Origin of the sequence: Oceanococcus sp. HetDA_MAG_MS8 (assembly GCA_019192445.1) — a bacterium.
Lineage (GTDB): Bacteria > Pseudomonadota > Gammaproteobacteria > Nevskiales > Oceanococcaceae > MS8.
On sequence record JAHCMK010000006.1, the window covers coordinates 56,553 to 112,471 of the forward strand.

Genomic DNA, 55,919 nt, shown 5'->3' on the forward strand with positions numbered 1-55,919 from the left:
GGCAGAGTATCCGCGCCTGCGTTATCGGCCGATTGCGCACTGAGCCCAGGACTCAGGCCCAGCCCCGCAACAAACAGCAAAGCGCGACCGGACCCCGCAGGCCAACCATAGGCGCAGAGCAAGTGGCGCAGCGGATGCATCATGATCATGGTTTTTGCTGATGAGCGAGGCTGCGGCGTCCCGGTACGCCAGCGCCGCCGCCCGCATCTCGCTCCCTCACTCCGTGACTCCCGGCCCCTGTGTGGGAGAGCTGAACAAACCAGCCTCCAAAGGCTGGTTTTCCTGGATGGCGCTAAACCGATTGCGCATTTCAGAGCCATCCGGGAATCGAAACACCGTGCCGCGCAAACGCAAGTTTTGCGCATCCACTTCCAGCACAATGCTCTTCAGCAAACGGCGCCGCCCCGACTGCTGCGGCTCGAGCTCAAACTGCCAAAGACCCTCGGCTTTACGCCCCTGGATGAAGGCGTAGTTCTGGCCGAACTCCTCAATGGACACGGGAAAGCCAGCCTGGAGTAAGGCCAAGGCCTGCTGAGCGGCCGGGTTATCGGCTGCATCCAAAGAAAACTGCTCGATTTCGTCCAGCAAGGGATAGCTCACCGTCAGCAACTGACCCGCCCGTACCGCAATAGTTTGCGGAGGTTGTCCCAACTCCCAGCGCATATGCTGTGGGGGCTGTACCCACACCCGTCCCTGGGCCACCAAGGGCCGCGACAAGGTTGCCAAAGCGCGCTGTTGCTCGACCTCAGCCACAAAGCTGCGCAATTGGCTTTGCCGTTGTAGCCAACCCTCCAGAGCTCGTTCAGCATCGTCTGCAGCCGTCGCCGTCAGGCTGATTATCAGGGCCGACAGAGCCCACCATTGCTTCACGCCTCATCTCCTTGTTGTCCCGGTTGCGGCTGGGCGCTACGCCACCATTGCGGGAGCAAGGCCAGCGCCACCACAGCCGCCAACAGTACGCCCGTGGCGCACACCCGCCCCAGGCTGGCAAGACCCACATTATCGGCCAAACCCAAAGAGCCGAACCCTGCTGCGGTGGTTGCCGCAGCCAAGATAATCGCTCGGCCTACGGTGGCATGTAGCTGATGAATCTGCCCTCCGCAGCGCTGCAGGGCCAACTGCACATGAATGCTGTAGTCCACGGCCACACCGAGCAGCAACGGCACCGCCAGCAGATTCATTAAATTCCAAGACCACCCCATCAGCACCATCACGACCTGCAGTAACACCACGCTTAGCCCCAGGCTGAGCAGGCTGAGCAACACCGATGGAACACTGCGATAGGCCAGCCATAACAACCCCAGCAGGGCTACCACCATGGGTATGAATACGCGAAGGGCGTCCGCTTGCATCACCTCCAGTAACGAGGCCGAGGCCAGCTCCCAGCTGGCCAAAAGAGCGCCGGGCACCTGCTCCACCTCTGTGGCCAGGGCCTGCAACGCCGGACCAGACTCCTGTGCCCCCAGCTGCATTCGGCCCATCGCCAGTACCTGGGTACCTTCGGTCGCAGCAAAGCGCCGCTGTAGCCATTGTGTACCGGCTTGATCCCAGCGTATGCCTTCATCAGCCCAAGCAGACCAGGCCTGCATCATACCCAAGACCAGTTGCTGAGCCGGCCGTGCAAAACCCGCATCGGCGATGGCCTGCACGAACTCCTGTCGGCGCTGCGCAAGACTTTGTAGGGCCAAAGCATTGGATGGCGCAGGCTGCGGCCACAACCGGGTGGGCAAATCCAAGCGTGTCAGCACGCCCTGAGTGAGCAAGGGCTGCAGCTGGCGCTCCAACATCTCCAGGCGCTCAGCGACGGCTGCGCGGCTATGGCCTTGAATCAACACATAAGGCCCCTGGCCCAAACCCGGCATGGCTTGCTGAAGTTCCGACAGAACTTGACGTGGAGGGCTGTTCTGTAAGCCTAGAGCTGCAGTTCCCGGATCCACCAAAGGTGGGCGCCACCACAAAACCAGCGCAGCCACAACCAGCAAAGCCCCGCTGGTAGCCCAGGCCAGCCCCGCTGAAGGCACCAGCCGCGTCGGCATAGACACGCTGACCGCAGGGCTCTCTACGCGAGGCCTACGGCGCGCCAGCGGCCACAAAAACGCAGTAATCATCAGTACCGCAGCAATGGCAATGCCCAGGCCGACCAGCACTCCCAACTGCATCATGCCCGGCAAACTACTGCGCCCCACCAAGAAGAAGGCCCCGGCTGTGGTGGCGGCCGCCCAAACAATGCTGGGACCAATAGCCCGCCGTGCGAGACGGCTGTCTTGATCTGGCCTGGCCAGCCACTGTTGGTACAAGAGCAAGGCATAGCCTGCGGCCAACCCCAGCAAGATGGCCCCAAAACCCAAGGAAATCACATTCAGAGGCTGGAACAACCAGCCAGCTACCGCCATGGTGAGGACCAATACCAGCACCAGCAAACACAGCATCCAGGCCAAGGGCGCCCAGCGCCGATACGCGATGAAGAACAACAAGCCCACCAATACCAGAGTGCTCAGCCCAGCCAGCCGCAAATCTTGTAACAAACCCTGACCGAAATAAGCCTGGATCACGGGGGTTCCGGTCAGCCCAACCCGCCAGCCCGGCTCTGGCGGCACCAGCTGCTGCAATAGATGGTCCAGCTCCTGGCTCCAGGCATAGCTGGCCTGCAAGCCTCTAACGGACTCTGGCAACTGCACATAGACCAACCGAGTGCGCCCATCTGTGCTCTGAAAGGGGTCCTGCGCTGGCTGGATGGAATCAGCACCTGGCAGGCGCGTCAAACCCAAAGGGTCCAGGCTCCAACGCCCAATATCTATAGGCGAGAAGGAGGTCGCCACGCGCTGCAATGCGCGCTGCAATACCATTGGCACATGCTCGGCACGCAAGCTCTCGACAAGATTCTTTACCGCGTCGGGCTCGGAATTCCACCATAAGGCCGCGATCAACTCCGCCTGCGCTGCAAGATCTTCTCGCCAAGGGCTCAGATACAGCACCTCAGGGCTAAGCTCATGTCTGCGGATGTGAGCGGCCACCAATTCAGCCGCCTCCCGAGCCTGGGCTGGGCTATCGGCATGGATAACCACCATCGCCTCGCGATCATTGCCGAAGGCCCGTTGGTAGAGATTCAGAGCGCGGATCACGGGTAGTTGCTGAGGCAACAAACCGAAAATATCGGCCTGCAGCCGCAACTGAAACAGCCCACCCACGGCCACAGCCAACACCGCGAGTAGAGAAGCCCAACCCAGCCGGCTCATGGCGGCAGCACCACGCGCAGGCTTTCGCCGGTTTTAGGCTGACGCAACTGCCAAATATGCGGCGCCACAGTCTCCACCTCCCAGCCCGCTGGCGGGGCTTCTCCAGCCACAATGTCCGGCAGTGCAAACCAAATAAAGCGCCCGCGTGGAGGTGGCCCATAACCACCATAAGACCGCTGCTCTTCCACAAAACGGATCGCCCAACGCCCGCCCCAACGACGTGCCGTAAACAAGGGCAGCGGGGCTTTGGTGAAACTCAGGTATAGCTCGCCATCGTCCGACTCAGCCATCACCAAATCACCCAGCAAACGCGGCGCACCGTCTTGGGCTGGCTGCCACACGGCCTGCCCGCTACGCACCATCCATTTCGGCGCACTGAGATCGGTCGCCGGCAGTTCGGGCTGAATCAAAGCGCAGCCACCGAGCAGCAACGCTAGCAACATGGCCAAGCGACTGCAGCTCATAGGCCGCCTCTCTCCACACAGCAGAAACAATGAATGCATCGCATAGACTGGGCCCCATCGGCGGCTGTCAAAAGCCTTTGTTCTAACGCCGGCTGACTACGATTGAATGACGGCCCCTCCACCTTCGTGCACCCCTCCCGGCGTCAAAGGTGTCGCCGCAGAAAATCGACCTGATCCTGCACCACACCATCCCATAAGGGCGGAAGGTAAGGGTCAAAGTGGCCACAGTCATAACAACGAGTTTCTGCATGCGGCGCCCGCCTAGCCGCTGCGTGGGCCAAGGCTGCTGGCGTGACCTGATCCCGCTCGGCAATGGCATACAAAATGGGACAGGAAATGCGCGCTGCATCGCGCCCCGGCCGGTACCGAGCAACATGCAGCGCAATGCGTGCACAAACTGCGTTCTGCCAGAGCGAGTCTGCTGCGGTCATCGCCGCGAAGCCGGGCTGGGCATCCGGAGTGTCCATCACCGCCAAGCTGCCCGGCGCTCCCACCGCAGGCACTCGATAAGGCCCAAACCCCAGCGCAGACTGAAGCACATCTCTGAGCCCAGCCCCACTGAGCTTCAGAGCATGCCCCAAGCCAAGCGCGGGCAGGTTCCGCAGACCATCGCAAAATGGCACCTGCGCCACGACGGCGGCGATGCCTGCATCACGGGCGGCCAGATGCTGCACATGCCCTCCAGAAAACGAGCTACCCCATAGTGCAATGCGCTGGTCGTCCACCTCCGGCATAGCTCTGGCTGCGGCAATGGCCGCCATCCAATCCTGTTGCTGGCGAGCAATACTGAGTAGCTGCCTAGGCTGTCCTGCACTGTCGCCAAAGTGGCGATAGTCGAACAGCAACACCACATAACCAGCGGCACAAAACTCCTCGGCATAGGCGCCCAGAGCCTGGTCGCGCGTCGCCGAAAAACCATGTGCCATCACCACGCAGGGTGCGCAGCCATCCAGCTCTGCCGGCTTGTACAACCAGGCCGCGCAGCGTTCTCCCGCAGACTCAAAGGCAAAATTGTCACGCATGATTGTGTTGTCTCCCCAAAAGTGCGCAGCAGGGACGCTTGACCGTGGACCAGATTGCACGGAGGCGCAAGACGCAGCGGGCTACACCGAGCATAGCCACCATCAAGAAGCGGCCTCTTGGCGCACCAGCACAGGAGCAGCCCCTTGCGCAGCCATTATGCACTTGGCTGGCGGCTTAGCTCAGGTGCGCTAAGCTCCCAACGATATGCGTACAGGGGCGAAGCACATGCGGAGCAAATGGCCCGGCCTAAGACTGCTACTCATCATCATAGGCCTATTGCAGGGTTGCGCTGTGGCAGGCGCCGCCGCCGGCGTCACCAAAGCCGCGGTCAAAACTGCGGGTAGTGTGACGACTGGCGTGGTCAAGGGGTCGGTCAAAGCGGGGGGCGCGGTCGCCGCGGTTCTTGTGGGCAGCCCAGATGAGCCCGAATCCGAGGCTGTTGCGCTGAGCGCTCAATGCAGCATTCGCTGTTCTGGCCAAGACTATGCTCTGGAATGTCCGGCGAATTACAGCGCGCGCTGCGATTGCGCCAATACCCCACCGGCGAGCTGCATCCCCGTCGCTGTGCAGCCCTCACCCACCCCCAAACCTACTCCGTCTCGAGTCGATCGGCTGGCCGGACAGTAGCGTGAAAGCCAGCGTCATCCTGCTGGCAGTGTTCTTCACATTTTCTTGATGCGCCGCTGCCGAGCATGGGCGCATGGACACCGTATTTGTAGATTTTGAAGGCGTACTCATCACCGCCTCTAGCTATGCCCGCGCGCTGCGCGAAGCGCATGATTCCAGCGATCGGGCCAGCCATTTCGACCCAAGCTGTATTCAACGCCTAGACAAGCTCTGCGCAGAGCAAGGCCTGAAAGTGGTTTTGAGCACCGACTGGCGTTACCACAGCAGCTTCGAAGATTTGGCCGCCGCACTCGGCCGCGCCGGGTTGCAAGCGGATGTTGTTGGCGCCCTGGCTAAAGACCCGGAAGGCGCGCGCAATGAGCATCGCGGTGAAGCCATTGGCGCTTGGGCTGCTGCGCACTCCGTGCAGCGGCACGTCATTCTGGACAGCCATATTGAGCGCCTGCCTGGTCAGCCCTGGGTCATGGTCGACCCTGACCTTGGCCTGAGCGACTCAGACCTGCGCCGAGCTGAAGATTTTTTGCCCCCAGTGGCTCTTGAGCCCGCGCCGGAGCTGCAGGCCGCCTAAAGTTTAGCTCGCTGCCGGGACAACCCAAGACACCAGCTTAAAAACCCTCTATCGGCGCCAGTGCCAATAGGCATTCAGCAACAATGCTGCTAGCGCCCATAAGCCCAATAGCGCCAGAGTCAATGGCCAAAGCCAGCTCCACAGCGTTTCCCAGACGATAGCGCCCTGCAGATTCCAACCCTGGCGAAAAATGCCGGCAGGGTTCACCCAAGTGTCGAAGGCTGTCATGCACACGCCGGGCACTAGGACCAGAATCAGCCAGCCCCACACGAGCAGTCTGCAGGACTTGCCATGATCTACTGCGATTTCCGCTCTGCGGTCGCTTTCTACGCGCTTCATCGTCAAATAGAACAACTATCCTCTGCAGTATCGCCCAGAAATCGCCCGGGAATCGCCTCATCTAGCAAAAATCTCGCAACGATCCGCTAAGCCCTACAGGCTGCTAGGCGGCGGCTCATTCGCGACCCAGTCGCCAGCGCTCCCAATCTGCCGGGATGCTGCCTAGCTCTCGCTGCATAGCCTGATCACAGCGCCAAGAAATCTCGTCTGGGGCATAGCTGCTAAAGCCGTAACGCGCGTAAAGCGCGCGGGCTTCCACCAAGGGCGTGACGGTTTCCAAGATCACGCGCGTGTAGCCCAAGCGCTGGGCATGAAACAGTGCAAAGCGCATGAGTGCATGACCAAGCCCCTGCCCCCGAGCCTGCGGCAAAGCATACATTTTGCGCAGCTCACAACTCTGTGCATCGACTTTTTGTAAGCCCAGAGTTGCCACGATACGGCCAGACGCGTCCTCGACTACGCCAAAGTAGCCCTGCTGCTGATGATAAGACTGCTCCAGGGTGCTCAGGTCTTTATCCATGCCGGTGGCATCTGGGCGCAGGCCATATTCTTCCAACACCTGAAATATGAGGGCCTGCACGGCAGCGCAGTCGGCATTGGTAGCGGCGCGAATCTGCATCGCAATAAGAGGAGTTGGCGAGCTCGCGATTCTAGCCCGAGCAGTCTTAGGGAGGTGCTGAAGAAATCCGCGAGCGCAGAAAGGTGGCTCGCCGCCGGCGCGCAGGACCCGCAGCATATGGACGATATGTGAGGAGTGCGAGCACCGCCGGCGAGCCAAATTGCCAGCACAGCGATTTATTCAGCATTTCCCTGGCCTCTGGCCCGGCGCATCTAAACAGCAAAGCTTGCCAAAGCGGCCGCCGCAAACAGACACTGACGGGCCGTGATACCCCACCCCACCAAGCGAATGCCAGCTGCCGCCGAAGTCCCCCTCTCAAATGACCAACTCGTCGACAGCTTGGCCGAACAAGGCTGGGTGGTTTGCCCGCAGTTTCTAAGCTCTCATGAGTGGCTACCGCTGCTGCACCGCGCGCAGGCGCTGCATGCAGAGCAGTTGATGCGGCCGGCCCAGATCGGCAGCGGGGCCCAGCGCCAGCGGCGCAGCGATATTCGCAGCGATGAGGTGCTTTGGATCGATCAACTCGATGCCACCACCCGCGTTTACTGGGAGCGCATGGAGGCACTGCGTCTACAGCTCAATCAAGCCCTGTATCTGGGCTTGGAGCGGCTGGAGGCACACTGGGCCGCCTTTGCGGCCGGCAGCTACTATCGCCGCCACCGCGACCAGTTTCAGGGCGGCCGTCAGCGCGTGGTGTCCTGCATTTTTTACCTCAACGAAGACTGGGCCAGCGAAGACGGAGGCCAACTTCGTATGTACCTGGAGAACCACGATAGGCCTTTGGACGTGTTGCCCCAGGGCGGCACGCTGGTCGCATTCTTGAGCGAACACATCGAACATGAGGTTTTGGCCGCCAGGCGCAACCGCTACTCCATCACCGGCTGGTTACGCCGCCGCGACGACTTGCCGGTGTAAGCCCTAGCACCCTCCACACACGTGGCGCCGCTTGGCAACGGAATACCCATTGCCGGCGGAGCGCGCCTTGTATCAGACAATGTGAAGAGCTCACATAGGCAACGCACTTCTATTAGTGGACACTGGGCTCGCAGGGCGGTAAAGGATGAAATATTTTCGCATTGGCCCCAATGTATAGCCTTGAGTAGTGCCATGACACTGGGCACACACAACAGGATCGGACGATGACGAAATTGGGATTAGCCCTGGGCAGCGGCGGTGTACGCGGCTTTGCTCATTTGGGCGTTATTGAAGTGTTGGAGCAAGAAGGCATTCCTATTGATGCCATTGCCGGCTCTAGCGCGGGTGCGGCGGTGGGCGCCATGTATGCCTTCAGGCCCAAGCTTGCGCCATGCCTCACCCAGGTTCGGCATTACCTGAACTCCGAGCTCTACGACAACACCAAGCTCGGCTATTTGCGGCAAACCGAAGAAACCCGGCAAAACTTCTACGACAAAATGAAGGTGCGCCTGGCACAAGGCGCCGTGTTTGCGACCTCGGTTACGAAAAACGCCTTATTTACCGAAGAAGTGTTGCGCACCAACGTGGAATACCTCATCCCACCGGTCAACATCGAAGAATCCTTGATTCCGCTATCTGTGGTCACCTTCGACCTCAGCACCGGCCGCGAAATTATCTTGCGCGAAGGCCCATTGGTGCCCGCCATCATGGCCAGCTGCGCCATCCCCGGTGTGTTTCCGCCTGTAGCCCATGGAGACTACATGCTCATGGACGGCGGCATTATCGACCCGGTTCCGGTCGCGCACACCCGCGACTTAAGGGCTGATTTGGTGGTAGGCGTAGACGTTGCTCCGCTGCCGGATGCCCTCAAACCCCTGGGAACCAGCTACGAAGTGGCCATGCGCGCCGCCGACATCTCCCGCTTTAAGCTGAAAACCTTATTGCTACGCGAAGCCGACCTGGTCATTAATGTGCCCTTGAACGACGTGTTTTGGGCCGACTTCTCCCAGCTGGAACATTGCGTAGAAGCCGGTCGCGAAGCCGCCCGCGAAGCCTTACCCCGCATTCGCGAAGCGCTGGGCCACCCGGTGGAAGCTCTGCCCAGCCCGGCAACATCAGCCGCCCCGCGGCCTACCGAAACCGACGACGCCTCGGCGTAATCGCAACAGGCGAGCCCTTAGGGGGGCCTCAATGCCTAGCGTCGTGCCCGCAATGCAGCCTCATAGCTACGCCGCGCCCACAACGCCGCCTATTCAGGGTCATCGTAGATCTCATCCGGAGCCTGCCAGTACGACATCTGCATGGTCTTGCCCTTCTTTTCATAGCGAAAAGGCTGCAGACCGCGCTCGCGAAATGTGGCTTCGATGTCGGCGTCTACCTTGAAATAAATCACCTCGTCGGCCACCAGGGCAAACATCAAACCCTGGTGATACACCCCATAGCCACCAAACATGGCCCGGACCGACACCGCGCCAAAGTCCCGGAAGATTTCCTCCACCCAGATTGCCGTGTTGGATGTCATTTGCCCTCCTCCCATGCACGCGCCTTGCGCTGCAAACTCTAGCGACTAACTGCGGCTGGAACGAACCTGGAGGCCCCAGGGCATCTATCGCTCGCCGTCAAAACAACCAGCCCGCACCAAAACCCAGGCTGGCCTGTTTCGTTGATTTTGGACCATAGTCGCTTTTGGGGCCGCGCCCTGAGGAAAGGAAGCTAAGCGGTGAGGGCGCCACAACTAATCTTCGTCGGGATCTTCAGTGTTCGGTTCGGGCTTACGCCGTCTGCGACCTGAGATGAACATTGAAGCCACTCCAGTTACTGTGCCGCCCGCGAAAATAGTACCGGCGACAGAGTGCCCGGCAACAATTAGCCCGATACTTCCAAGCAGACAGATCAAACAAAGTAAGAAGGCATAGTGTTGGCCGCGGGCGATCTCTGCGACCGTTCCATTTAAAGCGGTCGATTGCAGAGCATGTCGATGTTTTTGCTCAGACTCTGCCATTTCTACAATTCGATTCGAAAAGCCAGGGTCGACTTCATCGTAACTGCGCAGAGTGTCGGGGTGCGGAATTGGTCCAGAAAAGCTCTGTGAGGCTTCAACCGAAATTGAAACGACTTGTTCAGAGGAATCTCCATTGCTCGGGATAACCTCACTCGCTTCTTCGGATGATTGGCCTGAACTTTTCTCTATCAAGGCTTCCAGCAACACATCAGCAGGAAGATGTTCCAGAGCGTGCTTTAGCTTGGACTTTTGGCCTTCGTCATCATCAGAAGCGGCACTACTCATGCCGTAATTTTTCCCTTTCCGAGGCTATAGCCAAGCTCAAGCCTGAACCGACTTTGACCCAATCCTCTGCCAATGCATCTAATGCACTCGCTTCAAAATCGATAACTTCAAGGAGATCGCTAGGCGAGTCGTTCTTCAGAAAGCCAAAAAACGGACGCCGCTTTCGAGCGGCCAAGTTAGATACAAACCGGTACTTCAGCTTCTTCTCTTCCTCAGATGCAGTGAAGTGGGCGCAGTAATTATCGATCGCTTCTTTCAAAGACGATATTTGATGATCACTGAGGTGTGTGGTCGAGCGCTTGGATGATTTGAGCACGACACGATTGACACCGCTTTCGATGCTGCTTTCCGGGCGTATGTAGACATGAAGAGCTTCACCCTTTGAGCGCCTCAATAATCGCCTCGGTCTTCGTTTCCTATCTGCAGTCATCTTCTCACCTCTCGGACACGCATTCTACTCCGTTCATGCAAGTTGCGTGCTGTCATTTCGAAGAATAAGGCCTAACATACTGTTTTCAAGGCTTTTCTCCCGCGGAGTTCGCTCGGGCGACTGTGTTTTGGTCGGTTTGCTGGATGAGCGGCCCAACACCCTAGCTCAGCGGCGCTTGCGAGTGGGCGAGGGTCGGCGTAGCCAAACGCAGCCTGCTTGCAAGTGTCCGACTGAAGCGCATTGTTGGGCATTACATGCTCCGAACTATAACGCCCACTATGGCTGCGCCCATGCCACCACTCAATAGCGGAACTGCCACAAAACGCATCCACCACTTTAGCCCCGACTCTGTCTCTATTTCCCCCGTTTTTCTGGATTCCAGAAGCGTAATGAAGAGCCGATCGGCTTCAGCTACAGTTTCGCGATGCAGTTCACTCACAGACTTATCGGAACGAGCAAACGCCTCATAAACATCGTCCTGATCATCTAGCTGGACTTCAAAGTAAAGATCAGCGCCGTACTCGTTTCGCGACACTCGACACGCAGTACACTTCGGTAACTTCAGCTCGATTAACGCCCTTAGATCTTCCGCAAAATGGATCAGGTTGCTTCGATAGGACCAGTCCTTAAAATCGTAACTAACAGAAATCGAAAGCTCGGCACCCGACGCAAGATTTCTGACTGAAAGCTGATCGAGGCCTGCAGTTCGAGCAATGGGCCTGTATATGGAGATCTCGAAGCCAGGTGGGATATCACTACCCTTGACGCCTTGCAACTCTTTTGGGGCGAGTATGGTTTGGTACCTGTCAGCAGGGTTAGAGGTCGCTTCGACAATGCACTTCGTTCCATCTCTCAGCGGCACCGAAGTGTGTTTCGCATTGAGGTCCCGACCATGAAGCAACACACGCCCATCGCTTTCGAAATTCAACGGTCTGCTCAATACTTGCGTTCCAGTGATGCCCAACAACTATTGAACGGACATTGGCCGCCCAATCGCCTAAAAGTAGGCAGTCTCAACGCGATATGGCGGTCAGTACGGCCCAGCTCACCGCATAGCTTGTGTGTATACGCGGTGTAGGAGGCGTGATTAGGTCATTGGCGGTATAGCGTGCAGGCCTAAGCCGTATAAATGCGGGCTGTTGTACGCCAGCGCGTCGGTTCGGAGCTGAGCGGTGTTGATACGCGGTCACGCTGCCCTCCCAATGGCGGCCATGCTCAAGAATGGCCCGGTGACTTACTTCGTATTATGCGTTGTTGTGCTGCTAAGTGGTAATAACTGTTTGAACAGGCACAACCACACTTTCTCATTAAGCTAATTCATGGGTGTCTGAATCACAAGCGCCCTGCTCCCATTACTCGGCCACTATTGCTATAGCAGGCGTTGTTCGGAGCTAATTCCTTAAGGAAAGGATGGCCGCAATAACCCGGCTAAGGCCAGCAATAAACCGATGATGGCCACCACATCTGCCAGTACGACGCGGCGTAGCAACGCGTTGTAGTCGCCAACCTGCCAGGCAATCACAATAAATGCGGCAGCGCTGACCAAGCCCATGACGACGGCAGGCCATTGCCAGGCTGGCCGTAGTAAAGACAACAGCAAAAAGGCGCCTAGCAGACCAAAGAGGACGGCGCGGTGCTGCATCAGGATGCGCAAGTTGGGCTCGGTGAAGCTCAGGCCGTACAGGGCCTGTAGACGGGTGGAGCCCAATACTCCGGAGAGGGGCAACACGTGGATGACACCGGCGACGATTATTCCAAGGGTTTTCGCAACTTCAAGCATATGTGGGTACCTGGCTGGAGTGGACATAGCGGCGGTTGCACAGTGGCCAGCTAGGGCAATCCCGTCGGTTTTTCTGGGCGGACGATTGAGGGCCTATTGCGGGGGCAATCGTCTTAATTGCGGCGCTGCCTAGGGCTTAAAGAGGGCAGGCCTGCGCCTGGAATTGTTCGACCTTGGCGTCGGCAATAAGCCGCATCACTGCCGGCTGCTGACCTTTTTCGCGGAAGCGGGTAACGGCCTCGGGCGTGGCCCAGGCCTCAAACACGTGCACACGATCCGCCAAGATGGGGTCGGGTGCCAACACATATTGGGAACATTCGGGGTGCGCGCGGGCCTGCCGAATCACGGGCTCGCAACCGCTCAAGAACGATTGCCGCATCAGCGGCTCCACCTGCAACCAGCCGGTTACTATGACCATTGCTTGTCCTTCCTGGATCGGGGGGCAGCGCAACTCCTGCGCTATCCCGCCATCATTTTACAGCCTCATGAAGCGAAAATCGCAAAGTGGGGCGCCCTGGGCAATCGTTTGGCTGCGTTAGAAATCGACGCCCCATAATTTGGCCATGCGATGGTCTAGCCCGCAGGCGACATGAGGTGTGAGTCGGGCTACGCCCAACTGCGTCAAATAATCGGCCAAGGGTTTAGCCATTGTGGTCTGCCCGCGGGCAATCTTGCATGCGCACATGCCTAGGGTGCTGGGCCACGCGTTCAAGCCAGGCATTGATGTGGGTATAGGGCTGCAAATCGAAGCCGCCTTCATGAGCCACGTGGGTGTAGGCATAGAGGCTGATATCCGCAATGGAGTAGTCCTGGGAAGCAAACCAATCCTGCTGAGCCAGATGTTTGTTCATGACTTCCAGCGCGCGGTGCCCGCCGGCCTGTTTGGCCTGATATTCGTCCCGACGTTCTTCGGGCAGGCCAAGGTAGTGCTGAATGTAGCGGGCCACAGCAATGAAGGGCTCGTGGCTATATTGCTCGAAGTATTGCCACTGCAACACCTGGGCCCGCTCAAAAGAGTCATCCGGCAACCAAGCCGAGCCCTGCGCCAGGTAGTACAAAATGGCATTGGACTCGGCCAAACAGCGGCCGTCGGCCAGTTCCAACACTGGGATTTTCCCGTTGAGATTACGCGCCAAGAATTTGGGCTGGCGTGTTTGGCCCGCCAGAATGTCCACATGCTTCCAGCGGTGCGAGCGCCCCATAAGGCTGAGCAACAATTTAATCTTGTAGCAATTTCCGGATTGGATATCGCCATAGACGGTGAGCATGCCAATCTCCCAACAGAGCCTGATGCGCCCTAGCCTATGCCGCTATGGCAGTGGGCTTCAATCAAGCCGAGGCCGTATTGGGCACACCCGAAGCGGCCGGGTTGAGTGGTTTCCGTCCGAACCCCTGTTGGTCCAAGGCCTTGGCCACAGCATCCTGCGCAGCCCTCGCCAAAGATTGTGGTGTATGCCCAGCAGATGGCAGCGGTGGCGTGTAAATCACGCGGGCGGTTAAGCCCGGGTTAGCCAGCATCCGCAGCAGGTGCGCCACCAAGGTGTCGTCACCCACAAATGGCGCTAGGTTCTGGCCGCCCCAGGCTGGGCCAAAGCTAATGGCGACCGGCGCAAGGTTCAGGCCGCTGTCCGTAGCCGCCACAAACAGGCGTGCATGGAAGGGCTTGAGCGCTAAGCCCTCGGTAGTGGTGCCCTCAGGAAAGAACACAAAGCTTTGCCCTGCCTGCACCAATGGCATGACCTGCTCGAGCAAAGGTGCGGCCCCACCCCGCCCGCGGCGAATGTAGAGGGTGCCCACGCTGCGCGCCAACCAGTTGATGACTGGCCAAGACTGAATATCGGATTTGGCCACAAAACGGACATGACCCTGCGCGGCCAGCAGAAAAATATCCAACCAGCTCACATGATTCGCCACCATCACACACGCGCCCTGTGGAGGTTGGCCAAGGCATTGCCAGCGAATGCCAAAGACCTGTAGCACGCGGCGACACCACCAACTCGCCACCGGCACTGCCGGCGCCCTGAGCATGATGGCTGTAGCTAAAATCACACCTAAGATGAGTACCGCCAATAACAGCGGCAAGCGCAGCATCAACAAAGTGGTGGCGAGCAAACGCATGCCCATTCTCATAGTCCCCAAAACGCAAACTGGCTCGATGCTAGTGGGGGTTTATGACAGTTTGGTCACGAGGGTGTGGCGCCACCCAGCCAGCCCTATTCGCCTAGACGCGCGTCCCATCAGCCCAAGCCAAAATAACCTCGCACACCCAACAGGGTGTTGCTGGTCGCAATAGCCGCCAGAATTAAGCCCATGACCCTACTGATGACGCTGGCACCAGAGTTGCCGATGAGCTTATGAATTCCGCTGGCGGCTAGCATCAACACCAGGGTAATCAGCACCACGCCAATCATGACGGCTACGGTTTGCGCTTGCTGCAGCAGACCGAAGCGCGCGTTTTCCGTCATCAACACTGCAGCCAACATGGCCCCTGGCCCGGCAATAGAGGGAACGGCCAAAGGAAAGATCGCGGTTTCGTGATGGTCTTCGGCGAGGCGAGTTTCTTCCTCAGGTTTGCTTTCGCCAAAAATCATCGACAGAGCAAACAAAAAGAGGACGATGCCACCCGAGATTTGAAAGGCCGACAGCGGGATAGACATGGCCGACAAAATAAACTCGCCGGCAATGACAAAGAACACCAGAACCACGGTGGACACAAGTGCCGCAAGCAGAGCGATGCGGCGCTTGGCCGCCGTATCGTAACCCCTTGTGACGGCAATAAAGACCGGCACCGTACCGATGGGGTCAATCACCGCGAAGAAGGCAATGAAGGTGGCGATGTAATCAATCATGCAATGGCCAAACTACAGTTTTTGTGGTGGAGCACTCAGCCGCTGTTGAACTGCGCCGCTGAGAACAAAGAGGGGGCATCAGGGATGAATGCTGCGCAGAATACTCGTGTCGAGAATCTATGGCTGCTCCCCACCAGCGACCAAGCGCAGTCTTCAGGTAGCACCGGTGCAGGGCCTCAAGCGCGTCGACGAATAAACAAGGCAATACCGCCTAGCACCGCTAGCCCACTGAGTGTCAGCCTTAAGCTGAGGGGCTCGGCCAACAACGCCACACCACCAATGGCGGCTAGTACAGGAACACTCAGCTGCACCATGGCCGAGGTCGACGAGCTAAGCCCTGGCAGCACCAAGTACCACAGGGCATAGCCCAGGCCAGAGGTTAGTGCGCCTGATGCCAGCGCATAGACCACACCGATAGGCTGAGCCTGCACGGCAAAACCACTTGCCAGGGCCGCCATCAGGGCAATAGCCGCAGCCCGCAGGAAGTTACCCGCAGTTTGCCTTAATGGATCTGGCACACCACGCCCGCGGAGCGAATACACGCCCCAGGCCACACCGGCCAAGCCCATGACTACAGCAGCCAGCAGTGGCGGGGCTTGCCAGCCGGGCAATAACAAGGCCAGTAGGCCCGTAGCCGCGATGAGCACCCCCACCGTTTGCGGGGCGCTGAAGCGCTCCCCCTGGTACAGCGCAGCCCCCATCATGGTGGCTTGCACAGCGCCGAACAACAGCAGTGCGCCGGCCGCCGCGGTTAAATGGAGGTAAGCCCATGAGAAGCCAGCGGCATATGCTAATAGAGCCAGGGCCGACACCCAGTTGCCCGCTCCGCGCAAAGCACCTCGCCGCATCCACACCAGGACGGCCAGTATCGCGGCACCAGAGACCAAGCGAATCCAGGTAAAGCTCAGCGCATCAATGCTCCCCTCAGCAAGCGCCAAGCGGCACAACACAGAGTTGCCAGCAAAGGCCAGCATGGCCAGCGCGGTGAACACACTCAGGTAGAGCGGTGTTAACGGCGCCATATGGTCATCCCGCCAGTTGAGGTGCGCGTGCTCATACCCCTGCACCGCACAGTTTGGCCATGTAGAGCTCGTTCACATACTCCCCGCTCACCCACATGCTGTTCTTTCGACAGCCCTCTTGCGTGAAGCCCAGGCGCTGATAGAGCGTGATGGCGCGCTGGTTATGCTCCATCACATTGAGCTCCAAGCGTGTGCCTCCGACCGACACTGCCCAATCCTCTGCATGCTCCAGCAAGGCTGTACCAATGCCGCGCCCCCAGTGACTACGAAGCACACCCAGCACCAGGTAAAACACGTGCTGAACCCGATTAAATGGCTTACGGGATATGTTGATGTAAGCCATAGGCCGCACCGCCTCCCAGGCAAGGAAGATGCGCTGGTCGTCGTTGCTGAGCATGGTGGTGAGACCAGCTTGCAAGTCAGGCGCCTGCAAGGCCCGCTCGCCGGCCTCCAGCATCATGTAGGGAGTTTGCGCATCGATCTGCGCACACAGCTCCAGGTAGGCCTGGGCCTGCGTGGGCTGGCAGCTCTTAATCTCCACCAGCGCTCACCGGAAGACATGGCTGGGCCGCCAGGGGGCGCCACCCCGAAGTGGAGCGCAGGCGGGCAGCCATACCTAGGCCGCCACTTGCCGTAGCTGTTTTTGGCGAAGCAATAAATACAAAGCCAAGCCCACAGCCACGCCGGGAACCACCCCCAGCACCAAGCACACCCAACCATGCCGCACGGCATAGTGTTTGGCTTCGAAAACGACCCAGATGGCCAAAATCAGCCAGCACACCAGAACATCGGTGGAGTAACCACTGGCGTAGGGGTTCACAAAACCTGCTGCGAAAGCCCCCCACACGTCGGGGTTGGCCAGCAGTGGGGGCACCACCACCAGAGCGAACACCAGCACAAAGCCGGCGGCAGACAGCCATAGCAAGGTCCGAAATACAGATACCGACATCACCTTCTCCCCAAAACCTTCAGTTTGTCTTACTCGGATGCGTTGCTCAGCATGCACTCTCCCGAGTGTGCCCAACAGGAGCGGGCTTGGCCATGATCGTGACCGCCACTCCGGAATAATCACAAGACTCGACGATTGACCATCCGCGCCTGGCGTAAAAGCCGGCCTGCTGATCGGTATACAGATACAACTGCGAGACGCCCTGGGACCACGCAGCCTGTTCCACCCACTCGATCAGTGCGCTTGCTATGCCCTGTCGGCGGAACTCTGGCTTGACGATGACACTGGCCAGCCAAGGCGATAAATCTGGCCTGTCGCGCATATCGTGTGCGACCAACATGGCCGCACCCAGCAGGCTCTCATCAGGGCCTAGGGCGATCCAAGTCGATGGCAGATGCTCCTGTTCACAACTGCACCGCAAGAACTCAATTCGCTGCTCCAGACCATATTGTGGATTCAGATATTGCCATTGCGCCTGCTGCAGGGCAGCCAACTCTTCTAGCAGACTGGGATGCTCTGCCAGTGGCGCCATACGGATCTTGGATTCAGACATATGCTCGGCCGCTAACTGAGAAAACACCCCATTGCGCTGCTCGCACCCTGGGTGGAATGCAACGCCATCAAGTCTCTGCAGCCTTGCCGCTCACAAGCGCAGCTCACCGGCCTCCAGCGCCACTTGCTTATCCGCACTGAGTTCTAGATAGCTATCTTTGCCGGCCTCGAGCACATAAACAGGCTCGTCATTGACCTTCCAAGCCGTTTCTTTGAGCTCTACTTTTTTGTACTTAAAGGTACCGGTGGTGTCTTGAGCGGTGCGAATACGCAGCAGCACAGGCACCGCATAGCGTGGCAGGCGATCAATGAGGGTGCGGGCAATACTGGGATCGAAGTGATAACCCGGCGCCATGCTAATGGCTGCCATGCCCGCGCGGCCGTCGGCACCGGGGATTTCCACACCATAGACCACAGCATGCTCAATACCAGGGCAGCCGGCGAAGGCGCCCTCCACTTCTGTAGTCGCCACGTTTTCGCCCTTCCAGCGGAAGGTGTCACCGGTACGGTCTACGAAGGCAATGTGTTTGAAACCCTGGTGGCGTACCAGATCACCGGTGTTGAACCAGCAATCTCCCTTTTTGAATACGTCCCGCAATAGCTTCTTTTCGCCGGCTTTGGGGTCGGTATAACCGTCAAAAGGGGCGGTATCTGTGATTTCCGTGATGAGCAAACCGGTCTGGCCTTTGGCCACCTTATCTAGGCGCCCCTTGCTGTTGCGGATGGGAGCATCCGCCTCGCGATCGTAGGCCACCACGGCAAAGCTCATGGGACAAAAACCGGCCGTTCGATCGACATTAAAGCCGTTAATAAAGCCCACATTGCTTTCGCTGGCGCCGTAAAACTCGTTGATGCGCTCAATGCCGAAACGTTGCTTGAAGGCATCCCAAATTTCCGGGCGCAGGCCATTGCCCACAATGACCTCCACGGGGTGGTCGCGATCATGCTCCGTGGCCGGCTGGTTGAGCAGGTAGCGCAGCAGCTCACCGATGTAACAAAAGGCGTTGGCGTTGACCTGACGCACCTCATCCCAAAAACCACTGGCTGAGAACTTACGCCCAATGGCCAAGGCGCAGCCAGCATGCATCACGCTGCTCCAGCTCACTGTGAGGGCATTGTTGTGATACAGCGGCAAGCAGCAATAAAACACATCATCTGGGCTCAGGCGCAAACTCGCTAAACCCATGCCAGCGCCGGCTTTAAACCAGCGGTTGTGGCTCATGATGCTGGCCTTGGGCAGGCCGGTGGTACCGCTGGTAAAGATATAAAAACAGGGTTGCTTGAGCTTCACAGCAGCCGTTTCGGCACGGTTGCTGGGGTCGGCCGCAGGGAGTAGCTGGTGCAAATCTAAATAGCCCCGAGGAGCAGCCTTGGTCGGGTTCTCCCGCACCCAGAGCCACACCGGCTGATGGGCTTTGGTAATGGCCGCCTTACTGCCTTTCAAGCTCTGCGCACATTCCTCACCCACCAGAATCGCTTTGGGCCTGACCAGCCCCACGGAATGCTGCAGAACCTCTCCAGTTTGGTTGTGGTTCAGCATCCCGGCAATGGCGCCCAATTTCACCACGCCAGCCACCATGGCAAATGTCGCCGGCCGGTTGTCCAGCAAAATTCCGACGGTGTCGCCGGCAACCACGCCCTGCGCAGCCAGCACATCGGCCACGCGATTGGCCCAGGTATTGAGTTCGCGCCAGGAGTACCGCTCATCGCCTTGAATCAAGGCGGTTTTGTGCGGCTGTTTGCGCGCCCAGTCTTCCAGCATCTGGCCAATGCTTTGCTGCTTCTCCGGCTTGGCCAATGCCAGCCGCAGCAGACCTTTGTTGATGGTAAGCGCATGAGGAAGTCCCTCAAGGGCGCCCTTGGCTAGATCGCGAAAGCTCACGACATCGGCAGTGCTCATCCCGTCTCCTGCTGTCTTTTCGCTGCGCATGCTAGCAGGACCGGGGTAGACCGGGGCTACAATGCCGCATGCAGAAAAAACAAGTGGTGATTGTGGGTGGGGGCTTTGGCGGCCTATTTTGCGCGCGTGCGCTGGGCCGCAAAGCGAATGTGGAGGTCACGCTAATTGATAAGCGCAACTTCCATTTGTTCCAGCCCCTGCTCTATCAGGTGGCCACCGGCATTTTGACCGTAGGCGATATTTCTACGCAGCAGCGGGTGGTTCTGCGCCGTTACAAAAACGTGCGCACCATCATGGCCACCTGTTACGACATTGATGTTGAGGCGCAGGTGGTCCGCCACGACCGTGGCACCACGCCTTACGACGAATTAATCGTCGCCACTGGGGTGAAGCACCAGTATTTTGGCAACGACCATTGGCGCGCCTACGCCCCGGGGCTGAAAACCATTGAACATGCGTTGGATATGCGCCATCGCATCTTCCGGGCTTTTGAGATGGCCGAGACCGAAACCGACCCGGACCGCCGCCGCCGCTTACTCAATTTCATTGTGATTGGTGCCGGGCCTACGGGTGTGGAACTGGCGGGTGCTTTGGGCGAACTCGCTCATCGCACCATGCTCGGTGACTTCCGCGCTATCAATACTGCGGACGCCAACATCACCCTGCTGGAAGGGGCTCCGGCTGTATTGCCCGTGTATCCCGCTGACCTGCAAACCAAGGCACAGCGCTACCTGGAGGATTTAGGCGTCACAGTGCGCACCGGAACCCGCGTCGAAGATGTGGCGGCCGGTCGCGTCCATGTGCGCAACGCCGATGATAGTACTGACGTCATCGAAGCCGAGACCATTCTTTGGGCGGCTGGGGTGGAGGTCAGCGCCTTTGGTCGTATTTTGGCTAAGCGCACCCAAGCCACAACCGACCGTGGCGGCCGCCTGCTTGTCGATGAGAAACTGCGCCTGCCCAGCCACCCCAACATCACTGTTGTCGGTGATTTGGCCTGCTTCCAGCCCGACAATAGCGAGCGACCACTACCGGGCTTAGCACCTGTGGCTATTCAACAAGGCCGCTATGTTGCCAAGCGCATTCATCGCGAAATGCAAAACAAATCCGTGCCCGCATTCCGCTATTTGGATAAGGGCAGCATGGCTATTGTGGGCCGGCATCGGGTGGTAGGCACGGTGGGGCGTTACAAGCTCACGGGCTTTTCAGCCTGGGCCACATGGGCCCTCGTGCATATTTGGGCCCTGATCGAGCCGGGCCAGCGCATGAGCGTGTCATTGCAATGGATGTGGCGCAGCTTAGGTCGCACGGCCGACCGCTTAATCACCGGCAACCCACCAAAAACCTCAGACGTACTCAAAGCGCGGGGTATCGACCCAGCCACCTTGGAGAAAGCGTCTTAAGGGCCTGTGCGAGCCGCTCCCGGCAAGAGCATGGCGCCAGGCAGCCCTAAAACAGCTCGATATCGCCTTCGCCCATATCTTTTTGCACCACAGACTTATGGCCGCGGTCGGCCAAACGGCTGCGCAGCTGCATCAACCGGCTCTGTAGGGTTTGTTGGAAACTGGACACGCGTTCGGCGCCACGACTCGCATCGGCGAGAATATCGTTCACCAGCAGGTTCAAGTCGCGCGCCAACTGCTCCACATTATCTAACTCGGCGTCGCAATAGGCGCTGAGCTGATCCACCATGTCCGCGAACTGCATGGAACGCACGGCATCACCCCGCACCTGCTCGCTGACGGCATCTTTAGAGGCCTCAACCAAGGCGGCCAGCGGATTGGCGGCGTCCGCAATGATGGTGCGAATTTGGCTCACAGCCTGGCGCACAGCACCCACCTCTTCGAGTACCAAAAACCCAGCCGCTTGTTTGGTGAGCAGGTAATCCTGGCGCTCACTGTTCTTGAGTTCGTCCACAGCTCATCCTTGACATTGGGGGGTGCGATTTACACCGACGTGGGCTATTGCAAGAGCCGTGCACCGGCGCAGGAACACACGATGGCAATCTGTGATCTTCGGTCACCAGACCAGCCCGAGAGCCGTCTCATGCGGACCGCGCCAGCATGGTGCCCATCAGCACCTGCCCCTGAACCTGCACCAAAGACTGCGGACGGAACAGACCACCGCGCCAAGATTCTGGCGCTGCAACCCAAACTCGGCGGCTAGAAGGCCCAGCCCAAGTGCAGCTGCGCCCCATCCAAAGTCAAATCAAGACCATCTTCATCGTCTGCGCCAATGTCGTAGCGTTGCAGGCGGTAACCGGCCCCTACACGCACAGCATGGAAGGCAAACTCGACCCCCACATTTACGGTGTAAGCACGGTCGCCCTCATATTCCACCCATTGGCCGCCAAGGACAAAGCCCATGCGGTCCTGGCGTACCGGCCAGTTCAGCCTGGCTGCCGCCATGGGCACAACTTCGTCCACGTCCTGGACCCCAATGTTGTCGCCCTCGCGGGCGTCCAATTGCCCCTCCAGGCTACGCAGCGTTGCGCCTAGCTCCAACGGCCCAAAGCTCAGTGGGTAGAAACTCGCCTGAATGTCTTCCACATCAACCCGGCTGCTCACCTCAAACTCCTGTGGCCCAATCGGAATCAGGCCTAATAAGAGGTTGTCCTGCTCCACGGTGCCCTGGCCATCCAGGGAGATATCTTCATAGCGAATCTCCCAGCGGCGGCCCACCAGAGCGACGGAGTACACCTCGTTTTTATCAACCCCCAGGTCGCGCTCAACGTCGTAGTCCACATTGTCTTCGCGCACCGTTCCCTCGGGGTCGGCCTGCCAAACATTGAGCTGCAGTGTGGGCCCGGCAGCACTCGCGGGGCTCAGCAACAGGCCGAGGACCAAGGCAGCTACGGAAACTTTCGGCGACCCGCCTAGGTCGTAGCGTTGGTGCCGGGGGTGGCGCTGCGTCAGGGGGCGCGACCAGCTCAAGCCCTTGAAAATCATAAAAATGCCCTTATGCCTGCGCCTGTGCGTGGGTGAGATCGTCGCATTCATGCCGTCCATAGCGAAAAAAAGAGTTCCATGCGCTTGAAGAGACCACTCATTATTACCTTAGTGCTCAGCCTGAGCATGACAGCCGGCTGGGCTTGGGCACGCTGGCCTTCAAGCTTGGGCGGCCAGCGCACCATTGCGCCCATGCTCGAAGAGGTCACGCCTGGAGTGGTGAACATCGCCACCCGCACGCGAATGGCGCAGCAAGATAATCCCATGCTGCAAGACCCGTTCTTTCGCTTCTTTTTCGACTTACCCCAACCCCGCCAGCGCGAGTCTCAGTCGCTGGGATCAGGGGTCATCGTCGATGCCAAACAAGGCCTGTTGCTCACCAACCACCATGTGATTGATAAAGCCACTGAGATTTCGGTCACGCTGAACGATGGACGTGTTTTGGAAGCCGAACTGGTTGGCTCCGATGCGGAAACCGATATCGCCGTGCTGCGAGTGCCGGCTCAAGACCTCACCGAGGTGGAGTTCGGCGACTCAGACAACCTTCGTGTCGGCGATTTCGTGGTCGCCATTGGCAACCCCTTTGGCCTAGGCCAAACGGTCACCTCGGGCATCATTTCGGCCTTGGGTCGAACCGGCTTAGGCATTGAAGGTTACGAAGACTTCATTCAAACCGATGCCTCCATCAACCCCGGCAACTCAGGTGGTGCATTGGTCGATATGGACGGCCGCCTCATCGGTATTAATACCGCCATTGTTGGCCCCTCCGGTGGCAATGTAGGCATCGGCTTTGCAATCCCTGCGCGCATGGCCCGCACACTGATGGAGCAAATCGTCGCCTACGGCGAGGTGCGCCGTGGCCGGTTGGGAGTCAGCGTCCAGGACCTCAATCCAGAACTAGCCCAAGCCTTGGGGGCGGGTGACCGCCGAGGCGCTGTGATCGCCCAGGTGGAATCTGGCTCAGCGGCCGACAAAGCCGGCCTGCAGTCTGGAGATATCGTGACTGCCGTCGACGGCCGAGACATCAACTCTGCGGCTGATTTACGCAATGCCATCGGCCTCATTCGCGTGGGCCAGAGTTTGGATATGGAGGTGTTTAGGGAGGGCCGTGTGCGCCAACTCACCGCCACCATTCCCGACGCTGCCCCGGTGGATGCCAGCCGCTTATCGGAGCTACTAGGCGGCGCGGCTCTTGGCGAAATGGACAATACGCATCCCTTATACGGTCGCGTTCAAGGGGTGGTTGTGAACCGTGTTCAACGGGGTACGCCAGCGGCGCGTGCAGGACTCCGACCAGGCGATGTGATCAGCTCGGTCAACCGGCGTCCCGTTCGCAACCTTCAAGAATTCGAGGCCGTGGCCCAGGCCGCGCGGGACCAGCTCCTGCTGAACGTGCGCCGTGGGCGGCAGGCCTTCTTCCTGATGCTGCGTTAACCGCGCCGCTATCGGGAACCACCAAAGGCGTTAACAGCGCCGAAAACAACACAGCAATGACTGGGGCTCTTGGCCAGGCGCTAGGGGCACGGGACCTTTGTTTTTTTGAGGACGACAACATGCAACAACCCATGGGGAGGCCAGCATGATTGATGTACAGGCCTTAACCAAAGACTTTGGCTCACGGCGTGCCGTGGACCAGCTCTCGTTTCAGGTCAAACCGGGTGAGGTGCTGGGCTTTCTCGGCCCCAACGGAGCCGGCAAGTCCACCACCATGAAGATGATTACCGGCTTCTTGTCGCCCACTGCGGGCTCCGCCAGTGTAAACGGCTTTGATATCCAGACCCAGCCGGTGGAGGCCAAACGCCAGTTTGGCTACCTGCCCGAGGGCGCACCGGGTTATGCCGATATGCGGGTGCTGGAATTCCTGGAGTTTGCTGCGGACCTGCGCCAGCTCAGTGGCAGCCAGCGAACGGAACGCCTGCGCCAGGTGGTGGCGGATGTGCACCTCGAAGGTGTACTGGGCCAGAAGATCGACACCTTGTCCAAGGGCTTCCGCCGCCGCGTGGGGCTGGCTCAAGCCATCCTGCACGACCCGCAGGTGCTGATTCTGGATGAGCCCACCGATGGCCTGGACCCCAACCAAAAACATGAGGTCCGCCGTCTCATCAACGGCATGGCCAAGGACAAGATCATCATCATTTCCACCCACATCCTGGAAGAGGTGGAGGCCATCTGCACCCGGGCGATGATTATCGCCAAGGGCCGCATTCTGGCTGACGACACCCCTGCTGCTCTGGCCGCCAAGGCCGAATCCGGGCGGCTGGATGATTTCTTCCGCGACATCACCGCCGGAGGCCTGTCATGAACCCCATTGGCGTGATTTTCCGCCGCGAACTGGCGGCTTACTTTGCCACCCCCCTGGCTGTGGTCTTCATCGTGATCTACCTGATGCTGGCCGGAGTGTTTACCTTTTACCTGGGTAATTTCTTTGAGCGCGGCCAGGCTGATCTGCAAGCCTTCTTTGGCTTTCATCCCTGGCTGTACCTGTTCTTGGTGCCGGCCATTGCCATGCGCATCTGGGCTGAAGAACGTAAAAGCGGCACCATCGAACTGCTGCTGACCCTGCCGATCACCATGGTGCAGGCAGTGATCGGCAAGTTTCTGGCGGCCTGGGCCTTTGTGGCCATTGCCTTGGCCGGCACCTTCCCCATCTGGATCACTGTGAATGTGCTGGGTGACCCTGATAACGGCGTGATTGTGGCCGCCTATCTGGGCAGCTTGCTCATGGCCGGTGCTTATCTGGCCGTGGGTGTGGGCGTCTCGGCCTTTACCAAAAGCCAGGTGATTGCCTTCATCGTGGCCTTGGTGCTGTGCTTTGTGTTCACGCTGGCTGGTTTCCCGCTGGTGCTGGATGCCTTCTCGGCCTGGCTGCCGGGCGGCATCGTCGACGCCCTGGCCGCCATGAGCTTCCTCACGCATTTTCAATCCCTGCAAAAAGGCGTGATTGACCTGCGTGACCTTGTTTTCTTCCTCGCCTTCATCGGTGCTTGGCTGTATGCCTGCGCCCTGATTGTCGACGCCAAAAAAGCCGACTGAGGAGATCACCATGCAGACATTCTTTCAACGCTCCAGCCTGGGGCTGGTCTTTGTGGTGCTGGTCGCCGTCATCGCTGTCAGCCAGGTGCTGTTCAAGGGCGTGCGGCTGGACCTCACCGAAAACAACATCTACTCCCTCTCCGACGGCACGCGGAATCTGGTGGAGAAAATTGAGGAGCCCATCACCCTCTATTTCTTCTACTCCCGCGATGCCGCCACCGGCCTGCCCCAGTTGCAAACCTGGGCCACCCAGGTGAAGGAGTTTCTTGAGGAGCTCACCTTAGCCGCTGGCGGCAAGATCAAGCTCAACATCATCAACCCCGAACCCTTCTCCGAAGAGGAAGACCGGGCCACGGCGCTGGGCGTACAGCCGGTGCCCCTGGGTGACAGCGGCGAAACGCTGTACTTCGGCTTGGCCGGCACCAACACCGTGGAAGACGTGGAAACCATTCCCTTTTTCCAGCTCAATCGCCAGGCTCAACTCGAGTACGACGTGGCCAAGCTGGTGTACGGCCTGTCCACGCCCACCAAGCCCAAGCTGGGCCTGCTGAGCAGCCTGCCGGTCAATGGTGGTTTTGACCCCATGCGGCGCCAACCTCAGCAGCCCTGGATGAGCGTGAGCCAACTGCAAGAGTTCTTCAGTGTGGAAACGCTGGATGACTCTCTGGATGTGGTACCCGAAGACGTGGACCTGGTGATGCTGGTGCACCCGGTGAAGCTGCCCGACAACACCCTCTACGCGCTAGACCAGTTCGTTTTGGGTGGCGGGCGCCTGCTCGCCTTTGTAGACCCCTTCTCGCAAATGGCTGGCCCCATGAGCATGGACCCCAGCAGCCAGGGCCCCGGCCCCAACTCGGACCTGGAACCTTTGTTGGCTAGCTGGGGGCTGAGCCTGTCCAATGACATCGTCGGCGACGGCGGGGCAGCCCTGCAGGTGAATGGTCCCAATGGCCAGCCCACCTATCACCTGGGCATGCTGGGTTACACCCCGGCGGAGCTGAACCGCGAAGACATCATCACCCAGGATGTGGATAGCCTGAACATGGGCCTGGCCGGCTACTTCACCGTGCAGGAAGATGCCAGCACTACGGTGACTCCGCTGATCGAGTCCACCGAGAACGCTGCACCCATTCCCAGCTTCAAGATCCAGCCCGGTATGGACCCCACCAGCCTGGCCAGTGGCTTCACCCCCACCGGTGAGCGTTACATGCTGGCGGCACGCGTTTCGGGCCCGGCACAAAGCGCTTATGGCGAGGAGGCCCCGGCTGCTGCGGCCACTGGTACTGAGCACCTCAGCGAAGGGGATATTCAGGTCGTGGTCGTTGCCGATACCGACCTGCTGGCCGACCAGTTCTGGGTGCAGGTGAGTAACTTCCTAGGCCAACGCATCGCCTCGCCTTTTGCCGGCAACGGTGATCTACTGGTGAATGCCGTGGACAACCTGCTGGGTAGTGCGGACGTGATCTCTATCAAGAGCCGCGCCGGCTACAGCCGCCCCTTCACGCTGGTGGAACAGATGAAGCGCGAAGCCGATCGCAAGTTCCGCGCCCAGGAGGAGCGCCTGCAGCAAGAACTGCGAGAGACCGAGCGTAAGCTCACCGAACTGCAAAGCCAGGAGCAGGAAGGCAACATCCTCACCCTGTCGCCGGAGCAGCAGGCGGAGCTGGATCGCTTCCTCGAGGCCAAACTGGCCGTCCGCAAAGAGCTACGCGCTGTGCGCTACAACTTGAATAAGGACGTCGAAGCCCTGGAGGGCTGGCTGAAGTTCATCAACATCGCCGGTGTTCCGCTGCTGCTGATCATCATCAGCCTGATCATCAGCCGGCGCCGCCAAGCCAAGGAGGTACGCATCTGATGGCAAGCAAGCAACTACGCATTCTGGCGGTGCTGGCCGTGGCCTTGTCTGGCCTGGCCTGGTTTGCTGCCCAACGTGACCAGCAAAGCTATGCCCCGGAAGATCTGGGGCTGTTTGCTCCCGAGCTGGAAAGCCGCTTGGCTGAGGTCACCGCCGTGGAGATTCACGCCGCTGGCGAAGAGCCCTTTGTGCTGGAACACGCCGGGGACGATCGCTGGGTGTTACCGGCCAAGACTTCCTACCCCATCGATGTCTCCAAACTGCGCGAACTGCTGCGTAATCTGGCCACAGCCGAAGTGGTAGAAGCCAAGACCGCCAACCCCGAGTGGCACAGCCGCTTGAAGCTGCTGGACGTCGCCCAAGCCAGCGACACCACCATCGAAGTAATTGCACGTGCCGATGCCGAGCCCGTGCTGGGTGTGTTGATTGGCAGCAGTGGTCAGGGTGGACAATATGTGCGCAAGACCGGCGAAAACCAGACCTGGCTGATTGGTCAAAACATCCGCCCTCCGCGTACAGCCGAAGACTGGCTGGATAAGACTTTGGTCGATATTAAAAGAGCGGAACTGGCTAGCGTCAGCGTGGAGGAAAATGGCGAACAAGTGTTCGCACTCACACTCCAAGATGCAGACAGCACGGACTTTGAGCTCAGCCCAGCACCTGCACAGGGGCGCAGTGTGAATACGGCGAATAGCAACCGACTACTGTCTGCCCTGAGCAATCTTCGCTTGCTGGATGTGCGTGCTGCGCAGGCGGATGACGAACAAGCCGAATGGCGCCGTCTAAATTTTGTCCGCCAAGATGGCTTGCATGTCGAAGTCGAAATACGTCAAGATGACGGTGCGCACTACATGCGCCTACAAGCCAAGGAGGGAGAGCCGATGCCACCCGCGCAGCCCGCGAGTGATGGAGCATCTGCTGAATCCCCTTCAGACCTGCAGGCCATAGTGCAGACAATTAATGGCCGCGCTGCAGGCCGCGTGTTCGAAATTTCCAGCTACCCCGGCGGTGGCTTACTGCTCGAATACGACAAACTGCTCCGTGACCCACCAGCTGAGGACCCTGACGCCTGAACAGGCGGCAGACCTCCCCCCCAAGGCCCGGCTCCCCGCCGGGCCTTTTTGTTTCTCTGGCCCCGGCTCCCCGCCGGGCCTTTTTGTTTCTCTGGCCCCGGCTCCCCGCCGGGTCTTTTTGTTTTTCCTGGCCCCGGCTCCCCGCCGGGTCTTTTTGTTTTCCCTGGCTCCGGCTCGCCGCCGGGCCTAGCAATAACTGGGGTCCAAACCCAGCTGCGGCCCATACTCCGCAAACCATGCCAAGGCCTGCTGGGTCTCAATAAACGCCGGGTCCCAGTAATTAACGTTCCTGACGATCTTGCCGCCTTCGACCATGAGCTCAGAACGGGTAATGGTGTTTAAATCCGGCAAGCCCGCCTTGCGATATTCCACGCGGGTAAAGTAGTGAACAACCTGATCGAACATCGGTAAGGTGGCCACAATTCGATGCTGCCGTTGATCAAAATGACGGTCGAAATTCGTGACCGAACGTTGCAGGCCTTGGCAAATTTGGGTGGGCCCTACAAGCACAGTGGGGGTCGGCAATCCGTAAACGCGGTACTCAGCCTCTGGGGCATAAATGGCTTCTAGTTGCGCCCATTGGTCCTTACTGTAGGCGGCTTCAAATTGCGTCCAAAATTGTTGCAGGACCTCTACGGCTTCAGTCATCGTTGTGCTCCTCGAATGTGACAGAGCGCACTACACTGCGGGTTGAATCTGTCCCGCTCAATTCCGCATAAGGAATCAAATACATGCAGACTGACCATGCGGAACTGGGTGTGGTGCTGCGTTTGCTTCGGCAACGTCAGCAGCTTTCCCAACATCAACTGGCCCTCGACAGCGGCCTGCAACAAAGACAGATCAGCTTTTTTGAGAGTGGGCGGGCACAGCCACGCTTAGCTAGCTTGCAGAGGCTAGCGACGGCCCTTGATCTACAGCCTTTTGAGTTTCAAGCTCTACTTCGCTGCACCAGTGCACGACCGGACCCAGCGGCCGCGCAGACCGCATCCAATCATGACTTTCAGGCCTTGGCGCGGGCGCACCGCTGGCCGGCCTTAATCTGTGATCGCCTCGGGCATATTCATGCCGTCAATGAAGCCCTGGAGCGCATCACAGAGCAGGCAGGCTTAAGCATTGACTGGCCGGGCCACAATCTCTACGCCATCAGTTTCAGCCCCGGCGGCCTGCTGCCCTGGCTGAAGGAACCAGCGCAGGTCTGGTCTGCGACCAAATGGCAGGCGTTGGCCCAGGCGGATTACGCACCCAGCCTCAGACACCTGTTCGCGCAACTAGAGGTGCACATTCCCGAATCACGCTCCGAACCCCAGCAGCCTGGAGTCGAAAGCTATTGCACATCCACGGGGCGCTGGAGCTTCAAAAGTTGGAATACTCAGCTGGGCGCAACCGACGCGGAGCACGGCGCCTTCTTTGTACATCTACTACAACCCGTGGAATGGGCCACCCAGGCCAGCCCAAGATCGACATGTCGGGCCATAACACCATGAACAAGAAATTGGAAACACGGGCTTTTGCCTTAGCCACTGGTGATGAAGATGCGCGGGCCTGTCAGGACATATCTAAGGACCAATGTCGGGACCAGCCGCGGAACTTTGGCCTTACCTTGCTCAGCCTCGCGGCCACAAAAACCGGCGATGAACTCGCGAGTGCACGCCTGGTTCTGGCCTGGCTACTGCTCAGCGTAGGTGCACCGGAATACCTACTAGCGCTGCTGGTGCCCATCCGTGAAGCCGGCGCGCTGCTGCCCCAGCTGTTGGTCGCCGCGTGGATACGCCGGCTGAAGCTCCGCAAGTGGGTGTGGGTGCTTGGCAGCCTGCTCCAAGGCCTGGCCTTGCTCGGCATGGTCGGTGTGAGCCTGACATTCAGCGGCCACCCAGCCGGCTTGGCTATCGTGGGTTTGCTGGTGCTCTTCGCACTCGCGCGTGGCTTGTGCTCGGTGGCTTATAAAGATGTTTTGGGCAAAACGGTGGACCGCGGTAAACGCGGCCAGCTCAGCGGGTGGGCCAGCTCAGCTGGCGGCCTGGGTGCTATCGCCGCCGGCATCTGGCTGCAAGTGGCACAGTCCTCGCCCGCTCAGCAGGTGCCGCTACTGTTGATGTGTGCAGGGGTGCTTTGGCTGCTGGCGGCCACCAGCTACAGCCGACTGCAGGAATACCCAGGGGCGACATCTGGCGGAGCCAACGCCATCGCGGAGGCTTTCAGCAGCTTGAGCCTGCTGCGCACTGACAAGGTATTTGCGCAATTTTGCTGGACACGCACCTTACTCCTGAGCACGGCCTTGGCCTTTCCCTTTTATGCCGCTTTGGCCAGCGAGTCTGGCCAGGACCTGGCCACATTGGGCGGCATGGTGGCCGCAGGTGGCTTGGCGGGTTTACTGGCTGGGCCTGCCTGGGGGCGCTGGTCTGATAAATCCAGCCGCCAAGTGATGATGACCACGGGCTTACTCGCGGGCCTACTCGGCATAGCAACCTGGCTGCTCTACCCGTTTATCGCACAGGGGCCTATGCAGGGCTGGCTGCTGAGCGCGCTGTATTTCATCATCGCGCTGGCTCATCAAGGTGTTCGGGTGGCGCGTAGCACCTACTTAGTCGACATTGCCCCAGAGTCCAAACGTGCCAGCTACACAGCTGTTAGCAACACCTTAATCGGCGTATTACTGCTCTTGACCAGCAGTGTTGGAGCCCTAACACCTTGGTTAGGAGCCTCTGGTGTTATCGGCCTTTTTGGACTCATGGCCTTAGGCGCTGCGCTGAGCGCCTATCGCCTCCCGGAGGTGGACAAGGCGCGTGAGCAAGCCAGTCGCTGATTTGCTGCGCTGCACGATTGGCGGCAGCCCATAGCCTGGGTATAGTCTGGCGATTGGGGACAGGGCGTCATTTTTTTGGCGCAGTGGAGGAAAGATGACTCAGGCTACGGGCCCGCAAACACATCCGGTGCAGCCACCATCGTCAATGGACCAACCAGCCAGCACTGAGTTAGCGCAGCTACAACAGGAATTGTTGGCACATATTTGCGACATAGACACAGAGAGCCAGCAGATTGATCTGGCACCGCGCTTTGAACCTGCACTGTTCAAGCAAGCTTAAGCCGCTGCCGGTCTACTTGCGCATCCACTCCGCTCTGAGTGTGCGGCTGGCGTCGGGGTCGCCTGCTTGTTGAATGCCGTGCCCATGCTGGCCTTTGCCGACCGTGAGGGTTTGACCTAAGGTAATCAGCCCATGTTCGCGGGCCGTTGCGCAAGGATGCGCCGTATGACTCACCCATCTCGCCGAATCATTGCTCTAGCTACTGCCGGCATTATGACCGTGGCTTGCGGCGGTGACCCAGTACTGCCCGAAGATCCACCCAACACCATTGAAAGCAGCTCTCCGCTCAAAGTGTTGGTGTACACCCGCACAACGGGTTTCCGGCACCCAAGTATTTTTGCGGCGATTCCGGCCATTCAAAGCCTGGCCGATAACGCTGGCTTTGAGGTGAATTTCAGCGAGGATCCAACAGGCTTTACAAGCGCCAACTTGGCTGAGGTCGATGTGGTGGCCTTTGTGAACACCACCGGCCAAGTCTTGGATACACGCGCCCAACGCCAAGCCTTTGAAACATTTATTCGTAACGGTGGTGGCTTTGTAGGCGTTCATGCAGCAGCCGATACTGAGCAGGACTGGCCCTTCTACAGCGAGCTTATAGGCGCGCGTTTCATGGCGCACCCAGTACTCCAGCAGCCAGGCACATTGATTTTGGAGGACCCTAGTCATCCTACCCTGGACTTCCTAGGGGATAGCCGCTGGCCTTTGCTTCTAGAAGAGTTTTATAGCTTCAGCAGCAACCCACGGTCGAAGGTCCGGGTGCTGATGCGCTTGGATGAGTCCGATAATTTGTTTCTCAACCCCAACACCAGTTGCGACCCTAGCGGTCCCACCTTTCCCCAGGGCTTTGATGCCTACATGGGAGATCATCCCATGAGCTGGTGCCATGACAATTTAGGCGGGCGAGCTTGGTATACGGCTCTAGGGCATGGGGCCCACATGTATGTCGACAGTGAGTTCCGCCAACATGTGTTGCGCGGCATTCTCACTGCTGGAAAACGCATTCCAGCCAACTGCACGCCACTGCCAGCTCCTGCAGGCCTACCGGAGTACCGCCCGCCCGAGCTGCGCGCCTGTTACGAGCTAGTTCTACCCCCACTGAACTAAGCCTTAGCCGCACTCCTCCGCACCCATACGCAGGGCGTACTGCCGATACCGGGTGTGACCACATGAAGCACGCGCTGGACATTTTCATTAGATTTATCTAATTTAGAAAAATGACAAGTGTGCCTACAAGCTCTGCGGCTAGCGCAACACCCAGCTTTGATGACATGGTGCATCACGCTGGCGAGGCCACACGTTTGCTCCGCGCCCTCGCCAACCCCAGCCGCTTGCTGGTGCTGTGTGTGCTCAATCAAGGTGAGCGCTCGGTCAGCCAGATTAACGCTGAAGTCCCCGTGGCACAGTCAGCGCTCTCCCAGCATTTGGCTGTGCTGCGCAAGGACGGACTGGTATGCACGCGGCGTGAAGCACAAACGATTTATTACCGCGTATGTCCTGGCCCCGCTGCCGACATACTGCAAATACTGCATGCGCATTATTGCCAACCGCCATTAGACGGAGACAGTCCATGTACACCGTGACCGAATTCACGCCTATACCCGCATTGATCGGCGGATTGCTCATCGGGAGCAGCGCCCTCCTGATGCTGGGTGCCTTAGGCCGGATTGCTGGTATCAGTGGCATTGCGGGCAATCTACTGCAAGCTCCTGCAGGCGACCGTAGCTGGCGCTTAGCCTTTGTACTCGGACTACTTGGCGGGGCGGCCAGCTACCTCTTATTCGCCCCCGCCGACGCGATTCACATTCACATTGATGCGGGCTGGGGACTGATGCTTGGTGCTGGCTTACTGGTGGGCGTAGGTACGCGCCTGGGCTCAGGCTGCACCTCTGGTCATGGTGTATGCGGCATCGGTCGGCTATCGCCGCGCTCCTTAGTCGCAACCGGCGTATTCATGGCCGTGGCTATCGGCGTCGTTGCCGTCATGCGCCATGGATTAGGAGTCTAAGATGCCGCTCCTCACTGCCTTATTCGCTGGCTTCCTATTCGGCTTAGGCTTGGCTGTATCGAACATGATGGACCCGGCCAAAGTGCTGAGCTTCCTAGACATTTTGGGTGCCTGGGATCCATCTCTGATGTTGGTGATGGGCGGCGCTATTGCCGTCACCCTGCCCGGCTTCAGGCTGGTGCTCAAACGTCAACGGCCTCTTTTTTCGGGCCAGTTCCACTTACCAACCAAGTCCGATATCGATCGCCCGTTACTTGCAGGAGCGGCCATCTTCGGGCTCGGCTGGGGCCTAGCCGGACTCTGCCCTGGCCCTGCACTGGCCGGACTCGTGACGGGGGAGCCGCGCATTATTGGCTTTGTCGTTGCCATGCTGGCCGGTTACATCTTGACCGGCTGGCTGCAAACCCGCGAACCGGCCCTACGCGCCCAAAGCAACCCCTAAACGATGGGCCAGCGACACCAAAACTAGCTGTGTTTGTTTGGCGGTTATTGGCCGCAGATTGGCGCAGATTGCCTGAAGAGTCTCTCAGTCACCTAAACACCCAATCGCGGCTGCAGCCTCAACCACCCCAAAGCCCGTTTTCCTCACTGTACCGATCAAGAATTAGCCGTTCGGCGGCCACTGACTGTTTTCAACAGACGGTTCGGATGCCTTCAGTTTGATTCACGTCCGCGGTGTCGCCAAGCCGCTGAATCCACAAAGCAGAAAACCAAGCCAATAAGACTCTCCCCATCCTGTCCATCTGTGGAAACAAGGAATTCGCGACACACCTGCGCCAATCTGCGGCCACTGACTTTTCCACAGATGACACAGATAAGCACAGATTTGTCAGGGACTCGGCCATCACAGCAGTGACGTCCAGCCCTTGCTCAGCTTGAGCCTCAGTCTCGCCAACACCTACGAAGATCCTGAGCCGCCTGTGTATTCAAAAAATCTGCGGAACATCTGCGGCTATTGCTTTTTCCACAGATGGCTCAGATAAAAGCAATTGATTGGTAGTCGGCCTCCCCTCTGGCCAGACTCAACACCCTCAGGGCCTGACCACGATCTATGCGTTCAACCATCTGTGCTCATCGGTGACCATCTGTGGAACAACCAATCTGCAGCCGTCACTTTTTGCACCGTAGCTGCGGACTAAGCTAGATCTTTTCAGTGCGGGACGGGGACATCGTCGCCGTAGAACACGGCGCAATTACCATGCATCGCACGCGCATCAGCAAGCGCCCTGTCGGCAAACACCCACAACGAGCTGGCCATGTGGTTTTTGTCAGGTATAACAACCGCGCCACCGACAGAGACCGTGAGTGTGGCCTGAGAGTCGATGGGATGGGGTAGTTGCAGCGCATGAATGTTTCGAATGATTTGCTCAGCCACGCCGCGCATGCCCTCTAACTTGGACTCGGCCAGCATGACCCCAATCTCTTGTTTGCGCATACGCCCCGCGAAGTCAGCCCGACGTCGGCACCAGCGAGACACCACCTGACCTGCCTCGCGTACGTCTGCGCACAGGACCTCCGTGTGCTGCTTGTCGAGATTGTCCCGGTCGACACCATCCAGAGCTAGGAGCAATGCGCCCAAAGGTTGTTTGGTCCGTGCGCACTTCTCCCATTGTTGTTCCACGCGCTCCATGAGCAGCTCGCGCACAGCTAAGCCCGATTCAGCATCGAAGCCGGCCAATTCCGGCACGGGGTCAGCGGCGCGGCGTAGGCGATTCAGCTGATTGACGTTGTGCATCTGCGGTCTCCTCGCTAGCCAGGCCTTTAGCTAAGCAAACTGCAGATAAACGAAGTATCAAGCCGCGTTAATTGCCTCCTAATGCGCCCACCGATCGGCGCGTGGCATGAGTGCCCTCAACCGTGGTGACGCCACAACTCGCTCCGCGATCTTGCTGCCAAGTTTGCAGCCATGTTTCGGCGTCTAACCCGCCCATACAGTCGGCTTGCTGAGGGTCCTGGGCTAAAACCTCAAAGCGCTTTTTCCAGCCGCGCAAGCTATTCGGTGTTTTCTCATAAATGATGAGGGCGGCAACGCTAGGCTCGGCGCTCCAATCCATAATGGCCATGTACGGTTTGTTCACGGCCACGGACCAGCCAAAGTTACTGCCTTGTTTGACATGGCCACGCACAACGTTCCCATCAAAGTACCAAGCATCGGCATTGGGGTTTACGCGGTACATCATGCGCACCATGGGTTGTGAGGGACTACCCACCACCCGATGGTGATCGTCTTCATAAAGCACCCGCTCAGAGCTATCTTGCCCAACTACCAAGGTCCCCAATTTTGAGTCACCGACGCTGGGGTTGGGGTTATCGCCTTCAATACGCAGTCCCAAGTCTGGCCCTGGAGTACCTGGAGGCCGCAAAACCTCCGAGAAGCTGGGTGCGGGCAGATCTGACTCCACGGCGGGCTGAGCATCATCCGCCCAGGCGATTGGGTGGCAGAACATCGCTCCCAAAAGCCAGCACAAGCCCATAAGCCTCCAGTGCAAGGGCTTTATCACAGTGAGTCGCAAACCCATGTCCATGCTGTGCCGTCTCCACTCAAGCCAGCCTGCCAAGCGAAGCCCTCAGATTTGTCGAGCTTTGCGCTTGACCCCGACATTACCCAGGAAGAGCACAGCTGGCAATGCACAGGGCAAGCCACGAAAGCACGCCCATGCGCCACAGCAACAAGCGAACTGCAGCTCCTGCGCTGACAATGATGACGACGCGAGTCACCATCGAGCCGCTAGCCCAACTCAGGGGCAACCTGAAATGAAACAGATCAGCACAAATTAGTACACGGTAACTTGGTGGGCTAGGCCCCAGCCTGCAGAGCGATGATCTGCGAACTCAGTAACGCCAAGCCACACCGATGGTCAGTTCGTACTGGCGCATGTTGAGGATGATGTCCTGATCATCGGCGTCTGTTCCGAAGGCTTCTGAGGTGTCCTGGCCAAGCAGGTCGGTGATGAGATCCAGGCCCAGTCCTTCTCCGGCCAAGCCCAAGACCCCCACGTCGGTGTTCGACAAGGGGTTTTTGCCGCGCACAGGGTTTTGCGGAGCGTACATGGCCGCCGCTTCAATGTAGAAGCCGGGGCGCCAGCGCCAGCTGATTCCAGCCGTGAAATGCTCTTCGATCACCCCTGGAGCCAGTATGTTGAACAAGACCTCGCTGGAGGGGATGGGCTGGCTGTCAGCCACACTGTAGCCGGCACGCAGGCGGTGCGGTCCCCAGCGATATTGCACGCCTACTTTGTGCACTTCCATTTCTTGCCAGCCAAAACCAGGCCCAGTCGCTGCACCTAAGCAAGCCCCGCTGGGCTCTGTGGAGCCTAAGCCTGGCGCCACCGAAGCGAACAGCCGTGGGATGGCACATTCGTTGACAAAGCGGTTGGGGTCCAGCGGATTCCCCACGGAGCGAACCTGGTTGTAGTCCATATATTGGTAGTCGTAGACCAGGTCCCAGTTTTCAAACAGGTGCAAGGCCACGCCTGCGTTCCAGGTTTCGGGAATATCAAAGTCGCCTTGCTCAGCAAACAAACCTGCGTAGTCGTCAAAGGCTTGCATCCAGACCCGTGACTGATAGGACGCCCCCAGGCTCACAGCCTTCCCGGCGCCGGTGAGAAAACCAATGCGGTAGCCCCCGCCATAACTCAGCTCATGACCGTTGTCGCTGACTTTATCCGGCTGATTAGAGAAGGCTGCAAACGCGCCCAAGCCCTGAGCGGCAAAACGGCTGAGAGCCAGCAAGGGTGCGACCCCGATAGAACTATGCTCACCAATGCGCATGGACATGGAGGGAGCGATGAACATAATGGCCAAGTCCACGCCAGACAAAGCACGCGAGTTTCCGCAGAAGCCCGCGTTGTCGGCTCCTTGCGGATCACCACCGCCAAAGGTACCGTCGCACTGCGCTTCAAAACCTGGCAGATTCTCGCCGAAAATAGCTGAACCTCCCGAGTACTCGGTATTCATTCCGCCTTTGCCGTAAGCGGAAATACCCCAGCTATAGCGCTCACCCCACAGACGGTTGTAGCTGAATGCGGGAATGGGAAACAGCTCGTTACCACTACGGATTTGTCCGGGGCTAATTTTGACAATGCCCGACTCTGCATTCTCGCCGCGCTCCGTGGCGCGGTGGTCGCGGATGGGTTGGAACAGGCTCAAGCCTGCTTCGGTACTGTTTCCGGCCCAGACCATGCCAGCCGGGTTAATACTGACGATGAGGGCATCCTCAACCAATGCCGTACCAGCACCGCCGAGGGCCTTCTGGCTCAGACTGAAGCCATGGGGAAAGTAGCCATTGGTGGCCGTAACGGCCGTGCTCACCAGCCAGCCTAGAGCGGCCAAAGCTATCCGTGCAGAAAAATGACTCACCTGCGTCTCACCTGATCTCGTTGGGGGAGGGGCGCGTGTCCTGTGCGCCGTAGCAGCAAATGATCGGGCACAACATGGTCTTATGCAAGCACGTGACTTAAATTATGAGCTCCCTATAACCAAAAGCTATAACAGCGTGCTGCCGACGAATCGCTGCGAATAGCCCTAGTGCACACCGGCTCAGAGCTTGAGTAATTCCGGGACGCCCGCGTCCACTAGTACGTGCACTTCCGGGTGTCCCTGTTCTATGAGGGTCTGCGCCACCTTTTGAGCGCGGCCTCCGGAACGGCAAACCAACAACAAAGGCTTATCGGCCGGCACGCGCGAAGCAATGGTGGCCCATTCTCGGGGCGGCACCCAGGTGGCGTTGGGGAGATGGCCCTCTTCCCACTCTTCCTGGGTGCGCACGTCCACGACTGTGAGGTCTGGCTGCTGCAGCAAAATCTGGGCGCTACGCAGCGACTCCAAATGTAAGCGAGCGTCCGCTGGCTGCGAGCAAGCAGCGAGCCAAGTCAGAGTCAGACACAGGCATAAGCCATGGCGAAACACGATGGACTTGATCAAGTTATTCCTTTCCTTGTCTGTGGCGCCAGCGCCGACGGAGGTTTAACCTCAGGGCTGGCTTTTATGAGCGAGTCCCACATGAGTTTACGCCTCGGCGACACCGCCCCAAACTTCCAAATCGAGACCACCACTGGCCCTATCGACTTCCACGAGTGGGCTGGCGACTCCTGGGTATTCTTTTTTAGCCACCCCGCCGACTTTACCCCGGTTTGCACCACCGAGATGGGCCGCACCGCCCAGCTGGACGGCGAGTTCAATGCACGCAAGGTAAAGCCCTTAGGACTGTCCACCGACACGGTGGATGAGCACCTGCGCTGGATTGAAGACGTCAATGCCACCCAAAACACCACACTGCGCTTTCCCATTGTGGCGGACAAGAATAAGGCTATTGCCGCCATGTACGACATGATCCACCCCGGTGAATCGGATACCGCCACAGTGCGTTCGGTCTTCATCATCGACCCGGCCAAGAAAATTCGCCTGACCATGACCTACCCCATGAGCGTAGGCCGTAACTTCAGCGAAATTCTGCGGGTGATCGACGCCCTGCAACTAGGTGATGCCCACAAGGTGGCCACGCCGGCCGACTGGTCCCCAGGGGCCAAGGTGATCATTCCGCCGAGCATTGCCAACGAACAGGCCAAAGATCTGTTTCCGCAGGGATGGGATGAAATACGGCCCTACCTGCGGATGACGGAGGTACCCGACTCCTGACCGGATGGGCCGTCGGGTGCAGCTGCGGTTGTGCTCGACGGCCTGCTCTTTATTCGCCTTCGGCCCGCAAGCGCTTGAAGGCAAACGCGCCGCGCTGATCGCCAACGGCGTAACCCGTAGCGAGGTCATGGGGATACTCTAGGGCCAAACGCTCCCGGGTCGCCGGCGCGATGTCGGCGCTGCCGCCATGACACGCCGTGCAATGCGGCGCCAGCGGAATCTCCTGCAGATAGCGCTGCATCACACCCGCAGGCTCCGTCGTGGTCGTCTGCAGACTCTGTGGCGGTAGCTTGGGATTCTCTGCACGCGCCTTCTGCCAGGCCAACAGCTGCTCCTGCTCCCAAGCATCCGGCGTTCCCAGCAAGGGGTTGCGCGGCTGCAAGCTCACCCTGCGCACCTGCCAGCCGCTCTCGCGTGACAACCGCGCCGCCACCGCCGGCGCCACATCCTTGCAGACACCCACAGCGGACTCCGGCCCACCGGCCTGCATAGCCGACATCATGGCCGGCGCCAGTTCACCGCGCATTTTTTGCACCAGCATTGCAGGGTCATCTCCTGCAGCCTGAGCAGCCGTTGCAAGGAGTACAAGGCCAATAACCAGTAGGAATCCACTGCGGCGAATTAAGTTGCTGGCGATGTTGAGCATGGTCGTTGTCACCTTCAGATGTTTCAAGGACCTCGGCGCGACTGTTCTCGATAGGTCTACTTCGCGGCCGCGACAACACGATGCGCGAAACCCGCACCCTGTACACAACGATATAATACTATTAGTGAATATCGTTATTCCACAAGACGCATACCATAGCTGAAGTAGAGCGAGCAGCAAACCGCGCTCGCCCACACTGGACAAGATGACCCGCTGCGGTCAGGAGACACGACATGAAGACTTCCTCCCCGCGCGTTGTGGTGATCGGCGGCGGTTCCGGCGGGCTGACCACAGCCTCAATGCTGTTGCGCAAACGGCCCAACCTGAAGCTGACGATTGTGGAACCCAGCGATTTTCACTACTACCAACCTGCCTGGACCCTGGTTGGCGGAGGCTGTTACGCGGCCGAAAATACTCGGCATCTCATGAGCCAGGTCATCCCCGACGGAGCCGAGTGGGTTCAGCAAAAAGCCATGGGCTTCGCACCGGAGCAGCAGCAGGTCGAATTGGATGACGGCCGGCGGCTCGACTACGACATCCTCATTGTGGCCATGGGCATCCAGATCGATTGGGACAAAGTCGAGGGTTTGAACGAAACGCTAGGCCGCAACGGCGTCTGCAGCAACTATCGCTATGACATGGCCCCCTACACCTGGGAGTGCATTCAGAATCATCGGGATGGGCCGGCGCTGTTCACCCAACCGGTGATGCCAATCAAGTGCGCAGGTGCGCCGCAGAAAATCATGTACCTGGCCGCCGATGCCTGGAAGACGGCCGGCAAAACACCCCCGATCAGCTTCCACACGCCGGGCGGCGCCATGTTCGGGGTGCCGTTTTACGCCGAAGCGCTGGATAAGGTGGTTGCCAGTTACAACATCGCACCGCGGTTTGGTGAAGAGCTGATCAGCGTTGATGGCGAACGCCGGGAGGCCCTGTTTCGGCAGGGCGGTGATGCCCCGCACGACGTCCGTCGCAGCTTCGAGATGCTCCATGTTACCCCGCCGCAATCCGCCCCAGAAGTCATCAAGACAAGCCCATTGGCAGCCGAGTCGGGGTGGATGAGCGTGGATAAACACAGCCTGCAGCACACCCAATTTGCCAACATCTTCGGCCTGGGTGATTGCACCACCACACCCAACAGCAAGACGGCTGCGGCCGTGCGCAACCAAGCCCCAGTCGTGACGAGTAATGTTCTGAAGGTGTTGGCTGGATGCAACCCGGATGCTCACTACGACGGCTACGCCTCCTGTCCTCTCACCACCTCCCGCGGCAAGATCATCCTCGCGGAATTTGGTTACGACGGTGTGGTGATGCCCAGTTTTCCCTTGGATCCGCGCATCCCGCGCCGCTCCTACTGGTGGCTCAAGGAATCCTTTCTGCCTCGGCTGTACTGGCATTTCATGCTTAAGGGTCGCCCCGGACCCGACTGGCATCACGCGCGAGCTTTCCCCGCCACGGTACCCGCCATCACTCCGTAGAGCCCGCTTGGTCAGCAGCCGCGAGCCCAGCCCCTACTGAAGCCTCCACGGCCCTGAAACTGACTAAGACTGACGCCGGGATGCATTTGCGGCGAACATAGGTGGATGCGCGACTTACTCATGCGCCGCCGCTTGGCCCAATGGAGCCGAGGCGCACTCATCACACTCATCTGCACGGTGCTCGCTGCACCCTTGGTGGCCATTGTGCTTGGGGCCCTGCACAGCCCCGGAGACGTTCCTGCGCCTGGCGATCTTTGGCCATGGCCGCCCAGCCTGGCTAGCCTACAAGCAGCCTTTAGCACCATCCCTTTAGCCAGCGGCCTATGGAACTCTTTTCTGATTAGTCTGGGCTTCGTGGTGGTTGCCGTTCCTCTCGCAGCAGCCTGTGGCTTTGCCTTGCGATTTTTCTCCCCAGCATGGCGTTGGAGCAGTTACGGCCTGCTGGTGCTGGCCGCTTCTGTACCGGATGCAACCACGTGGCTGCCACGCTTTTTGGCTTATCAGTGGCTTGGTATAGCCGATAGCTGGTGGCCTCTGTGGATTCCGGCCATTGCCGGAGGCAGCCCTCTGCTGGTGCTGCTGTTTGCGGTGGCTTTCGCGCGCCTGCGCTTGTCACCCCTGCTCGCGGCTCGTTTGGAAGGCTTGCCTTGGTGGCGGATCTTTGTACTGCTGGCTTGGCCGCAGGTGCGCCCAGCCACCTGGGCAGCTGGAATATTGGCGGCGGCCATGTCTTGGGCCAACTTTGCCCATACCTTGCTCTACCTGCAATCCCAAGAGGAACAGACCGCGCCGACCCTCATACATAGCCTCAGCCTGCTTGGCGCCAGCTACTGGCCGGTGCTGATGGCCAGCGCCTTGCTAGTGGCGCTTCCGGTACTTTTGCTCATCGCCGCACTACCGGTCATTCTTGATCACGCTTTGGAGGACCAACCATGAGGCGAACACACTTCAGCACACTGGTGGCATTTAGCCTCATTGCTCTGGGCTCCTTGGTTGGCTGCGATCAATCCACCACTCCCGAGCGCCCCACCATCCGGCTTCAAGCGGTTGCCGACCCCGCCGAAGCCGAGGCCTACCGGAAGATGCTCGATGCCTTCCAAGCCACCCGGCCCGATGTGGAGGTGGAATTTGTCCCGGTTGGCCGCCATCCTGAGCACGTGACGCGGGTGGTCACCGCCCACGCCGCGGGGAATGCGCCGGATGTGTTTTTGATTAATTTTCGGCGCTGGGGCCAGTTCCTCAGCCATGACTTGCTTGAACCTGTAGGCCCACTACTGGGCGATCTCCCCAGCCATCAGCCAGACCAGTTCTATGCACCGCCATTGGAGGCATTTACACGCAATGGGGTGCTTCTGTGCATGCCGCAAAATGTCTCATCGCTGGTGGTCTACTGGAACCGAGAGCAATTTGCCGCTGCAGGCGTAGCTCCACCCCAGCCAGATTGGACCTGGACCGATTTCCACGATGCCGCCAAGGCCCTCACCAGAGATCTCGATGGAGATGGAGCTATCGATGTGTACGGCCTGGACTTAGATCCCTCCATCGTCCGCCTCGCCCCCTTCATTTGGCAGGCTAAAGGACGCATTGTCGACAACACCGACAGCCCATCACGATTCATGTTGGCGGGTCGTGGTGGAGCGCTGGGACTCATGTTCTTGAAGCGCCTCAAAAATGAGGTCGGCGTGATGCCCAGCTTAAGGGAGCGGCGTGGCGAGGATCCGGAGTCGCGCTTCATGCGCGGCGGGGCAGCCATGATTTTGCAAAGCCGCGTGTTCACCCCAAGACTGCGAGCCGCCCGCGGCCTGGACTGGGATATCGCCCCCATGCCCAGATACTTGGAGGCGGCCTCGGTACTCCACTCCGATGCCTATTGTCTGTCCCGGCAAAGTCAGCAACGGGACTTAGCCCGCGATCTCATTGCCTTTGCCACTGGCGAGCAGGGCCAGGCCATATTGGCACGCACCGGACGCATCGTTCCTGTGCGCAAAAGCGTCGCACAAAGCGTCGCCTTTTTAGATCCGCGACAGGCCCCGCAGTCAGCACAGGTTTTCTTGGACGCCATCCCTAGCTTGCGACGCACACCCAACACCCCCACGTGGTACGAAATTGAGACGCGCATCAACCCCATCCTCGAAGAGTGGATGTTTGAGCCTGCCGGACGAATGGCGGGTGAGGCCAACTATGGCTTGGTCGATGGAGTGCGAGTGGCCGGGATGATTCAAGAAGCCGCCCAACATCTGTTGAGGGACACGCAACCGTGAGTGACGGCCTACGCATCTGTGATCTCAGCCTGCAGCTCGGTGATCAGTCCATTTTGCAGCCGCTCAACCTGGAGCTGCAGCGCGGGGCCTTCGGCGTGCTGATCGGCCCCTCGGGCAGCGGCAAATCGTCCTTGCTGCGTTGCATCGCTGGGCTGCAAAAGGGACATGGCGGCAGTATTTGGATTGACGACTCCGAGGTCAGTCAGCTCGATCCGGCCCAGCGCCAGCTCGCGATGGTGTTCCAGGATCATGCGCTATTCCCTCACCTGAGCGTGCTCGACAACCTGAGTTTCGGGTTGCGCGCTCGTGGCTGCGCTCGCACCGAGGCCATACGGCAGGCCCAGGCTGTTGCCGAGCGATTAGGCCTTTTGCACTGCCTGCAACGTCGGCCTAAGGGCTTATCCGGAGGCGAGCAACAACGCGTTGCCCTCGGCCGAGCGATGCTGCGCCAGGCCCGCTTGGTGCTCATGGACGAACCTCTATCCAGCTTGGACGCCCCCTTAAGAGCCCGGATGCGACAGGAGATTGCCGAGCTGCACCGTGAGCAAGGATGGACCACCCTTTATGTCACGCATGACCAGGTCGAGGCCATGACCATGGCCGACCAGCTAGGCTTACTCGATCAAGGCCAGCTGCTGCAATGGGGGCCTCCACAAGAGCTTTATCACCGGCCCAGCTCTTTGGCAGCCGCTCGCTTTTTGGGCCAGCCCCCCATGCAGCAGCTTCCGCTGCATTGGGAGAAAGAGCAGGCTTGGCTTGGGGATGCCCCCATTACTCCACCTGCGGCGATCCCGGCCGGATCCTTGGCCGCTGTGCGCCCAGAAGATGCCCGGGTAACACCTGCAGACCCGCCAGAGGCCGGCGGCGACTCCCACATGATTCGGGCCACGGCCATGTTGCTACGCCGTGATCACCTGGGCGACCGCCAATGGCTGCAATTACAGCTTGCTGATCAGCAAATCACGGTCAGCGCCGCAGCGCACACCCAATTTTCTCCGCGGCAGCCCGTGCACTTGCACATTCCTCGCAGCAAGCTGTGCTGGTTCGATGCACACACCGGCCACACCCTGTGCTGAGCCGCGGCCTCATACTGCTGGCGCTACCGGTGCTGCTGGGCACATTGCTACTCACCGGTTTGCCTTTGCTGGCCACCATCGGCCTGAGCCTGTTCAGGGTCGACGCTCTACAGCCCGCCCAGTACGTGGGTTTGGAGCACTTTCGTGCGCTACTGCACGACCCTCTATTTCTCCAAGCACTGCGCAACTCGGCCCTACTACTCATGATGGCTCTGCCCTTACGCCTGGGGTTATCGCTGCTGCTCAGCCTATTACTCGCTGGCTCAAGCCGGCTCAGTCATATCGGTCTAGGTTTGAGCTTGGCGCCATTGGTGCTGCCGACCTTGGTCTGGTCTATCGCTTGGCTATGGTTGCTCAACCCCTATGCCGGCCCAGCCGCCAGCCTGCTAGAGGCCTTTCATCCGCAGGGAGCAGACTGGATACTCAGCCCCCATGGTGCACGCACGGCGATTGTGCTGGTGATCAGCCTCATCGTTGGTGAGATGGTATTGGTGCTGCGCGCCGTCCGTCGCATGATCCCCGCGCACTATTATCAAACAGCAGCGGTTGAGGGCGCCTCGACCTGGTTTGCATTTCGTCACATCACCTGGCCGCAGTTGCGGCCGATCATCGCTTTACTCAGCCTTCGTGACCTCAGCCTGAGCCTGCAATGGACCCTCGTTCCTGCCTTGATTGTGACAAAAACCGGCCCCCTGCACGCCACCTTGTACTTGCCCTATTACGGCTACCAAAACGCCTTCGAATACCTGCGTTTCGGTTACGCGGCGGCCATCGCCTTACCTATGGTTCTTCTGGTTATTGCCGCGCTGGCACTCCAGGGCTGGTTGCTGTGGCGCTGGCGCCAACACTAGACAAACATGCAACCATCCCTGTGCGCCCAACTTGCTGCGCTGACGGCATGCGAGAAGCCTTAAGACTTGCTCAGCTCCGGCGCACCCTCTGCTGCACAATGAGGCGCTAGGCTCTGTACTGCCGTATGCGTGGATAGGTGCACGCGTCCTGCCATTCTTTGACCCAATGGTGAGGGAGCAACTTGATCCCAGACCGGGCCCTTGACCTCGGCGAAGTGCAGCTCAACGCCCCGCTCCGCCAGCGACTCCTCCCAGTGCAGAAGAGCCTCTTCGGCACTGGCGTCAATGGCACTGACGGCACTCATGACCAGCAGCAAGGCACGCACCGGCGGCTCTTGGACCGCTCGCGCCTGCAAGGCCTGCTCAACAAAATCTTCGACCATGGCGATGTTGGCGAAGTAGAGATTTTCATCCACGCGGGCGATGAGCAAGCCCGGCGTGCATTCCACCTGATGCCGGTTCACATTGCGAAAGTGCTCGGTGCCTGGCACCCGCCCCATGATCGCAATATGCGGCACGCTGGTTTTGCGCAGGTACAACGCGATGGCCAATAACACGCCCAGAACCAGGCCCGCATCAATTCCAAAGATCAGCACACCCAGCATCGTGACGACCAATGTCGCACCGTCACCCCGGTCGTAGGCAAACACCGCGCGGGCCGACTTCCAGTCCACCAGCTGGGCAACAGCCACCACGATAATGGCGGCCAGCACGGCCTTCGGAAGCGTTTCAAAGACCTGCGTGAAGAAAACGGCAACCATGGCGACCAAGGCCGAGGTGATCAATGCGGCCACCTGGGTCCGCGCGCCAGCCTCGAAATTCACCACCGAACGGGAAAAGCCGCCAGCGACGGGCATAGTACCGACGACCGCGGCGCCGATATTGGCCAGCCCCAGCGCGGTGAGCTCCTGGTCGGCATCGACCTTTTGCCGGCGACGATGCCCCAGTACGCGGGCTACAGCAATGCTTTCCACGTAGCCCACCAAGGCGATCAACGCCGCTGAGGGAGCGAGTTCAATCCAGCCCGAACTCCACAGTGCGGCCCAGTCGGGTAGCGGAATACCGCGACCGATCTCCCCGACGAGCTGCAGGCCTTGTCGCTGCTCCGGCGGCAGCAGGCCGACCAGCAGCAGGGCGCCGAGGACCACGCTCAGCGGCATTGCCTTGGAAGCCAATCCTGCTGGGCCGGCGGGCACACCCAAACGTACAAGCAGCATCTGTAGTGGACGCCGTGACAACAGCAGTATCACGATGCTGACAAGCGCGAGGCCAAGGGTCAGACCGTCGCTTCCAGGCCATTGCTGGCTGATCGCCACCAAGGTGTGACCGGCTTCCGCGCGGGGGATCGACAAGCCCAATAGCAGCGGCAACTGGCTGACGATGATCAACAGAGCCGCCCCGCTGGTAAACCCGTACAGCACCGGATGGGAAACAAAGTGCACCAAAGACCCCAGGCGAAACAACCGCATCAGCAGCAGTACCGCACCCGCTTCTGCGGCCAGAATCATGGCGCCTACGCTCCATAGCGCACGGTCATCAGCGGCGAAGTCGGCGAGCGCATGCGCCACCATCAGAGCGGCAACCGCCACCGGCCCCACCGCCAGGCTGCGGCTGCTTCCAAACACGGCGTAGATGACTGGCGGCACAATGCTGGCGACGAGCCCAGCCTGGGCAGGTAGTCCCGCCAGATGTGCATAGGCCATGGCCTGAGGCACCAGCAAGATGGCCGTGATGACGCCGGCAACCACATCATCGCGCCGAGACCCAGCATCGGCGGCTTTGAGTGACTCCAGGAGCGGCAACGGCATAAGTTAGTCCGCGTGACCGCAGGCTAAATTGGCAGGTATGGCCACATCCATGAGCTTGGGGTCGGGCAGGTTGAGGTTGTTCATGATCTCCACATATTCGGCTTCGGTTTTCCCAGCCAAACGCGGGTTGTGCTGCTTTTCCTCGCGAATGCTCGAAGACGTCCAACCCTTGTAGTCATGGGCGGGTAGCACCAGAGTGTGGTCCGGCAGAGTGAAGAGCTTATTGACGATGGAGTCCCACGATTTGTGTGGATCGCCGCCCTGAAAGTCGGTCCGGCCCGAGCCCCGGATCAGCAGCACATCGCCAGTGAATACGGCCTCATTGTTACCCAGCACAAAGCTGAAAGACTCATCGGTATGCCCCGGCGTGTACAAGGCCTTGAGGCGGACGCCGTCAATATCGAGCACATCGCCTTCACGTACATGATCCGAGACACACTCGGCCTGGGTGAACTCTCCCATGAGGGTGATGCAACCGGTTGCACTGCGTAAGTCGCCCAAGGCTGTGACATGGTCGGCATGGGTGTGAGTATCGATGGCGCGGACCAATTTCAGATCCAACTCGTCGATGAGCTGCAAGTAGCTTTGTGCATGCTCTTTGACCGGATCAATGATCAACGCTTCTCGACCATAGCCGGAGGCCAAAAGATAAGTGTAGGTCGATGAGCTGCTGTCGAAGAGCTGGCGAAAAAGCATAATAACTTTCCTGCATATATATATAACCTAAATTATATGCCCTGCAGCGCAGTCTTCAAGTCAGCAGGGCCTGAACCAAACCCTTGGGCCTGACCGCACAAAGCCACAACTCGCTCAGGAGCGCACCCAAGCCTCCCGCCACTCACGGGAGATGGGATCAAAGCTGAGCTGACGCGGTTAAAGTGCGCCGAGAGCCTTCATGACGATGCCCGGCGTCAGGATTTGCGGCAAGACCTGAACTTGCCCCTGGCGGTCATACAGCAAGTAAAGCGGGACACCGTTGCGGTCGAAGGCGGCCAAACCAGCGGTAATGGCCGGGTCTTGACGGGTCCAGTCGGCCTTGAGTAACACAACGCCCTGCTCGGCAAAGGCGGCTTGGACGGCATCATCGGCCAAAGCCGTGCGCTCATTGACCAGGCAGGAAATGCACCAGTCCGCAGTAAAGTCCACAAAAATGGGCTGGCCCTGTTCCTGCAACTGCGCGACTCGCTCTGGCGACCAAGTCTGCCAGCTACCATCTAGTCGCTGTTCGGCAGGAGGCAAGGCCAAAGGCGCCGCCAGCAGCACTAGGGCCATCAACCAGCCACTGCGCCGTGCAGCCGCGGAGGATAGCCAAAACTCGCCGTTGATCATTCGACTTACCGCCGCCAAGACGGCCAAGCTCGTCAATGCCGCAAGCAACGCGACAATGCCCGCCTGTCCGGCAACCACCCAAAACAGCCACAAAGCCGTTGCAAATAATGGCAAGGCCAACACATGTTTGACCTTATCCATCCAAGGACCAGGCTTGGGCAAGCGGCGGGCTAAAACGGGCACGATGGCCAAGAGCAGGATAGGCGCCGCCAAGCCTAAGCCCAAGCTCGCGAAGATGGCCATAGCAACGACGGCTGGTTGTGTAACGGCATAACCTAAGGCCGCGCCCATAAATGGGGCCGTACAGGGGCTGGCCACCACCACGGCCAGCACACCCGTAAAAAAGGCTTGGCGCGGGCCGTGGCCTTCGGTCAGGCTTTGGCCCAGGCCCATCCAACGACTCCCCAGTTGGGTCCATCCCAGCATCGCTAGCCCCAGGTAGCCCATCAGCACACCCAGGCCCGCGACCACCGCGGGATTTTGCAGCTGAAAGCCCCATCCCAGCGCTGCGCCACTGGCGCGCAGCGCTAGTAATAAACCGGCTAGCAACAAGAAGCTCAGCAGCACACCCAGGGTGTAGATCAGCGCCTCACGCCGCTTCTGACTGAGATTCTCTCCACGCGCCAGGCCCATGGCTTTGAGCGCCAGTACCGGAAATACGCAGGGCATGAGATTCAGCAGCACCCCGCCACCGAAAGCCAGCAGCAACGCCATGCCCACACCGAGACTCACCCCGGGAAGCTGCGCCGAGGAAGTGACCGGCGCCACCTCGCCCGGCACAAACTCCACCCAGCGGGCGCCGTTGCGCTCTAGCAGAAGCGCGCTCAAGCGAGTCGGTAGGACTGTGGAGGCCGGGTCCAATACTGGCCAGGTCAAACGCCAAGGGGCCTGCTGAGACCACCCTGGCCCGGCGGCGTGATTCAGCAGGTATTGCTGTGCCGGCAGTAGTTCTCCAGGTCGGGCCGACACCGACTGGGGCAGTTGCAAGCGCAGGCGCCCGTCAACAATTTGCATACGCCCCTGTTGCGCTATTTTTTCCTGCGGCAGCGCTTTTTGTGCCGCAGCAAAAACATCGGCATTCAGTTGGGGGCCTGGCGAACCAAGTCGGATGGCCTGCTCTAGCTCGGCCCAGCCAGGGATGCAGATGTCCTTACACACCAACCAATCCGCACGCGCTTCCAGCCTGAGCTCGGTGCCTGCTGGCGCCGTCGGCAAAGTGATGTCGTAGAGCAAAGTGTGGCTATGACCATAGCCATAGGTCAGCAGCTCGCCCTCCGGCAGTGGTTCCGGCACCGGCCAGCGCGGACCAGCGACCTGCATCCCCTCAATGCCTGAAAACGCGACCTGGGTCGCGCGCCCCGCATCTCCAGGGTTTTGCCAATAGGTATGCCAGCCTTTATCGGGAGTGAGCCGAACGGCGACAGAGATCGTGCTACCTGGCTCCACCTGTTCAGCAGGCAGAAATAGCTCAGCGAGCACAGGCTCTGGCCCCTGACCAAACTGGGCCTGCGCAAGCGGCACTAGCAACAGCAAAGCCAGCGTGGCCAACACGCGATAAAGCAGAGTGAGCATGCAGAATTTCATCAATGTTGAAGAATGGCGTCGGCCGCCGCACAGACGACTTGAGGGTGGAGTAACTCCATCACACCGGGCTCTTCGATTTTGCTGCCCCAGCGAAGTTCCGTAGCCGCTTTGCTGCGGAATTGCTGTGCAGCCTGGGCAAAAGCATTAGCGCAGTGGTCACGCCAATGGTAAGGGCCACTGCGGGCCGGATCCGTTGCCGCATACAGACCGAGCACAGGGATATCAGCCACCGTTCCCATATGAGCAGGTCCAGAATCCGGAGTAATCAACAAACGTGCCTGGCGGAGCAGCGCTAGAAATTGCGGCAAGGTGTCCTGCCCCACCAAGTTAGTCACCCCTGCGTCCAACTCCGCAGCAATGGCCGCAGCCGTCCTACGCTCCAGCTCTGTAGGCCCTCCGCACAGCACAATATGCAGACCCCAGCGGCGCTGCAGATGCTGCGCTAAGGCGATGTAGCCAGCCACCGTCCAGTTTCGCAGGCGATGACTAGAGCAAGGGCTAATCACCGCAAAAGGCTGGGACGGTGCATGCTGCTGCGCCCACTGCTCGTCGGCAGCCTGACTCGGCAAGCTCCAGTCCCATACCGGCGCGGCGCCCAAACTGGTCGCGAACTGCATCAAGGTCTGCGCAACATGCCCGCGCGGATGCGCCGGAATCCGCCGGTTAATAAACAAACTGTGGCCTTCCTTGGAGCGCATGGCGTCATAACCCAGGCGCACAGAGGCGCGCACCTTGCGGCTGAGCCAATTCGCGCGTAAAGACAGCTGCATCAACATCAGCACATCAAACTGCCGCCCACGGAGCGCCTCGCTGAGGGCTTGGCGCCCAGCCCGACCGGCCTTCTTATCGAACACGAGGAACTCCACGCCCGGTAACAGGCGCAGCAATTTGTGTTCAAAGCGGCCGATGATCCAGGTGATATGGGCCTGTGGCCACTGCGCTTGCAGGCTTTTCACCACCGGGATGATGTGGGTAGTATCTCCCAAGGCCGAGAGGCGGAGAATACAAATGGAGTTGGGAGCAGAGTTCAGAGCGGTCATCGCTGAAGTATGACGGAACTGGGCGAGGCTCCATGCTCAGACTGCATGTTTATTCTATTTAGTTATAGAACCTGGAAAGACATAGACACAATCCATATAGTACAGCCTCGTTTCTATTTGGCATGCGCTTATGTCCGCCTCCGCAGCCGCCGACACGACTTCCGGCGACGATACGCTGGTCAACAGTGCCGGCATCACTCCGAGCCAGCTCGCCGAGCTCAATGCGGAATTTGCGCCCTGCCACTTCGAAGAGCGGATTCGGAAGCTATACGACTACTTTGACGAATCTAGAACGCTGATCACCTCCAGCTTCGCGGCAACTTCGGCCTACTTTCTGCACATCATCCACCGCATTCGTCCCACCCAAAAGATCGCTTTTATTGATACCGGGTACCACTTCCAGCAAACCCTGGAGTACAAGGAGTACCTGAGCCAGCTGTACGGATTAGAGGTGTTCGCACTGAAAGCCGAGGACTGGAAGCATCAGTTCACTCAGGACGACAAAACCTGGGAAAAGAACCCCGACTTTTGCTGCAGCATCAACAAAGTCGAGCCTCTGGAAGCAGTCAAGCCCAACTACCATGTCTGGGTGTCCAGCCTGATGCGCTGGCAGACTGACCACCGGGCGGATATGGATATTTTTGAGATTCGTCGCGGAATCCTCAAATTCAATCCCATGATTGATGTCACTCGCGAGGAACGTGATGCTTACATTCGCGAGCATGACCTTCCCTTTCACCCACTGGTGGAACAGGGCTATCAATCCATTGGCTGCACCCATTGCACGCTCAAAGGCGATGACCGTAGTGGACGCTGGGCCGGCAAACCCAAAACCGAGTGCGGACTCCACCTTTAAGTCACCAGGTCCGGACACCGCCCTCAGCAAAGCGGAGCTCGCAACCAACTCTCTTAGTCATGGTTTGAAGTCGGCATGGCCGTTGCTTGCCCTTAGCCAGCGCTGAGTCTTAGATCGTGGACACGCCCCTTGGCGACACACGCTGCTAGCGTAGAATCCGACTTATAGACCGACTGCGGAGAAGACCATGTCTGGACTGCTGCACCAGCCGCGTGCACTGATTGCGCTGATGAGCGTTATGGCGCTGGTGGTAGCCTGCTCCACCTCGCCCACGGGTCGGCGCACACTCAAACTGTTTCCGGACGAACAAATGTCGGAAATGGGCGCCGCGGCTTATAACGAAACCAAGCAGAGCAGCACCATCTCCACGGATCCGGTCGCCCGGCGCTATGTCGCTTGTGTCAGCTCGGCCTTAACCCAACTGGTCCCGGGCAGCTGGGAAGTCACCCTCTTCGACGATGACTCTGCCAACGCCTTTGCTCTTCCCGGAGGCAAAATTGGCGTATTCACCGGCTTATTAGATGTGGCCACTAATGCGGACCAACTGGCCGCCGTCATCGGGCATGAGATTGCCCACGTTCAAGCCGAACACGCGAACGAACGCGTGTCCACTGGCTATGTGGCCCAAGCAGGACTGCAGATTGCCGATGCGGTATCCGGTGCCTACGGAGTCGCCAACCAGCGGCAAATCATGAGCCTGCTCGGCCTGGGCGCGCAGGTTGGTGTGCTATTGCCCTTCTCACGCGCTCAGGAATCCGAAGCCGATGTCTTGGGCCAAGTGCTGATGGCCAAGGCTGGCTTCGATCCTCGCGAATCGGTCAGCTTGTGGCAAAACATGGCCCGCCAGGCCCAAGGCCAACCTCCAGAATTTTTATCCACGCATCCCTCTCACGGCACGCGCATCGAAGAGCTGCGGCGCCAATTCAAGCAAACCGTACCGATTTACGAACAAGCTCGACAAAGTGGCCAAAGGCCGAACTGCCGCGACCCGCGTTGAGGTGCATTCTCTGCGACACTGAGGGGAACCGAAGGCGCTGAGCCATACCGCATCGGACCAATCAAGCTGGCCGCGAACCATGCAGGGGCCATGGATGAGGTCGCGGCTCGCGCAGGACACATTCATTTCCACCGGTCTGCCGGGGTTAGATACGCATGCACCAAATTGCCGACGTTGCCATCTACTTGGCAGCCGCACTGATCGCGGTTCCACTGTTTAGACGCGCTGGCTTCGGCGCGATATTGGGGTATTTGGCAGGCGGCGTTGTCATTGGCCCCCAAGTGCTCGGGCTCATTGGCGAGGTTGAAGCCGTGATGCAAATCGCGGAAATCGGCGTGGTCTTGCTGCTTTTCGTCATTGGCCTCGAGCTGAAGCCTATGCGCTTGTGGCGACTGCGCAATGCCATCTTTGGCGCTGGAAGCCTGCAACTATTGGCAGCGACTGCGCCGCTCGCGATTTTGGCTGGCAGCCTTGCCGGACTCAGCTGGCCCCACGCCGTGTTCCTAGGCTTCGCGCTAGGCCTGTCATCGACAGCCTTCGTCTTGCAAACCTTGGCCGAACAAGGCTCCCTCAACACCGACTATGGCCGCTCAGCATTCGGCGTATTGTTGTTCCAGGATTTAGCGGTTATTCCTGGCTTAGCCGTGTTGCCAGCACTAAGTGAAGCAGCAACCAACAGCGGTGACCCCGCCTGGATGGCCATTGGCAAGGGCCTTTTGGCCATTGTGGTTTTGGTTGTAGGCGGCAGCCTGCTGCTACGTCCCTTGTTCAAGATGGTTGCGCGCTGGGGTAGCGATGAAACCTTCACCGTAGCCGCATTGCTGGTGGTGATTGGTAGCGCTCTAGCGATGCAGGCGGCTGAATTGTCGGCTGGCCTAGGCGCCTTTCTCGCCGGAGTGCTGTTGGCCGAATCCGAGTATCGACATGAGCTAGAGGCCAACATCAACCCGTTCAAGGGCTTGCTGCTCGGCCTATTCTTCATCTCGGTGGGGATGTCAGCCGACCTGCAGCTACTCGCTGCCGAACCCCACATCATTATCGGCGGTGCGCTGCTACTCATCGTGATTAAAGCCGGCACGCTAGCGGGTATTGCTCGAGGCCTGCTGAAAATGCCCTGGCGAACAGCCTTGCCACTGGCACTCATCCTCGGCCAAGGCGGGGAATTTGCCTTCGTACTCTTCCATGCAGCAGAGGGGCTGCATGTGTTTCCTCACGCACTCACCGACCGCCTCATCGGCATCGTGATTGTGTCTATGCTGCTAACCCCTGGTTTGTTCATGCTCGCTAGCCGCATCGCCGAAGGCCGCGACGCGGATAGCAAACAGCCCTTTGACACCATCGACGACGAAAGCACGCCCGTGATCATCGCCGGCTTTGGCCGCATGGGCCAGATCGTGGCCCGCGTGCTGCACATGCGCGGCATTGCCTTTACCGCACTAGAGCGCGACGCCGAACACGTCGAGCTGGTTCGCCGCTTTGGCAACAAAGTCTATTTTGGCGAACCTGCCAGCCTGGAAACCTTGCGTGCGGCCGGCGCGCGCGACGCCAAGGTGCTGGTGCTGGCCTTAGACGACTACAATGCCGCCACGCGCATCGTGGATCTGGCCAAACGTCATTTCCCACATCTAGTGCTGATGGCCCGTGCCCGCGACCGCCAACAGGCCATGCACCTCATGGAGTTGGGTGTAGACGAAGTCATACGAGAAACGTGGCTATCCAGCCTGGAGCTCAGCGGCCATTTACTGCAACGGCTTGGTGACGACGAAGAGACCGCCCAGCAATCCATCGCCGTTTTCCGCGAGGCGGACGAGGGCCTGCTACGCAAACAACTCGAAAAACGCGAGGACACCGAGCACCTCATCGAAACCACACATACCCTCCGCAAAGATCTACGCGCGCTGTTCGAATCGGGGCAGGCCTTGCGCACGCCCGCGCCTGCTGGGTCAGCTGACTCTTCAGGCCCGCAAGAAACCCGATAAGGACCGACTGGCGCGCAGCCCAGCTGCAAATTTTTTTCTTCCAAACCCTTGCACGATTCTGTACACCCGTTATACTACGGGGCTTCGCGCAAGTCGGGGCTATAGCTCAGCTGGGAGAGCGCCTGCATGGCATGCAGGAGGTCGGCGGTTCGATCCCGCCTAGCTCCACCAAGCGTGAAAACAGTTTTAGGTCCCCATCGTCTAGAGGCCTAGGACACCGCCCTTTCACGGCGGCAACCGGGGTTCGAATCCCCGTGGGGACGCCATATAAAGACAAACCCGCCTTGTGCGGGTTTTTCTTTATCTGCGAACCGTACCGACCAACGCAAAGCTCAGACGTTCGACCAGTTGGTGCGAAAACCGTACCGGACGCCATGCTTGCCCTTCGCCACGGTGAGGCTCAGACTCCCCAGCCCTCTGAGGGCTTCGGTACGTGAAAACCTTTCAGACGCGATATGTGCTCTGCTTATTCCAGAGTTTCCCTATTAACAAGGTTTTCAAGCCAGGCTAAGTATTTTTGCGCACTTTCTTCTTGGCCATTACGCCAAAGGCACGGGCGGAGTACCTTCTAATAAGTGGCCCAAATCGCTGTGGAACAGCAAGTATCCAGCACGGCTCAGCACGGGCAAAGCCCGAAAATTGATCCCCCACCCTTGAGAAGGGCATATATGGCCTGATAGAGAACACTCGCGCGGGGTGGAGCGCACATCAACTTCAGGAAGCTTAAAAAAACCGAAGATAATCGCATTGTCCCCCAATGTGAGGAGTGTCCACCAAGCCGCACGGGATTTCGTGACGTAGCACAACGCGTGTCTAGGTG

Annotated in this window: 60 protein-coding genes and 2 tRNA genes (1 of these 62 only partly in view); 28 read left to right on the plus strand and 34 right to left on the minus strand. The window is 59.2% G+C overall.

Annotation, left to right across the window (positions count from 1 at the left end; all coding sequences use genetic code 11):
• From KI787_11520 to KI787_11540, 5 genes are all read right to left on the minus strand, one after another.
• Positions 1–149, minus strand: the 5' portion of a protein-coding gene (locus tag KI787_11520; GenBank protein MBV6630581.1) for a TonB-dependent receptor. 2,425 nt of this gene lie to the left of the window's left edge; 149 of the gene's 2,574 nt are visible here — the first part of the coding sequence; its start codon is at positions 147–149; the stop codon falls past the left edge of the window.
• Between the two features lie 67 nt (positions 150–216).
• Entirely contained in the window at positions 217–870 is a 654-nt protein-coding gene (locus KI787_11525) for an outer membrane lipoprotein carrier protein LolA (protein ID MBV6630582.1), read from the minus strand.
• Positions 867–3,236 carry an MMPL family transporter gene (locus tag KI787_11530; protein MBV6630583.1) on the minus strand — a complete coding sequence of 790 codons (2,370 nt, stop codon included), beginning with the start codon at positions 3,234–3,236 and terminating at the stop codon, positions 867–869. The genes KI787_11525 and KI787_11530 overlap by 4 nt, the downstream gene beginning before the upstream one ends.
• On the minus strand, positions 3,233–3,700 hold the full coding sequence (locus KI787_11535; GenBank protein ID MBV6630584.1) for a hypothetical protein: 468 nt from the start codon (positions 3,698–3,700) through the stop codon (positions 3,233–3,235). The genes KI787_11530 and KI787_11535 overlap by 4 nt, the downstream gene beginning before the upstream one ends.
• A 143-nt stretch (positions 3,701–3,843) precedes the next feature.
• Complete coding sequence (locus KI787_11540) at positions 3,844–4,722, minus strand: alpha/beta fold hydrolase (GenBank protein MBV6630585.1); 879 nt, start codon at positions 4,720–4,722, stop codon at positions 3,844–3,846.
• Positions 4,723–4,948: 226 nt separating this feature from the next.
• Here KI787_11540 and KI787_11545 point away from each other — a divergent pair, with 226 nt between their 5' ends.
• A complete protein-coding gene (locus tag KI787_11545) occupies positions 4,949–5,350 on the plus strand; it encodes a hypothetical protein (protein ID MBV6630586.1) in 402 nt (133 codons plus the stop codon).
• 73 nt (positions 5,351–5,423) lie between these two features.
• Positions 5,424–5,918: a hypothetical protein gene (locus KI787_11550; protein MBV6630587.1), complete on the plus strand. Its 495-nt coding sequence runs from the start codon at positions 5,424–5,426 to the stop codon at positions 5,916–5,918.
• Positions 5,919–5,966: 48 nt separating this feature from the next.
• Here the strand turns inward: KI787_11550 and KI787_11555 are convergent, their stop codons facing one another.
• Both KI787_11555 and KI787_11560 read right to left on the minus strand, forming a co-directional pair.
• Positions 5,967–6,263 (minus strand): hypothetical protein, encoded by a 297-nt coding sequence (locus KI787_11555; GenBank protein MBV6630588.1) that lies wholly within the window; start codon positions 6,261–6,263, stop codon positions 5,967–5,969.
• A gap of 109 nt (positions 6,264–6,372) precedes the next feature.
• Positions 6,373–6,876: a GNAT family N-acetyltransferase gene (locus tag KI787_11560; protein ID MBV6630589.1), complete on the minus strand. Its 504-nt coding sequence runs from the start codon at positions 6,874–6,876 to the stop codon at positions 6,373–6,375.
• A gap of 288 nt (positions 6,877–7,164) precedes the next feature.
• Here KI787_11560 and KI787_11565 point away from each other — a divergent pair, with 288 nt between their 5' ends.
• Positions 7,165–7,791 carry a 2OG-Fe(II) oxygenase gene (locus KI787_11565; protein MBV6630590.1) on the plus strand — a complete coding sequence of 209 codons (627 nt, stop codon included), beginning with the start codon at positions 7,165–7,167 and terminating at the stop codon, positions 7,789–7,791.
• A 224-nt stretch (positions 7,792–8,015) separates the two neighbouring features.
• The gene (locus tag KI787_11570; GenBank protein MBV6630591.1) at positions 8,016–8,951 is read left to right on the plus strand and encodes a patatin-like phospholipase family protein; all 936 of its coding nucleotides are present in this window, start codon (positions 8,016–8,018) and stop codon (positions 8,949–8,951) included.
• 89 nt (positions 8,952–9,040) lie between these two features.
• Here KI787_11570 and KI787_11575 read toward each other — a convergent pair whose 3' ends face one another.
• From KI787_11575 to KI787_11640, 14 genes are all read right to left on the minus strand, one after another.
• Positions 9,041–9,313, minus strand: coding sequence for a TfoX/Sxy family protein (locus tag KI787_11575; protein ID MBV6630592.1), 273 nt, complete (start codon positions 9,311–9,313; stop codon positions 9,041–9,043).
• Positions 9,314–9,526: 213 nt separating this feature from the next.
• Complete coding sequence (locus KI787_11580; GenBank protein MBV6630593.1) at positions 9,527–10,078, minus strand: DUF2335 domain-containing protein; 552 nt, start codon at positions 10,076–10,078, stop codon at positions 9,527–9,529.
• Positions 10,071–10,508: a hypothetical protein gene (locus tag KI787_11585; GenBank protein ID MBV6630594.1), complete on the minus strand. Its 438-nt coding sequence runs from the start codon at positions 10,506–10,508 to the stop codon at positions 10,071–10,073. The genes KI787_11580 and KI787_11585 overlap by 8 nt, the downstream gene beginning before the upstream one ends.
• 250 nt (positions 10,509–10,758) lie before the next feature.
• Positions 10,759–11,436 carry a hypothetical protein gene (locus KI787_11590; protein MBV6630595.1) on the minus strand — a complete coding sequence of 226 codons (678 nt, stop codon included), beginning with the start codon at positions 11,434–11,436 and terminating at the stop codon, positions 10,759–10,761.
• A gap of 471 nt (positions 11,437–11,907) precedes the next feature.
• Positions 11,908–12,288 (minus strand): hypothetical protein, encoded by a 381-nt coding sequence (locus KI787_11595; protein MBV6630596.1) that lies wholly within the window; start codon positions 12,286–12,288, stop codon positions 11,908–11,910.
• Positions 12,289–12,424: 136 nt separating this feature from the next.
• Positions 12,425–12,706, minus strand: a complete 282-nt coding sequence (locus KI787_11600) for a hypothetical protein (GenBank protein MBV6630597.1) — start codon at positions 12,704–12,706, stop codon at positions 12,425–12,427.
• A 223-nt stretch (positions 12,707–12,929) separates the two neighbouring features.
• On the minus strand, positions 12,930–13,556 hold the full coding sequence (locus KI787_11605) for a glutathione S-transferase family protein (GenBank protein ID MBV6630598.1): 627 nt from the start codon (positions 13,554–13,556) through the stop codon (positions 12,930–12,932).
• Between the two features lie 61 nt (positions 13,557–13,617).
• Positions 13,618–14,406 (minus strand): 1-acyl-sn-glycerol-3-phosphate acyltransferase, encoded by a 789-nt coding sequence (locus KI787_11610; protein MBV6630599.1) that lies wholly within the window; start codon positions 14,404–14,406, stop codon positions 13,618–13,620.
• Positions 14,407–14,525: 119 nt separating this feature from the next.
• Entirely contained in the window at positions 14,526–15,137 is a 612-nt protein-coding gene (locus KI787_11615; GenBank protein ID MBV6630600.1) for a MarC family protein, read from the minus strand.
• Positions 15,138–15,313: 176 nt separating this feature from the next.
• Entirely contained in the window at positions 15,314–16,159 is an 846-nt protein-coding gene (locus tag KI787_11620; GenBank protein ID MBV6630601.1) for a DMT family transporter, read from the minus strand.
• 31 nt (positions 16,160–16,190) lie between these two features.
• The gene (locus KI787_11625) at positions 16,191–16,700 is read right to left on the minus strand and encodes a GNAT family N-acetyltransferase (protein MBV6630602.1); all 510 of its coding nucleotides are present in this window, start codon (positions 16,698–16,700) and stop codon (positions 16,191–16,193) included.
• A gap of 75 nt (positions 16,701–16,775) precedes the next feature.
• The gene (locus KI787_11630; GenBank protein MBV6630603.1) at positions 16,776–17,108 is read right to left on the minus strand and encodes a DUF2834 domain-containing protein; all 333 of its coding nucleotides are present in this window, start codon (positions 17,106–17,108) and stop codon (positions 16,776–16,778) included.
• A 46-nt stretch (positions 17,109–17,154) separates the two neighbouring features.
• Positions 17,155–17,661 carry a GNAT family N-acetyltransferase gene (locus tag KI787_11635; protein ID MBV6630604.1) on the minus strand — a complete coding sequence of 169 codons (507 nt, stop codon included), beginning with the start codon at positions 17,659–17,661 and terminating at the stop codon, positions 17,155–17,157.
• A 90-nt stretch (positions 17,662–17,751) separates the two neighbouring features.
• Positions 17,752–19,560 carry a long-chain-acyl-CoA synthetase gene (locus tag KI787_11640; GenBank protein MBV6630605.1) on the minus strand — a complete coding sequence of 603 codons (1,809 nt, stop codon included), beginning with the start codon at positions 19,558–19,560 and terminating at the stop codon, positions 17,752–17,754.
• Between the two features lie 68 nt (positions 19,561–19,628).
• Between KI787_11640 and KI787_11645 the strand changes: the two genes are divergently transcribed.
• Positions 19,629–20,963, plus strand: a complete 1,335-nt coding sequence (locus KI787_11645) for an NAD(P)/FAD-dependent oxidoreductase (GenBank protein ID MBV6630606.1) — start codon at positions 19,629–19,631, stop codon at positions 20,961–20,963.
• Between the two features lie 46 nt (positions 20,964–21,009).
• Here the strand turns inward: KI787_11645 and KI787_11650 are convergent, their stop codons facing one another.
• Together KI787_11650 and KI787_11655 are read right to left on the minus strand one after the other, a co-directional pair.
• Entirely contained in the window at positions 21,010–21,477 is a 468-nt protein-coding gene (locus tag KI787_11650; GenBank protein ID MBV6630607.1) for a hypothetical protein, read from the minus strand.
• Positions 21,478–21,722: 245 nt separating this feature from the next.
• Complete coding sequence (locus tag KI787_11655) at positions 21,723–22,508, minus strand: hypothetical protein (protein MBV6630608.1); 786 nt, start codon at positions 22,506–22,508, stop codon at positions 21,723–21,725.
• A gap of 84 nt (positions 22,509–22,592) precedes the next feature.
• Between KI787_11655 and KI787_11660 the strand changes: the two genes are divergently transcribed.
• The 5 genes from KI787_11660 (at position 22,593) to KI787_11680 (ending at position 28,469) form a co-directional block, all read left to right on the plus strand.
• Entirely contained in the window at positions 22,593–23,942 is a 1,350-nt protein-coding gene (locus tag KI787_11660) for a DegQ family serine endoprotease (GenBank protein ID MBV6630609.1), read from the plus strand.
• A 145-nt stretch (positions 23,943–24,087) separates the two neighbouring features.
• Positions 24,088–24,810 (plus strand): ATP-binding cassette domain-containing protein, encoded by a 723-nt coding sequence (locus KI787_11665; protein MBV6630610.1) that lies wholly within the window; start codon positions 24,088–24,090, stop codon positions 24,808–24,810.
• The gene (locus tag KI787_11670) at positions 24,807–25,541 is read left to right on the plus strand and encodes an ABC transporter permease subunit (GenBank protein ID MBV6630611.1); all 735 of its coding nucleotides are present in this window, start codon (positions 24,807–24,809) and stop codon (positions 25,539–25,541) included. Before KI787_11665 ends, KI787_11670 begins: the two co-directional genes overlap by 4 nt.
• A gap of 10 nt (positions 25,542–25,551) precedes the next feature.
• Positions 25,552–27,396 carry a Gldg family protein gene (locus tag KI787_11675; protein ID MBV6630612.1) on the plus strand — a complete coding sequence of 615 codons (1,845 nt, stop codon included), beginning with the start codon at positions 25,552–25,554 and terminating at the stop codon, positions 27,394–27,396.
• On the plus strand, positions 27,396–28,469 hold the full coding sequence (locus KI787_11680; GenBank protein MBV6630613.1) for a DUF4340 domain-containing protein: 1,074 nt from the start codon (positions 27,396–27,398) through the stop codon (positions 28,467–28,469). The genes KI787_11675 and KI787_11680 overlap by 1 nt, the downstream gene beginning before the upstream one ends.
• A gap of 186 nt (positions 28,470–28,655) precedes the next feature.
• Here the strand turns inward: KI787_11680 and KI787_11685 are convergent, their stop codons facing one another.
• Positions 28,656–29,117, minus strand: a complete 462-nt coding sequence (locus tag KI787_11685) for a hypothetical protein (GenBank protein ID MBV6630614.1) — start codon at positions 29,115–29,117, stop codon at positions 28,656–28,658.
• Positions 29,118–29,200: 83 nt separating this feature from the next.
• On the opposite strand from KI787_11685, the gene KI787_11690 reads away from it, so the two are divergent.
• The 3 genes from KI787_11690 to KI787_11700 all read left to right on the plus strand — a co-directional run bounded on the left by KI787_11690 (position 29,201) and on the right by KI787_11700 (position 31,552).
• Entirely contained in the window at positions 29,201–29,953 is a 753-nt protein-coding gene (locus KI787_11690; protein ID MBV6630615.1) for a helix-turn-helix transcriptional regulator, read from the plus strand.
• Complete coding sequence (locus KI787_11695) at positions 29,950–31,272, plus strand: MFS transporter (GenBank protein MBV6630616.1); 1,323 nt, start codon at positions 29,950–29,952, stop codon at positions 31,270–31,272. Before KI787_11690 ends, KI787_11695 begins: the two co-directional genes overlap by 4 nt.
• A 94-nt stretch (positions 31,273–31,366) precedes the next feature.
• Positions 31,367–31,552, plus strand: coding sequence for a hypothetical protein (locus tag KI787_11700; protein MBV6630617.1), 186 nt, complete (start codon positions 31,367–31,369; stop codon positions 31,550–31,552).
• A 12-nt stretch (positions 31,553–31,564) separates the two neighbouring features.
• Here the strand turns inward: KI787_11700 and KI787_11705 are convergent, their stop codons facing one another.
• Entirely contained in the window at positions 31,565–31,726 is a 162-nt protein-coding gene (locus KI787_11705; protein MBV6630618.1) for a hypothetical protein, read from the minus strand.
• Here KI787_11705 and KI787_11710 point away from each other — a divergent pair.
• The 4 genes from KI787_11710 to KI787_11725 all read left to right on the plus strand — a co-directional run bounded on the left by KI787_11710 (position 31,718) and on the right by KI787_11725 (position 33,999).
• Positions 31,718–32,656, plus strand: a complete 939-nt coding sequence (locus tag KI787_11710; GenBank protein ID MBV6630619.1) for a ThuA domain-containing protein — start codon at positions 31,718–31,720, stop codon at positions 32,654–32,656. The two genes, KI787_11705 and KI787_11710, sit on opposite strands and share 9 nt — an antisense overlap.
• Before the next feature lie 164 nt (positions 32,657–32,820).
• Positions 32,821–33,132, plus strand: a complete 312-nt coding sequence (locus KI787_11715) for a winged helix-turn-helix transcriptional regulator (GenBank protein ID MBV6630620.1) — start codon at positions 32,821–32,823, stop codon at positions 33,130–33,132.
• Positions 33,120–33,557: a YeeE/YedE family protein gene (locus KI787_11720; protein MBV6630621.1), complete on the plus strand. Its 438-nt coding sequence runs from the start codon at positions 33,120–33,122 to the stop codon at positions 33,555–33,557. Before KI787_11715 ends, KI787_11720 begins: the two co-directional genes overlap by 13 nt.
• A gap of 1 nt (position 33,558) precedes the next feature.
• Complete coding sequence (locus KI787_11725; protein MBV6630622.1) at positions 33,559–33,999, plus strand: YeeE/YedE family protein; 441 nt, start codon at positions 33,559–33,561, stop codon at positions 33,997–33,999.
• Positions 34,000–34,707: 708 nt separating this feature from the next.
• Here KI787_11725 and KI787_11730 read toward each other — a convergent pair.
• From KI787_11730 to KI787_11745, 4 genes are all read right to left on the minus strand, one after another.
• The gene (locus tag KI787_11730; GenBank protein MBV6630623.1) at positions 34,708–35,292 is read right to left on the minus strand and encodes a diguanylate cyclase; all 585 of its coding nucleotides are present in this window, start codon (positions 35,290–35,292) and stop codon (positions 34,708–34,710) included.
• 67 nt (positions 35,293–35,359) lie between these two features.
• Positions 35,360–36,082 carry a hypothetical protein gene (locus KI787_11735; GenBank protein MBV6630624.1) on the minus strand — a complete coding sequence of 241 codons (723 nt, stop codon included), beginning with the start codon at positions 36,080–36,082 and terminating at the stop codon, positions 35,360–35,362.
• Positions 36,083–36,389: 307 nt separating this feature from the next.
• On the minus strand, positions 36,390–37,916 hold the full coding sequence (locus tag KI787_11740) for an outer membrane protein transport protein (GenBank protein ID MBV6630625.1): 1,527 nt from the start codon (positions 37,914–37,916) through the stop codon (positions 36,390–36,392).
• 180 nt (positions 37,917–38,096) lie between these two features.
• A complete protein-coding gene (locus KI787_11745; protein MBV6630626.1) occupies positions 38,097–38,480 on the minus strand; it encodes a rhodanese-like domain-containing protein in 384 nt (127 codons plus the stop codon).
• A gap of 78 nt (positions 38,481–38,558) precedes the next feature.
• Here KI787_11745 and KI787_11750 point away from each other — a divergent pair, with 78 nt between their 5' ends.
• A complete protein-coding gene (locus tag KI787_11750; GenBank protein ID MBV6630627.1) occupies positions 38,559–39,194 on the plus strand; it encodes a peroxiredoxin in 636 nt (211 codons plus the stop codon).
• A gap of 49 nt (positions 39,195–39,243) precedes the next feature.
• Here KI787_11750 and KI787_11755 read toward each other — a convergent pair whose 3' ends face one another.
• The gene (locus KI787_11755; GenBank protein MBV6630628.1) at positions 39,244–39,840 is read right to left on the minus strand and encodes a DUF3365 domain-containing protein; all 597 of its coding nucleotides are present in this window, start codon (positions 39,838–39,840) and stop codon (positions 39,244–39,246) included.
• 233 nt (positions 39,841–40,073) lie between these two features.
• Between KI787_11755 and KI787_11760 the strand changes: the two genes are divergently transcribed.
• The 5 genes from KI787_11760 to KI787_11780 all read left to right on the plus strand — a co-directional run bounded on the left by KI787_11760 (position 40,074) and on the right by KI787_11780 (position 45,506).
• Positions 40,074–41,318 carry an NAD(P)/FAD-dependent oxidoreductase gene (locus KI787_11760; GenBank protein MBV6630629.1) on the plus strand — a complete coding sequence of 415 codons (1,245 nt, stop codon included), beginning with the start codon at positions 40,074–40,076 and terminating at the stop codon, positions 41,316–41,318.
• 105 nt (positions 41,319–41,423) lie between these two features.
• Positions 41,424–42,254 carry a carbohydrate ABC transporter permease gene (locus KI787_11765; protein ID MBV6630630.1) on the plus strand — a complete coding sequence of 277 codons (831 nt, stop codon included), beginning with the start codon at positions 41,424–41,426 and terminating at the stop codon, positions 42,252–42,254.
• Positions 42,251–43,579, plus strand: a complete 1,329-nt coding sequence (locus KI787_11770) for a sugar ABC transporter substrate-binding protein (protein MBV6630631.1) — start codon at positions 42,251–42,253, stop codon at positions 43,577–43,579. The genes KI787_11765 and KI787_11770 overlap by 4 nt, the downstream gene beginning before the upstream one ends.
• Positions 43,576–44,655 carry an ABC transporter ATP-binding protein gene (locus KI787_11775; GenBank protein MBV6630632.1) on the plus strand — a complete coding sequence of 360 codons (1,080 nt, stop codon included), beginning with the start codon at positions 43,576–43,578 and terminating at the stop codon, positions 44,653–44,655. Before KI787_11770 ends, KI787_11775 begins: the two co-directional genes overlap by 4 nt.
• Positions 44,649–45,506: a sugar ABC transporter permease gene (locus KI787_11780; protein MBV6630633.1), complete on the plus strand. Its 858-nt coding sequence runs from the start codon at positions 44,649–44,651 to the stop codon at positions 45,504–45,506. The genes KI787_11775 and KI787_11780 overlap by 7 nt, the downstream gene beginning before the upstream one ends.
• A gap of 59 nt (positions 45,507–45,565) precedes the next feature.
• Here KI787_11780 and sulP read toward each other — a convergent pair whose 3' ends face one another.
• The 4 genes from sulP to KI787_11800 form a co-directional block, all read right to left on the minus strand.
• Positions 45,566–47,314, minus strand: a complete 1,749-nt coding sequence (gene sulP / locus KI787_11785) for a sulfate permease (GenBank protein ID MBV6630634.1) — start codon at positions 47,312–47,314, stop codon at positions 45,566–45,568.
• A 3-nt stretch (positions 47,315–47,317) separates the two neighbouring features.
• Positions 47,318–48,010, minus strand: a complete 693-nt coding sequence (locus KI787_11790) for an MBL fold metallo-hydrolase (protein ID MBV6630635.1) — start codon at positions 48,008–48,010, stop codon at positions 47,318–47,320.
• Positions 48,011–48,187: 177 nt separating this feature from the next.
• Positions 48,188–50,215 (minus strand): thioredoxin family protein, encoded by a 2,028-nt coding sequence (locus KI787_11795; GenBank protein MBV6630636.1) that lies wholly within the window; start codon positions 50,213–50,215, stop codon positions 48,188–48,190.
• 11 nt (positions 50,216–50,226) lie between these two features.
• Positions 50,227–51,267 (minus strand): glycosyltransferase family 9 protein, encoded by a 1,041-nt coding sequence (locus tag KI787_11800; GenBank protein MBV6630637.1) that lies wholly within the window; start codon positions 51,265–51,267, stop codon positions 50,227–50,229.
• 130 nt (positions 51,268–51,397) lie between these two features.
• Between KI787_11800 and KI787_11805 the strand changes: the two genes are divergently transcribed.
• From KI787_11805 to KI787_11825, 5 genes are all read left to right on the plus strand, one after another.
• Positions 51,398–52,123, plus strand: a complete 726-nt coding sequence (locus KI787_11805; protein MBV6630638.1) for a phosphoadenylyl-sulfate reductase — start codon at positions 51,398–51,400, stop codon at positions 52,121–52,123.
• Between the two features lie 187 nt (positions 52,124–52,310).
• Entirely contained in the window at positions 52,311–53,120 is an 810-nt protein-coding gene (locus tag KI787_11810; protein ID MBV6630639.1) for a M48 family metallopeptidase, read from the plus strand.
• A gap of 155 nt (positions 53,121–53,275) precedes the next feature.
• Complete coding sequence (locus KI787_11815; GenBank protein ID MBV6630640.1) at positions 53,276–55,099, plus strand: monovalent cation:proton antiporter-2 (CPA2) family protein; 1,824 nt, start codon at positions 53,276–53,278, stop codon at positions 55,097–55,099.
• A 95-nt stretch (positions 55,100–55,194) separates the two neighbouring features.
• Positions 55,195–55,270 (plus strand) — tRNA-Ala (locus tag KI787_11820).
• Between the two features lie 19 nt (positions 55,271–55,289).
• Positions 55,290–55,365: transfer RNA gene (locus tag KI787_11825), tRNA-Glu, on the plus strand.
• Positions 55,366–55,919: the final 554 nt, after the last annotated feature.

Excerpts from the sequence above, each read along its gene's own strand:
- KI787_11725 (MBV6630622.1), top strand. The coding sequence starts at position 33,559 with ATGCCGCTCCTCACTGCCTTATTCGCTGGCTTCCTATTCGGCTTAGGC.
- KI787_11670 (MBV6630611.1), top strand. The coding sequence starts at position 24,807 with ATGAACCCCATTGGCGTGATTTTCCGCCGCGAACTGGCGGCTTACTTT.
- KI787_11795 (MBV6630636.1), bottom strand. The coding sequence starts at position 50,215 with ATGCTCACTCTGCTTTATCGCGTGTTGGCCACGCTGGCTTTGCTGTTG.
- KI787_11770 (MBV6630631.1), top strand. The coding sequence starts at position 42,251 with ATGAGGCGAACACACTTCAGCACACTGGTGGCATTTAGCCTCATTGCT.
- KI787_11645 (MBV6630606.1), top strand. The coding sequence starts at position 19,629 with ATGCAGAAAAAACAAGTGGTGATTGTGGGTGGGGGCTTTGGCGGCCTA.
- KI787_11575 (MBV6630592.1), bottom strand. The coding sequence starts at position 9,313 with ATGACATCCAACACGGCAATCTGGGTGGAGGAAATCTTCCGGGACTTT.
- KI787_11760 (MBV6630629.1), top strand. The coding sequence starts at position 40,074 with ATGAAGACTTCCTCCCCGCGCGTTGTGGTGATCGGCGGCGGTTCCGGC.
- KI787_11620 (MBV6630601.1), bottom strand. The coding sequence starts at position 16,159 with ATGGCGCCGTTAACACCGCTCTACCTGAGTGTGTTCACCGCGCTGGCC.
- KI787_11815 (MBV6630640.1), top strand. The coding sequence starts at position 53,276 with ATGCACCAAATTGCCGACGTTGCCATCTACTTGGCAGCCGCACTGATC.
- KI787_11695 (MBV6630616.1), top strand. The coding sequence starts at position 29,950 with ATGAACAAGAAATTGGAAACACGGGCTTTTGCCTTAGCCACTGGTGAT.
- KI787_11720 (MBV6630621.1), top strand. The coding sequence starts at position 33,120 with ATGTACACCGTGACCGAATTCACGCCTATACCCGCATTGATCGGCGGA.
- KI787_11565 (MBV6630590.1), top strand. The coding sequence starts at position 7,165 with ATGCCAGCTGCCGCCGAAGTCCCCCTCTCAAATGACCAACTCGTCGAC.
- KI787_11665 (MBV6630610.1), top strand. The coding sequence starts at position 24,088 with ATGATTGATGTACAGGCCTTAACCAAAGACTTTGGCTCACGGCGTGCC.
- KI787_11570 (MBV6630591.1), top strand. The coding sequence starts at position 8,016 with ATGACGAAATTGGGATTAGCCCTGGGCAGCGGCGGTGTACGCGGCTTT.
- KI787_11790 (MBV6630635.1), bottom strand. The coding sequence starts at position 48,010 with ATGCTTTTTCGCCAGCTCTTCGACAGCAGCTCATCGACCTACACTTAT.
- KI787_11600 (MBV6630597.1), bottom strand. The coding sequence starts at position 12,706 with ATGGTCATAGTAACCGGCTGGTTGCAGGTGGAGCCGCTGATGCGGCAA.
- KI787_11680 (MBV6630613.1), top strand. The coding sequence starts at position 27,396 with ATGGCAAGCAAGCAACTACGCATTCTGGCGGTGCTGGCCGTGGCCTTG.
- sulP (MBV6630634.1), bottom strand. The coding sequence starts at position 47,314 with ATGCCGTTGCCGCTCCTGGAGTCACTCAAAGCCGCCGATGCTGGGTCT.
- KI787_11550 (MBV6630587.1), top strand. The coding sequence starts at position 5,424 with ATGGACACCGTATTTGTAGATTTTGAAGGCGTACTCATCACCGCCTCT.
- KI787_11805 (MBV6630638.1), top strand. The coding sequence starts at position 51,398 with ATGTCCGCCTCCGCAGCCGCCGACACGACTTCCGGCGACGATACGCTG.
- KI787_11630 (MBV6630603.1), bottom strand. The coding sequence starts at position 17,108 with ATGTCGGTATCTGTATTTCGGACCTTGCTATGGCTGTCTGCCGCCGGC.
- KI787_11540 (MBV6630585.1), bottom strand. The coding sequence starts at position 4,722 with ATGCGTGACAATTTTGCCTTTGAGTCTGCGGGAGAACGCTGCGCGGCC.
- KI787_11610 (MBV6630599.1), bottom strand. The coding sequence starts at position 14,406 with ATGCGTTTGCTCGCCACCACTTTGTTGATGCTGCGCTTGCCGCTGTTA.
- KI787_11675 (MBV6630612.1), top strand. The coding sequence starts at position 25,552 with ATGCAGACATTCTTTCAACGCTCCAGCCTGGGGCTGGTCTTTGTGGTG.
- KI787_11765 (MBV6630630.1), top strand. The coding sequence starts at position 41,424 with ATGCGCGACTTACTCATGCGCCGCCGCTTGGCCCAATGGAGCCGAGGC.
- KI787_11530 (MBV6630583.1), bottom strand. The coding sequence starts at position 3,236 with ATGAGCCGGCTGGGTTGGGCTTCTCTACTCGCGGTGTTGGCTGTGGCC.
- KI787_11755 (MBV6630628.1), bottom strand. The coding sequence starts at position 39,840 with ATGCTCAACATCGCCAGCAACTTAATTCGCCGCAGTGGATTCCTACTG.
- KI787_11710 (MBV6630619.1), top strand. The coding sequence starts at position 31,718 with ATGACTCACCCATCTCGCCGAATCATTGCTCTAGCTACTGCCGGCATT.
- KI787_11585 (MBV6630594.1), bottom strand. The coding sequence starts at position 10,508 with ATGACTGCAGATAGGAAACGAAGACCGAGGCGATTATTGAGGCGCTCA.
- KI787_11730 (MBV6630623.1), bottom strand. The coding sequence starts at position 35,292 with ATGCACAACGTCAATCAGCTGAATCGCCTACGCCGCGCCGCTGACCCC.
- KI787_11580 (MBV6630593.1), bottom strand. The coding sequence starts at position 10,078 with ATGAGTAGTGCCGCTTCTGATGATGACGAAGGCCAAAAGTCCAAGCTA.
- KI787_11685 (MBV6630614.1), bottom strand. The coding sequence starts at position 29,117 with ATGACTGAAGCCGTAGAGGTCCTGCAACAATTTTGGACGCAATTTGAA.
- KI787_11560 (MBV6630589.1), bottom strand. The coding sequence starts at position 6,876 with ATGCAGATTCGCGCCGCTACCAATGCCGACTGCGCTGCCGTGCAGGCC.
- KI787_11655 (MBV6630608.1), bottom strand. The coding sequence starts at position 22,508 with ATGATTTTCAAGGGCTTGAGCTGGTCGCGCCCCCTGACGCAGCGCCAC.
- KI787_11800 (MBV6630637.1), bottom strand. The coding sequence starts at position 51,267 with ATGACCGCTCTGAACTCTGCTCCCAACTCCATTTGTATTCTCCGCCTC.
- KI787_11535 (MBV6630584.1), bottom strand. The coding sequence starts at position 3,700 with ATGAGCTGCAGTCGCTTGGCCATGTTGCTAGCGTTGCTGCTCGGTGGC.
- KI787_11690 (MBV6630615.1), top strand. The coding sequence starts at position 29,201 with ATGCAGACTGACCATGCGGAACTGGGTGTGGTGCTGCGTTTGCTTCGG.
- KI787_11700 (MBV6630617.1), top strand. The coding sequence starts at position 31,367 with ATGACTCAGGCTACGGGCCCGCAAACACATCCGGTGCAGCCACCATCG.
- KI787_11595 (MBV6630596.1), bottom strand. The coding sequence starts at position 12,288 with ATGCTTGAAGTTGCGAAAACCCTTGGAATAATCGTCGCCGGTGTCATC.
- KI787_11735 (MBV6630624.1), bottom strand. The coding sequence starts at position 36,082 with ATGGACATGGGTTTGCGACTCACTGTGATAAAGCCCTTGCACTGGAGG.
- KI787_11545 (MBV6630586.1), top strand. The coding sequence starts at position 4,949 with ATGCGGAGCAAATGGCCCGGCCTAAGACTGCTACTCATCATCATAGGC.
- KI787_11750 (MBV6630627.1), top strand. The coding sequence starts at position 38,559 with ATGAGTTTACGCCTCGGCGACACCGCCCCAAACTTCCAAATCGAGACC.
- KI787_11640 (MBV6630605.1), bottom strand. The coding sequence starts at position 19,560 with ATGAGCACTGCCGATGTCGTGAGCTTTCGCGATCTAGCCAAGGGCGCC.
- KI787_11715 (MBV6630620.1), top strand. The coding sequence starts at position 32,821 with ATGGTGCATCACGCTGGCGAGGCCACACGTTTGCTCCGCGCCCTCGCC.
- KI787_11615 (MBV6630600.1), bottom strand. The coding sequence starts at position 15,137 with ATGATTGATTACATCGCCACCTTCATTGCCTTCTTCGCGGTGATTGAC.
- KI787_11635 (MBV6630604.1), bottom strand. The coding sequence starts at position 17,661 with ATGTCTGAATCCAAGATCCGTATGGCGCCACTGGCAGAGCATCCCAGT.
- KI787_11605 (MBV6630598.1), bottom strand. The coding sequence starts at position 13,556 with ATGCTCACCGTCTATGGCGATATCCAATCCGGAAATTGCTACAAGATT.
- KI787_11810 (MBV6630639.1), top strand. The coding sequence starts at position 52,311 with ATGTCTGGACTGCTGCACCAGCCGCGTGCACTGATTGCGCTGATGAGC.